This window comes from Dolichospermum sp. LEGE 00240 (genome assembly GCF_015207875.1).
GTDB classification, from domain to species: Bacteria; Cyanobacteriota; Cyanobacteriia; order Cyanobacteriales; family Nostocaceae; genus Dolichospermum; species Dolichospermum gracile.
Window position 1 is genome coordinate 1 of the sequence record NZ_JADEVZ010000036.1, and the last position, 47,850, is coordinate 47,850.

Sequence of the window (47,850 nt, forward strand, 5' to 3'; positions counted from 1 at the left end):
AATCTTTGGCATTTTCTGTAGGTTCACCCAGGATTTCAAATAAGAGGGTGTGAAAAGTTAGGAAGATTTGGTAGAATATCGTGTCTGTGTGCATTATTTCTGAGTTCGATATTTCTTAATTACTTGCTTATCTCAGATTTTAACCATGTTTCCCAGTTCTACATCTACTGCAATTGCATCTTCATCCTGAGATACAAGATAACGTCTTGGTATTTTGGTGATGAGGATAAATATCATTTTCTTATTTCCCTGCTTCTGGAATTTATTTGGGAAATAATTATCTTGATAAATAAAAACCCTATATATGGGCGCACACTTTTCCACTCGTACCATTAGCATACCCGAAACTTGGAACACTGTCAAGCCCCCAAGCTGAAATCAGCAAAACTCGTTAGATTATTGATAAAATTCTCAATAATCATGAGAATAGACCCCTGTTTATTGAGAAAGTTCTTTTTTATCAAAATCCCATACAAATCACTTATCATTCAATCACCATATTCCCAAATTATTTAATCAATTCCGCCCTGAAGGAGCAGAGAACCTGTACCGAAAATTCCCCATCCAAAATCTCAAATTTTTCGGTCTATTCCTACAACTTGAGTGCATACCTCTATAAATAAATTTCATGTATAATCAAGATGCCCCCCTGGGGGATTTTCAGTTATGTTATTCTGAAGATAAGTAAAGTTTAGTAACAAATATTAGAAACTTTGATTAATCATACATTTTCTGCCTATACAGCTACTAACCCGACTGTAGATATCAATCACAGCCTGAACAATCCTCATTTACCAAATTTCCTATCTTCCCGACAAAGTTGGTTAATATTTTTAGCATCAGTATTCTTAGTATCAGTACCAGTGTTCATAGAAGCTCCGTTAGTGCGAACATTTCCCATTCTTAGCGTATTAATGACAGGATTGTGGGTTTGGCTCAGTATGAGATTAATGTCACGTCCCCAAACCTACCTGTGGGGAGATTTACTCTTTGGCTTTAGCTGGACTTGGTTAACAGGTGCGATTTATTGGGGTTGGTTAAGATATGAACCGATCTGGCATATACCCATAGAAGCACTAGGACTACCCTTTGCTGTGTGGTGTTTAGCGAAAAATTGGGGTAAAGTCGGCAATTGGTTTTACCTGGGTTCTTTACTAGGAACGGTTTTAACCGATATTTATTTTTATTTGGTGGATTTGATGCCTTATTGGCGACAAATTATGAGAACAGATCCATCTGGTGCTTCACAAATCTTACAGAATGCCCTAACACAAGTCCAAACACCTTGGGGAGAAGGCTGGGCAGTCATTTTGGCTCTAATGCTGATGACAGTAGGAACAGCTTCTTTACTGAATAAACAACCCTATTGGTATGCCTTTGGGGGGGCGGTTTTGAGTACAATCTTAGTAGATAGTCTCTTCTTATTAGCAGCAGTTCTGGCGTGAAATTCCCATCAATTCAGGCAAACACCGAAAAATGGGCGCAGAGGTGCTATGAGGTCAAATTTCTGGAAAAAGTCCAATCAAACCAACTAGTCGTAAATATTATGGATATTGATACGCTGTATATTAGTTTTTGATGACCGTTGTGCAAGCTCCCAAGCTTAAACCATGAAGCTAAACCATGAAGAACCCGGGATCAAGTTAGCAAAGAAACCGCGCTCATATCCTGAAACTTCTGGCTTATGCCCTATAGTTCATAGCTTTTGGCTGCAAAATTTTATTATTCCTGGAAAAAAAGAGGTAAAAATCGTGAAAGGATTGGTGCGTTTATTTACTGTATTTACATTGTTGCTAGGTTGCTGGGGAATGCTGGGAACTACCCAAACAGCCCAAGCTGTTAGTTTCAATAGCTTTGTGGGAAATCAAGTTCCAGTTTTAGCGATCGCCAGTCAAAATAGAGCAGATCAGAAGCTGGGAACCGAATTTGGTAAGAAAATTGATTTGAACAATACCAATGTGCGGGCTTTCCAACAATATCCAGGACTTTATCCCACCTTGGCTAAGAAAATTATCAAAAATGCTCCTTACGACAAAGTAGAGGATGTATTAAATATCGAAGGGTTGAGCGATAGACAAAAAGCAACTTTGCAAACTAACTTTGATAACTTCACCGTGACACAATCAGAGTCTATATTCAACGAAGGCGACGATCGCTTTAATAACGGTATCTACAGATAACCCTAGTTGCTAATTGGTGATTGGTGATTGGTGATTGGTGATTGGTAGAAGCAAAAGGCAAGATGTCTAATAAATATCCCTATTACCCATCACCCATTACCCATTACCCATTACCCATTACCCATTACCCATTACCCATTACCTATCACCCCATCTTGCCTGATATAAATATTCCTAACCAATTTGATGTTTTAGTAGTCGGTGCCGGTGCAGCAGGACTATATACAGCCCTATGTCTACCCACATCCTTACGAGTCGGCTTAATTACTAAAGAAACAGTTACTCTATCCGCTAGTGATTGGGCGCAAGGTGGCATAGCCGCAGCCGTCGCCCCAGAAGATTCTCCTCAACTGCATATTGAAGACACATTAAAAGCGGGCGCTGGTTTATGCGACATCGCCGCTGTCAAATTCCTAGCCGAACAAGCCCCCAGTTGTATTCAATCCCTGGTTAACTTAGGCGTAGCTTTTGATCGTCATGACAGTAACTTGGCTTTAACCCTAGAAGCAGCCCATTCTCGTCCTCGTGTTCTCCATGCAGCCGACACCACAGGCAGGGAAGTTACCACCACCCTCACAGATCAAGTTCTCCGTCGTGAAAATATCCAAGTCATTCAGCAAGCCTTGGCTTTGAGTTTATGGATAGAACCGAAAACCGGTCAATGTTTGGGAACTAGCCTATTTTATCAAGGGAAAATTACCTGGATTAGAGCCGGGGCTGTGATTTTAGCTACAGGTGGCGGTGGTCAAGTATTTGCCCAAACCACTAATCCAGCCGTGAGTACAGGTGATGGTGTAGCTATTGCATGGCGGGCGGGGGCAATTCTCCGGGATTTAGAATTTGTCCAGTTTCATCCCACAGCCCTCAGCAAACCGGGACGTTTTCTGATTAGTGAAGCTGTGCGTGGAGAAGGGGCGCATTTAGTGGATGACACCGGGCGACGTTTTGCCTTTGATTACCACCCAGCAGGGGAATTAGCACCCCGTGATGTGGTCAGTCGAGCGATTTTTAGTCATTTACAAAAAACGGCTGCTGACCCGGCTACAGCGAATGTCTGGTTAGATATGCGCCCCATTCCCCCTGACAAAATTCGCCACCGTTTCCCGAATATCATCGCCGTTTGTCAACATTGGGGGATTGATGTCTTTACTCAACCCATTCCTGTGTCACCTGCCGCCCATTATTGGATGGGTGGTATCCTCACAGATGTCATGAATGCCACGAATATTCCCGGTTTATATGCCATTGGAGAAACTGCCAGTACGGGGGTACATGGTGCTAATCGTCTAGCGAGTAATTCGTTGTTGGAATGTATTGTGTTTGGGGCGCAAATGGCTAATGTTGACTATGGAAAATTGCAACTGGGAAAACAGGAATCTGTTAATATTATTGAAACTGAAACTTTGGCAGTTAACCCATCTCTAATTGAGTGGGAAAATCAACAAAGACAATTAGCAGAAATTCGTAAAAACTTACCTCGTGTAGTTTGGCAAAGTGCAGGTATTTGTCGAGAACAATCAAGTTTAGAAACTGCCATTTCTCAAGTTGCATCTTGGCAAGAAGACTTTGCAGATTTACCTTTAAGTCAATTATTATTGAGTTTAAAATCAACACAATCAGTTAATTTTCAACAACCACAAATTGAAAAGGAATTGCGGCTTTGGGCAGAAACTCGTAATTTATTAGATATTGCCGAATTAATTCTTAAAAGTGCTGTGTTTAGAACTGAAAGCCGGGGTGGACATTACCGTTCAGATTATCCTGAAACTGATGCTAATTGGCAAGTGCATACTCTTGTCCAAAATCAGGAATGGGTAATGGGTAAATAACAACAGAACTAGATTCCACCTGAGTTCGGTGTTAGGAGTTTCTCCTTCGGAGACGCTACGCGAACGGAGTTATGATTGCTTCCCTTCCCTGGCAATGACTGTAAATATTTTTGTCCAATTACTTAATAAAGCCACTTTCAAGCTCGCAGGTTTTAATCTGGAGGTAAAAGTGGCTTTAAAATCAGCTTATTAACAGGTTGTTATGGTGATGAACTGACAACCCATCTATTCTCTACCTGTCGGTAAACCTAACTTGTGATTGCTAGGACTAGGAGAAGATTCATTGTGAGTGATTTTCAACTTGGGTTTGGGACTACCGCCACCGCTGCTGCGTCTGTCGTCGTTACCCTTGCCTTCTTTTGACCAAGAGGAACGACCACCGCGACCACCACCGGAACTGCGTTCACGTTCGCCACTATCACCACGTTTGTTGATTCTGGGTTTGGGAGTTGGGCTTTCCTCAACAGGTAGGTCTACTCCTGATAGTAACCAAGCGGGGCGGGTTTGATCGTAGGCGATTTGTAAAGCAGCAGCAGCGATCGCATGAGCATCATATTCCTCAATCATTTCGCTGATAATCGGCAAGAAGGAAGCTAACCGTTCCCCAGTTAAAGCTTCAGCAACTTGTCCTCTTAATTTCTGAATATGTTGGGCTTCAATCTGTGCCTTGGTCGGAATAGACAGAATCTGCCAAGTTTGACGGTTGTGGCGTTCAAATGCCTGTTGTTTGCGGCGTTCAAATGCCTGAACTAAGGAAATTGCCGTTCCTTCTTTTCCAGCCCGACCAGTCCGACCAATGCGGTGAACATAAGTTTCCACACTATCGGGTAAATCAAAGTTGATAACGTGGGAAAGTTGGTCAACGTCTAAACCACGCGCTGCAATATCAGTAGCTACTACCCAACGGACTTGACGGTTGCGGAAACGAATTAATAGGCGTTCCCGGGCTTGTTGGGACAAATCACCATGATATTCATCCACACTATGACCGGCAGATTGTAATTGACTGGTTAATTCTGCGGCTGTGCGACGGGTGCGAACAAAGATTAAAGCTGTTTCTGGGTCTTCCATTTCCAGAATTGGTTGTAAAGCTTTAGCTTTTGTCCAATGACGGGGAATCATGTAAGCCACTTGATTGATTTTATTTGGTGCGGCTTTGGGTTGTTCAACGGTGACAGTCACCGGTGAGTTCAAAAATTTATTTACCAACATCCGAATTGATGGTGGCATTGTCGCTGAGAATAAGGCCGTTTGTCTTTCTTCAGGCGCTTGAGAAAGAATTCTTTCCACATCATCAATGAAGCCCATGCTTAACATTTCATCCGCTTCATCTAAGACAAACCATCTGACTTGATCTAATTTCAAGTTACCACGATCTAGTAAGTCTATGACCCGTCCTGGTGTACCGACAACGATTTGCGCCCCCCGTCTGAGTTGCATAATTTGGCGGTCAATTGATTGACCACCATAAATAGCCGCTGCTTTCAAGTAACTGTTACCAATAAATTGGGAAACAGCCGCATGAACTTGAATTGCTAACTCACGAGTTGGAGTTAAAACAATTGCCTGTACAGCTTTTAAGCTGGGATCTAGTTTTTCTAAAATTGGTAAAGAAAAAGCTGCGGTTTTGCCTGTTCCTGTTTGGGATTGACCAACTACATCCCGACCATTTAATAGTTGAGGAATTGCTTGGGTTTGAATATTTGTAGGTGCAGAAAAACCCATGCTTTCTAACAGTTCAGCCCGTTCTTGGGAAATGCCTAATTCTTGAAATGATAAATTCATTAATGCTCCTAGATTTGATTGTCAATTTTGAACTTGTGAGCCGATACTTATTTGTAAATTAAGTCTTATACAACAGCAGATAGCAGATAGGAAGATAATCTATCACTATTGATAACTTGACCATAGAGGTCATACTCATCGGCACTTTGAATTGCTACTTTGACGATGGTTCCTAGCCTAGCCTCTCCTTTAACATAGACTTGACCATCAACTTCGGGAGAAAATCTGCCGGAACGACCGATTAATTCTCCCCCTTCGGAATTTTCTTGCTCAATCAGGACATCAACTATTTTGCCGACTTCCTGTTGATTTTTTTGGAAAGAAATTGGTTGCTGTAATTCCATTAGGCGATTACGGCGTTCCGTCATCACTGCTGCGGGAATTTGATTGGGTAGATTGTAGGCGGGAGTTCCTTCTTCTGGTGAGAAGGTGAAGACACCAACATGATCAAATTTATGTCGTTGGGTAAACTCTAATAAATGTTGAAAATGCTCTTGAGTTTCTCCAGGAAAACCAACTATAAATGTGGTTCTGAACACTGCTGATGGTAGGGCAATTTTCAGCTGTTCCATAATCCCATCATTAATTTGCCCTTGCCAAGGACGATTCATGGCGCGGAGAATTTCTGGATGGGAATGCTGGAGAGGCAAATCCAAATATGGTAAACAGTTGGGGGTTTCTTGGATGGCCGCAATTACATCTGGTGTGAGTCCAGTGGGATAGGCGTAGTGCATCCTAATCCAAGGGATATCTACTTTGCCTAATGCCCGCAGTAATTCGGCTAATTTGGGTTTCCCGTAAATATCTAAGCCGTAATTGGTGGTGATTTGGGAAATGAGAATTATTTCTTTGACACCTTGACTTGCCAGTTGTTGGGCTTCGGCGACTATTGATTCAATGGTACGCGATCGCTGGTTTCCTCGCAAATGGGGAATAATACAAAATGCACACCGATAATCACAACCCTCGGCTACACGCAGGTAAGCTACTCCTTCGGTGGTTGTCCGGTAACGGGGTGTGGTTTCATCGGCAATATAGGTAGGTTCGGTAGTAATTTCTTTAACTCGTTCTCCCTGTTCTACTCGCTCGATGATATCAACGATTTTGTGATAATCTCCTGTCCCCACTACCGCCACTGCTTCCGGCAATTCTTCCAATAATTGTTCTTGAAAGTGTTGCGCCATGCAGCCAGTAATGACGATTTTTTTATTGGCTTCCGCTAGTTCTACTAGGGTTTTTACTGATTCCTGTCGAGCCGCTTCGATGAAACTACAGGTATTAACAATTACGTAATCTGCTATTTCTTCGTTGCTATCTACACCATAGCCTGCATTTACTAGCAGTCCTAGCATATGTTCTGTATCAATTCGATTTTTCTCGCAGCCCAGGTGAGAAATGGCAATCGTTGGCTTTTCAACCATATTTTGAATAGATCTTCCGTTTTTCCTTGTTAATTAACATTCAAGCGTTGGCTTAGGAATATGCAAACACCAAAAGATACCAGGAAAATGAAGCGGGTTTTACTCCTGACTCCTGACTCCTGACTTCTGACTCCTGCTATAATTTCCACCCAACTACCCGCTACTAATTACCAGATTTAACCTATATAACTAGCAACTTTAACTAGTAAAAGCCAGATTACGACCTTCAGCTATCATGTTGATAGGGGTCATGTTATGATACTTCTACTAATTTGTTTCCCAGGGTATTCTTTAAGTGTCTTTGGGTAAGTTTGACACTCATTATATTTTTAACAATTCGCTTAATGGTATTTTGCATTACCGCAGCGTGGGCGTTGTTAATTTACCCGTTGGGAAGCCGACCAAGAGGTCTGTTGTGAGAAGCCGCTACCCAACTGGGGAAATCGCATTGGCGACTACGCCTATCAAGCAGTAATGCTACTCGGACATTTGCAATGAAATGCCGGGAAGCTGCCTTGCATCTTGTGAGTGGCAAACTCCTCTTGTCATCAGATTCTATCTTAACATATCTTATGGAAGGTTGGAATTTAATTTATATCTTCAGGAGGAGGCAATAATTTGACTATAAAAAGGTGGGGTCAGGGGCAGGAAGATGGGAAAAATTACTAATTACCCATGACTAATCATCTATTTCCTGTTTTCTGTTCCCTAAAGCAACTTATATTATTAGTATAAAAGGCGGAAGGCTGTAATGCCTAGAGAATCTACATTTTTTGTTTGATTCTTCCTGTCTAGTTATTGATGCCATTTTGTTACCCCCTCGTCTGGAGAGAGTGGGGCTAGGCAAGAACTCCAGACTGTGACCAGTAAATTAAAGACGTGGACTTATATCAGTTATTTAAAACCCGAACACCAATTATTGGTGTAGTACATCTGCTCCCTCTTCCGACTTCAGCCCGTTGGGGAGGTAGTCTCAAAGCAGTGATTAACCGCGCCGAACAAGAAGCCACAGCCCTTGCCAGTGGAGGTGTAGATGGAATTATCGTTGAGAATTTTTTTGATGCCCCATTTACGAAAAATCAAGTTGACCCCGCAGTTGTGAGTGCTATGACTGTGGTTGTGCAACGCATCCAGAATTTGGTGACTGTGCCTTTGGGGTTAAATGTGTTACGCAATGATGGTAGAAGTGCGATCGCTATTGCTAGTTGCGTTAATGCCCAGTTTGTCAGAATTAATGTTCTCACGGGTGTGATGGCAACGGATCAAGGTTTAATTGAAGGGGAAGCTCATCAATTATTACGATATCGTCGGGAATTAGGATCTGATGTGAAAATTTTTGCTGATGTTTTGGTAAAACACGCCCGTCCTTTGAGTTCTCCTAATCTGACGGTTGCTGTTAAAGATACCATTGAAAGAGGTTTGGCTGATGCAGTAATTTTATCTGGTTGGGCTACTGGTAGTCCTCCTGACCAAGAGGATTTGGAACTAGCTAGTGCTGCGGCGGCTGGTACTCCCGTTTTTATTGGTAGTGGTGCAAGTTGGGAAAATGTGGGTACTTTGTTAAAAGCCGCAGACGGGGTGATTGTTTCTAGTTCTCTCAAACGTCATGGTCAAATTCAGCAACCAATAGATCCGATTCGCGTCAGCCAATTTATAGAAGCTGCCCGTGTCTGAACTATGATTTTTTTGATTTTTTTGATTTAGATGATTAGGAGGATAGTTAGTTTTTTGTCACCAATTACCACTAACAACTGACAACTAACCACTGACAACTAACCACTGACCACTGACCACTGACAACTAACCAATTACCAATATTATGATTCGTCGTCGTTCTACTCCTTGGATTCATAAATGGTCGCGTCCGGCGATCGCAACTATTGCTGGTTTTGGTATCCTAAATACAGGTTATCTCACCTATCAAAAGCTGACCGGCAGCACTCCGGTTTGTACTACCCCAGAAAATGTTAAAGGTTGCGTGGATGTCCTTTCTAGTCCCTGGGCTACGGTTTTCGGTCAACCATTACCTGTATTTGGTTTATTGGCATACATGGGGATGTTGATATTGGCTTTAGCTCCCTTAGCATTGAACGCAGGGGAAAATCACAAAAGTCAGAAACAACTAGAAAATTTAACTTGGTGGTTGCTGTTTGTGGGAGCGATCGCTATGTCAGTTTTCAGTGGATACTTAATGTATATCCTGGCATTTCAACTCCAAGCTGTTTGTCTGTACTGTATTGCCTCTGCCTTGTTTGCATTAACTATGTTAGTGTTAACCGTCATGGGTAGAGATTGGGAAGACATCGGACAACTTTTATTTACGGCTGTGATTGTGGCAATGGTAACGCTAATTGGGACTTTAGGAGTTTATTCTCAAGTAAATCCATCAGGTAATATTACCGAAGCAACTGATGGAAAACCCACAGCAATTACCTTCACACCTAAAGAACAACCAAATCCTGACTTTGGCTGGGAAATTACCACTAAATCTGGTGCAGCCGAAATAGCTTTAGCCCAACATCTTGTTAAAGTAGGTGCGAAGGAATATGTAGCCTATTGGTGTCCCCATTGTCACGAACAAAAGCTACTTTTTGGTAAAGAGGCTTATCAAATCATTAATGATAATTCTAAGGTAGAGTGCGCTGGCGATAGTCCCAATGGTAAACCAGAATTATGTAAAGCTGCAAAAATTGAAGGTTTCCCCACTTGGATTATTAATGGTAAAAGCTATGGCGGAGTCCAGACTCTAGAGGAATTAGGAAAGATCACAGGTTACACAGGTCCGAAAAACTTTAAATATTTTCGTTAAAGTTGTTTATAAGATCCCCGACTTCTCAGAAGTCGGGGATCTAAATCCTGAAAATTATTTTTCCAAGTTATTGACAATAATTCCTAATTTTTATACTATACCTAAAGCTAATTGCCAATTATTTGCAATTCCTCATATACCCATATCCCTATTAGTCTCATGTCTGACAACTTTACTTTCAGTAAAGATAAAATTTGGAGTCGTCGCCAACTGCTGCAAATAGGATTATCCGGCGCTGGAGTCCTAAGTGCAGCGGCAATTTGGCAGATGTTGAATACCAAAAATCATCCCAGTGTCAGAGTACCACCGATGGAAATGGCAGCATCTAATGGTGCTACTAACCCTATGCAGGTATTACGAGATTTTGATTATGGGACAATTAAGCAGGAAAATGGGCGCACAGTCCGCGAATTTCAGCTAACTGCTGGTACTTCCACCATTCAGCTTAATAGTGCTGTCTCCTACAACATTTGGGACTTAAACGGACGGATTCCCGGACCAACACTCCGGGCTAAAGAAGGAGAAAGAATAAGAATACTTTTTCTCAATAATGCTGGACATTCCCATTCTTTACATTTTCATGGAGTTCATCCTGCTGAAATGGATGGAATACGACCTGTAAGTAACCGTAGGGCGACCATATATGAATTTGATGCCGAACCCTATGGCGTTCATTTATATCACTGTCACGTTGCCCCAGTTACTCGCCACATTGCTAAAGGTTTATATGGAATGTTTGTCATTGACCCGCCTAAACCTCGTCCCCCTGCTGATGAAATTGTTTTAATTATGTCTGGGTATGATGTAAATGATGATAACAAAAATGAATATTATGCTTTTAATGGTGTGCCACATCATTATATGCACCACCCCATTCAGATTTACAAAAATCAGTTAATCCGGGTCTATGTTTTGAATATTATTGAATTTGATCCTGCTGTGACATTTCACCTGCACGCTAACTTTTTTGATGTTTATCGTTCCGGTATGACAATGACACCCAGTGAGAAAACCGATGTTTTAACAATGGGTGTCGCTGAAAGGCACATTTTAGAATTTGCTTTCCGCTATCCAGGTAAATATATGTTTCATCCTCATCAAGATGCGATCGCTGAAAGCGGATGTATGGGACAGTTTGAAGTAATCGCGGAAAAAGATTCCCAAAAATCGGTCAATAAATCCTGACAAAATTCAGAAAGATTAGCAACTTAAGAAAACCCAAATTTAGTTAATTTATACTTGTCTCTTAGAAAAATAGTTGATAAATATTTGCATTTATGATAAATCATAATTATATCTAAAACGAAATATTTGCCAATTTATCTCAGTAGGTGAACACAATAAAACCAAACTGTGTAAAGAAACGTAAAATCGCTGAAAACTTCTTTACTCTTACCTTGCTATAACGACAATTTTCAACGCCAACCTACTTACTACTAAATCCTTAAATTACAAACATTAACAGTTTACCAGGAGCAACAATGATCAAATTCCGTTATTTATTCTTGTCTATCGCTGCTTGTGCCATGATTTCCTTGACTTCTTGTACCAGCGACATACCAAAAGCAGAAATGCAAACACAAAGCACAGTTCCGGTTGTAGAAATGAGCGCTCATGGTGGTCATGGTAATAAAGCTAAAATTAATATCAATAATGCAATTTTATCGCAGTTAGATAAATTAGAAGCTACATTGGGAGTCCCAGCTTTATCAAACAAAATTCAAGCCAACCGTCCTTACGCCAGTCCAGGGGATTTAGTCAGCAAAAAAGTTATTACTCAACCCCAGTTTGATCAAATAAAAGACATGGTGACAGTTGAGGAAGTTGTGCTGACTGGTGAAGCAAAAGATATTGATTACATGACCAAATTGGGATTAATGAAAGGGCATCTTTTAGTAGCCAAAGAATTATTAGATCAAAATCAACCTAAACAGGCTCAACCCCATATTGGACACCCAGTTGAGGAGATTTATATTGATGTTGAAGAACAACTAGAAGAACGCAAAGTTAAAGAATTTAAAAGTAATTTGGTAAGTTTAACCGACTTAGTTAAATCTAATCCCAAGGATGCCAAAATTAAAACTAACTTTACCACTTCCGTGCAAGCTGTGGATAGTGCGATCGCCGCTTTACCAACCGCAGAACGTAGCAAACCCAAATTTGTTCTCCAAGTTATCAACGGTTTACTAGATGCCGCTAACTCAGAATATGGTGCAGCAATTGCCAACGGCAAAATTACCGCCCCCATTGAGTATCAAGATTCTCGTGGCTTTATAGTCTATTCTCAAGAACTATATAAAGGTATTTCTAGCCAAATGACTCAACAACATCCTGAGTCGCACAAAGCCATAGATACAGCTTTTATGGAATTGGTGAAAGTTTGGCCTACTGCTATCCCTCCAGTCCAAGCAGTCAGCACTTCAGAAGATGTTACCAAGCTAGTAAAAATCATCGAGGAAAATACCCAAAAAGTGTGAACAAAAACCAGCACTAAAGCACAAAATTAGTATTTTCACACCATTGGAAGTCCAGAATCAGAGGTTTAAAATGGTGAATAAGAGAGAAAATAGTTAAAAACTAAAAGTGAAACCAGTTTGGGGTTTTAAAACCTGAAAAAAGTATAACTGCTCACTAATAATTAGTAGCTAAAAACTCTCCTCATGTAACTTTGCTCAACTTAACAACTAATGCAAGAACTCGACCACCAAAAAACCATTGATATTCTCAACGCCATCATGGAATTTGAACTAGCAGGGGTAGTTCGTTACACCCATTATTCCTTAATGGTGACGGGACCTAATCGAATCCCCATTGTGGCATTCTTCAAAGCGCAAGCCGCAGAATCCTTACTTCATGCTCAACAAGTCGGGGAAATTCTCACAGGTTTAGAAGGACATCCTACCTTGAGAATTGCTCCAATGGAAGAAACTTTCAAACATAACGTTAAGGATATCTTGCAAGAAAGTTTATCCCATGAAAAGAAAGCTTTGGATATGTACAAAAGTCTTCTAGAAGTCGTCAGTAATGCCAGTATCTACTTAGAAGAATTTACTCGTGGTATGATCGGACAAGAAGAGATGCACAATCTCGAACTCAAGAAAATGTTACGCGATTTCAGCTAATACAGCAGAAGTCAGGAGTCAGAAGTCAGGAGTCAGAATTGAGAAGCAGCAAAATCTACAACTGACAACTGACAACTGACAACCGACAACTAACAACCGACTAATAAAATGAATTTTAGTACCGCTCTACCTACTTTTGTAATTACCCTCCGAGAAGGTGTAGAAGCCGCTCTAGTTGTGGGTATTGTCCTCGCATTATTAAAAAAAGCCAAACAATCTCGATTGAACCCTTGGGTTTATGCTGGTGTTATTGTTGGTATTATAGTTAGTGGCTTAATCGGTATTTTATTTACGGGGATCATTAAATTCTTAGGATCTATTAATCCTCAATATACCTCCGTTGTTGAGCCAACATTAGAAGGTATATTTAGTGTTTTAGCTATAGTTATGCTCAGTTGGATGCTAATCTGGATGACAAAACAAGCCAGATTTATGAAAGCACAAGTTGAGGGAGCAGTCACAGACGCATTAGGTAAAAACTCAAATGCTGCTTGGGGAGTTTTTAGTTTAATCTTAGTCGCCATTGTCCGCGAAGGATTTGAAACTGTTTTATTTGTTGCCGCCAATTTTCAACAAGGTTTATTACCAACTTTAGGCGCATTGGGTGGTTTAGCCACAGCCGCAGCCATTGGAGTCCTATTATTTAAATGGGGTGTGAAAATTAATATCCGCCAATTTTTCCAAATCATGGGCGTTTTATTAATCTTAATTGTTTCTGGGTTAGTAGTTTCCGGGTTACAACATTTTGATGAAGCTATAGCTAACCTGTCCCTGAGTAGTCGTTCTTCAGAAAATCTTTGTTTCTATTATGAACACTTTACCAAAATTCACTCTTGCATCTTAGGTCCAATAGTTTGGAATACCGAAAAAATCTTATCTGATGAACAGTTCCCCGGTATCATTCTTAAATCATTATTTGGTTATAGGGACAAAATCTATATTGTTCAAGCAGTGGGGTATTTGGTATTTCTGATTAGTATTGGTGGACTATATTTCCGCAGCATTACAGGTGGAAATAATCAATCTAATTAGGTGGACATTAAAAATTATGGTCAATTCCTCACTCACGCGCATTCATCCCACATTTCTAAGAGTGAGATGTCGGACTTCTGCTGTTTGTGTTAAAAATAAAAGACTGATAATCAGGGAAAGGGCAAATTCTTGCCTATTCCCTGTTTCCTATATCTTGCATTTTACTCCGCAACTTGAAAAGTCGAACTAATGATAGGCACTGACATTTCTGAAAGAGGTGAGACTGCTTTGGGACGTATGGGAGTAGTGTTACTCAATACGGCGATAAGTTGCAATAAAAATGTAATAAAGGCTGCTTGTATAAGTTTTTCTAGCATAATACCCCTCTCTTCATTTATATGGATGGGACTTCCATCGGAACTGGTTATTCTCAATACACTTTGCGTTATTGGTTTATCGGATTCGGTGAATATAATTTGAGAATATCGCAGAAATCTGTTAAAGAATGTGATCTAGCTCTCTCTTTATGTGTACCTAACAACTGGGACGGTTGTTTTTCTAAAAAGTGTCCTGAAAATACAAATTTATTTTTAAATTTACGGAAACAGATGATTCTAATACTCCAATTACTCAATTATTAGAAACCGTATAAATACTGATATTTACATAAGATATATTTCTTCACAAAAAATTCTATCTGTTCTCTTTGCCCAGTTTCTTTGAATCTTAATCGGCAATTTCAACACAATCAGCCTTTGTCACCGATAGAATAAATGAAAAATAGCTAAAAACACCCTAAATGATTCCTATCGTTATTGAACAATCGGGTCGAGGCGAACGTGCCTTTGATATCTATTCACGGCTGTTGCGTGAGCGGATTATTTTTTTGGGAGAACAGGTTGATAGCAATCTGGCTAACTTGATTGTTGCCCAACTGCTGTTTTTAGATTCTGAGGATGCGGAGAAGGACATATATATGTACATTAATTCTCCCGGTGGTTCAGTGACAGCGGGTATGGGCATTTTTGATACAATGAAGCATATACGCCCCGATGTCTGTACAATTTGTACTGGATTAGCCGCAAGTATGGGAGCTTTTCTCCTCAGCGCGGGTACAAAGGGTAAGCGGATGAGTTTACCCCATTCACGGATTATGATTCACCAACCTCTCGGTGGCGCACAAGGACAGGCGACTGATATTGCGATTCAAGCCCGCGAAATTTTGTATCACAAGCAGCGGCTGAATGAATATCTGGCTGAACATACTGGGCAACCTTTTGAGCGAATTTCTGAAGATACAGAACGTGATTTCTTCATGTCCCCTGCTGAAGCTAGGGAATATGGCTTGATTGATCAAGTAATTGACCGTCATGCTGCCGGTAGTCGTCCTGTGGCTTTAGTTTAGTTATTGGTCAGTGGTCAGTGGTCAGTGGTCAGTGGTAATAAAACTCTCCCCCTGCTCCCTGCCCCTGTTCCCTTCCTACTAACGATAGAATTAAAATATATTATTCACTATCAAGCCATCGAAAACCATGCCATCTGATATTGCTGTCGAGAAGAAAAAGTTAAAAAATCCACCTTTGCAAATGCACTACTTAGGCGATCGCGTTTTGCGTCAACCGGCAAAGCGGGTTACTAAAATAGATGACGAACTCCGCCTACTAGTACGCGAAATGCTGCAAACTATGTATAGCTCAGATGGCATTGGTTTGGCTGCACCTCAAGTTGGCATCAATAAACAACTGATCGTGATTGACATTGAACCAGATCAACCTCATCATCCGCCATTAGTGTTAATTAACCCTACCATTAAACAGGTTAGCAGTAAGCTCTGTGTGGCTCAGGAAGGGTGCTTGAGTATTCCTAACGTCTTTCTAGATGTAAAACGTCCAGAAGTGGTAACAATCGCCTATAAAGACGAGTATGGCCGTCCCCAAACCTTAACAGCAGGAGATTTACTCGGTCGCTGTATTCTTCACGAATTGGATCACCTTAATGGTGTGGTATTTGTAGATCGTGTAGAAAATTCCTTGACTTTAAACGAAGAGTTATCTAAAAATGGCTTCTCGTATCAGGCAGTGAAACCAGTAGTATAGGGTGGTCTAGTAGTGTATTTAACTCCAAAAAGCGGTTTATTTTTAGGTGGTGCTTGTGTTGCAGCGATCGCCGCTGTTGGTTCAGTTTTTGAATTGAGTTATGGAGAACCAGATTTTGGTGTCCCAACCACTGCTATTATCTTAGCTTTGAGCATTCCGCTCACCGTATTCTTTTTTATTGCCGCAGTGAGGGATGCACGAGATAATATAGGATAAGCATCAGGTATATGAAAAAGGTAAGAGGATGAATGAGGAATGCACACTTCACCCTTTTACCTTTTATTTTTTACTAAGTAATTGGTAATTGACAGGATGACAACAAAAATAATTTTACCCACTTTAGCTAGTCTCGAATACTGTAATTATACTGATAACGATGGTGAAGTCATCCTGAGATTATTAGATTTAAAATGAATTAATGCAATGGAGGGCAGGTAAACCCTGCACCTGCCGTTATACCCAAGATGGCTTAATTATTTGATTCTCCGGGTAGGGTTAAAGCATGAGCTAAACCCCTACAAATCTATGTTTTCGTGATTTCACAAAAGTCCATGTCCCAAGCGTTTTGAGTATATTTAAAATGTGAACGCAGTTCTAATGACACCCACTACCACATCTGGGTTAATATCATTATGATTAGGGGCTGTTAGCCAGAAAATACCGGGAGTAATAGTGATATTATCATTGATGCGGTGGCTATAAAATGCTTCAAGGTGCAATCCGGTACTGCGATCGCTCCTTTGTCCTGCTGGTAAACCAAGTCCTAAAGCGATCGTATCATTGCTCGTACCAGTTAACCTGGGTTGCATCCCAAAAATAATCCCAGCCAAATTACCTTTTTTACCCAAATCATGGATACCTAAATTCACTCGATAGGTCAAGACATCAGCATCTCCCTGAGTGCCAGTCCCTAAAGCCCGAGCAAAACTACGACCAACGCTACCGCCAATCTCAAAAGTTGGAGAAAATAGGTAACTAAATGCACCTAAATAGCTATTCGCTACCACTGGACCAACACCAAGCACAGCAGCAGGCTTACTACCATTAGCTGTATTAATCCCATTTTCGGGAGAGTAAGTGTGGATCAAAGACAAAGATGCTCGGAATTTAGAGAATTGTAAAACTGGACGGATAGATGCAAGATAACCACCACCACCAAAAATTCCTGTGCGGGGGTCATTAGCATCATTTTCTTGACCAGCAGCAAGATCCAAACTCAGCCATTTACTAAGCTGCCATTGTACACCTATGCCTGATGTAGAATTGACGGGATAAGATAGGGGATTCTGAGAGGCAAAATCAGACACAGCACCAGTCGTAGTTCCCGCTAAAGCATTGATAGTCGCTGTTAATATTCTATCACTGGAAACAGCATTTAAAGAAACCTTTAATTTGTTAGTTAGCGGGAACTGGTATTGTAATCCAATTAAAAGCAACTTTCCATCACCGGTACTGCTACCAGAAAGACTAGCTTCACCGTTACCACTTGCTTGAAAGTCACTGAAATTTGAAGACATTAACGACATCCCCAAACTATCCTTACCAGTGAAACTAGTAGTCTGTCAAATAAATTTTGACGGATAAAGGAATGAACCACGAAGACGCGAAGAACACGAAGGAAGGAAGAAGGAAAGAAGGAAAATTTATTTACCCGTCAATTAGTTCTTGACAGACTACTAGTATCAACTCCAACAATAGCTCGATAACCTAATATTGTATTATTTGTACTGCCGTCACCTTTTCCTAATATATCTCCTACATAACTTACCACCTGACCACTGAGTTTAGCAGTGGTAGAAAACTGATTAGCTTCCACGTCTCCTATCCGAGATTCTAGGTTATCTAACCGTCCGCGTACTTGTGCTAGTTCATTACCAAACTCTTCTTTTAATCGCTCGATAGTAGCTAAATCTTCCTTTCTTACCAAATCACCAGTTCCCTGGGTTATTAGTTCGTTAATTTGGTTTAAACAGGTATTTAATCCCGACGCAAACTCAAAGCGTGTTGTTGCACGATTACCCCTGAAAGTTTGATTTGGATAGCCTTTTATACAGCCATACCGTTCTACAAGAGACTGTAATGCGTTAAATCCCCAATCATTCGGCTGCACATCACTGAGTTGAGAAACTGAAGTGACTTGGCTCATTTCAGTGCTGTCTGTTGTTGTCTGTGAGGACTGATTAGTTGCTAAAGTAGGAGATTGTTCTTCAGCTAAAGCTTGCATTTGCAATAGTATCCCTGTAGTACATATTGTTAAATACGCTACTAACATCTGTCTAAAAATTTTATTCATCACGCTAATTGATACTCCTCCACCGGATCAAATTTCACATCTTGAGTATTATACTCCACTTTCCGCACTTCATTTTGTAATACGCGAATATTTCCATAATTTTATTTTTTATCGTCTAATAAAACACATATTTTATCCATCATTTTAAGTATTAATATTGAACAATTTAACCCTTATTAGGAATAATTCTTGAAAAGATGGATACTACATTGTGAAGTGGGGAATATGGTTTATACCATTAGATAATAAAGTATACAAGGATTTAGCGCAAGAATTTTGATGTCAAGTTTAATTTGTGCGGTTTTATGTGGCTTTTTTTTACAAGAACCTCAAAGTTTTTTTGCTGAGAAAAATAAAAATATGTCATTATTTAGATTAAATGAATAAATTTACAAAAAATTGGTCTGTAGGGGTTTAGCACTCCTAAACTTTTACTTAATTCTACTGTATGGAATCATGCTACCAACTTCTCCCCCCATACTCCGACTCTCCCAAGGACATCTAAATCTACTCGCAGCTTGTCCTCGCAAATTCCAACATAGCTATTTAGAACAACTAAATACTCCTCTAGATCCTAAACACGAAGAATATCAAATTTTAGGTAGTCGGTTTCACTTGCTGATGCAGCAGCGGGAAATGGACTTACCTATTAATAAATTACTACAAGCAGATCCTCAATTGCAAAATTGGATGACTGAATTTAGTAAAATTGCTCCAGAAATATTTATAACTAATATTGATCATCAAACCTTTCGAGAAAGCGAACATTATCGAACATTACAAATTGGCAATTATCTCCTCACAGTCATTTATGATTTATTAATTGCCGACCAAAATCAAGCCCAGATTCTCGACTGGAAAACCTATCCCCAACCACCAAAAAGAGAAAAATTAGCTGAAAATTGGCAAACGAAACTGTATCTGTACGTCATAGGGGAAACTAGCAACTATCTATTAGAAAATATTTCCCTAACCTACTGGTTTGTGCAATCAAAAGAGCAAACTAAACATATTAAATTTTGTTATAATGAAAAAGAACATCAGAAAACAGCACAGGAATTAAATCAACTATTAAACAATCTCACACAATGGGTAAAAGATTATCAAAATCATATATCATTACCACAAATTGCCAAATCCCAGAAAATATGTGAATCTTGTCAATATGCCATGAGGTGTCAACGTCAAAAAATCAAAGAAGAAACTATGGATATTGACCAGAATTTTCCTAGTTTCGAAAATATTGCTGAAGTATCAGTTTGAATTAATGAATAAGATTGTCTCACGCAGAGGCGCAAAGAAAGAAATACAGAAGTTAGAATGTGGTTTAAAATGGAATGGATTTTAACAACACAAGAAAAACCCCCAGATTGGTTTATTGAATTAGTGAAAAAATACGCACCAACAACAGGTGGTAACTTTGCTGCTCAATTATTTTGGCAACGAGGAATTCAAGATCAAGAAAAGTTAGCGGCTTTTATTAATTATCAAAGTTATCAACCTGCCAATTCTTTTGAATTTGGTCAGGAAATGAATTTGGCCGTACAACGGTTAATAACTGCGGGAAAAACAGGAGAAAAAATTGTTATTTGGGGAGATTTTGATGCCGATGGAATTACCTCGACTGCGGTATTATGGGATGGTTTAGGTGAATTTTTTCAGCAACATCGTCAATTAAGTTATTATATTCCCAATCGGTTAACAGAATCTCATGGTTTAAATCAGTCAGGAATTGATAATTTAGCAGATCAAGGTTGTAAATTAATTATTACTTGTGATACAGGCAGTACAAATATTTCAGAAATCATCTATGCCCAAAATTTAGGAATAGATGTAATTGTCACAGACCATCATACATTACCACCAGAACGTCCCCCGGTCGTCGCCATTATTAACCCGCGTTATTTAGCCAAAGAACATCCTTTATATCATCTTTCCGGTGTGGCAGTTGCTTATAAATTGGTGGAAGCATTATATATAAGTTTACCAGATATTCCCGAACATCCATTAACAGATTTATTAGATTTAGTCGCAGTAGGATTAATTGCTGATTTAGTCCAATTAAGTGGTGATTGTCGCTATTTGGCACAGTTGGGAATTCAACAATTACACACAGATTATAAAAAACCACCCGCAGAAAGAAGAAGACCAGGTGTAGGTAAATTATTAGAATTATGCCAGAAAAGTGGCGATCGCCCCACAGATATTTCCTTTGGTTTGGGTCCCCGCATTAACGCCGTTAGTCGCATTCATGGTGATGCTAGTTTCTGTGTAGAATTATTAACCAGTAGAGATATGCAGCGTTGTCAACAACTTGCAGAAGCAACAGAATTAGCTAATTCCCGTCGCAAATCTTTACAAAAAGATGTCCAAGTCCAAGTTACTAAAAAACTCAGTCAATTAGACTTATCAACCACCAGCGTCATCGTTTTAGAAGATCCTCAATGGGCAGGTGGTGTTTTAGGTCTGGTTGCCGGACAAATTGCCCAAGAAACAGGACGACCGACAATTTTGTTAAGCACAGAAGCAAAGGAAAATCAGACAGATTCTAGCCCATCTCTAGCCCGAGGTTCTGCCCGTTCCATTAACTCCGTTGATTTATATCAACTAGTTCAAGAACAAGCCCATTTATTACATCGTTTTGGCGGACATCCCTTTGCAGCGGGTTTGAGTTTATTAGTAGAAAATATCCCCCTATTTACAGCCGCAGTTAACCAGAAATTACGTCAATCTTTAGGAGGAATAAATCTCACTCCGACAGTGCAAGCTGACTTGGTGGTGACAGTTGCCGATTTAGGCAAGGATTTATTTTTAGAATTAAAACTATTAGAACCCTGTGGAATGGGCAATCCTATCCCCAAATTATTAATTAAAAACTGTTGGTTTGAAAATTCTTGGCATAAAAATCAAGAAGATTTAAAAGGCAATAAAATCCAATATATTAAAACAGACTTTAATATTCGAGATAATTCTACCAACAATCCGTTTCCGGGAATTTGGTGGGGACACTATAAAGAAGAATTGCCTATTGGTAGATGTGATTGTATTGCCGAAATTGATTTTAACAGCTTTAAAAAACGTTATGAGATTAGATTAATTGCCGTCCGTCCTAATACCGAAAGCGAATTAAAAACCAAAAATTCAGCATTGATTTTAGATTGGCGAAATCAACAAGGTTTAACAGAACTAAACCCAGAACAATCATTATTAATTATGCAAGATTGTCCTACTAATTGGGATAATTTGCGTTTATGGTTCAAGCAATCACTAAATCAGAAAAAACAATTAGTTATTGCTTGGGGAAAACCCCATAATTTAACTCCCAAGGACATTTGGTTGACTTTAGTAGGAATTTCTAAATACCTCAGTCGCACAAATCAACCTGTTACCCATGTCCAACTTTTAGAGAAACTAGGTATTAGTGACCAAAGCCTATATTTGGGTTTTCAAGCATTAAAACATTTAGGGTTTATCATCCAAGGTCAGGATAATCATTTACAAATAATCTGGGATTCTACACATCATCTCCAACCAGCAGATCATGTTATTAACCAATTTTTAGCCGCAGTCAGAGAAGAACAATTTCAACGAGATTATTTTTTTCATGTTCCTTTATCTATTATTGTTGCCATGATTGGTAAATAATCTCGGAGGAAACAGGGAACAGGAAATAGGGAATAGGAAGAAGAGGGGAATTTTCTTCTTTCTTTATCCTGACTCCTGACTCCTGACTCCTGACTCCTTAACCCTCTTTTTGTTCTTGGAAAAACTTCTGATCAATAGTTTTCGTATGTTCTCTATTAGCAGAAGTAGCCATTATCTGATAATCAACTAAATTATCCACAAAAGGAACAGTTAACTTAAATGTCCCATCAGAATTGACCTTAACTTTTTGACCATCAATGGTGACATTTGCACCCGCTTCTGTAGCACCATGAAGAACCAATTCTGTATCAACAACAACCCAGAAATCTGTGCTGGGACGACTAAAAATGCGAACTGTTCCAGAACGCGCTAAACACAACCATTGATTATCATTATTCACATAACCAATTTCTGTCATGTAGTCCCGTTCACCTCTGGGAATAGGTACATAACGATCATTGATTGCGGTTTCACATTCGTATTGTGCATCGAAATGAGGAAGCTGATAACTGAGGTCAAGATTGGTAACATCATAGAGCCGGATAGCCAAAATGGTAAATCCTTGATTGTGCAATATTTGTTGATGATCCTCAGAAATATACCAAGATAGGTAAGCCCATTTGGGAGTGCGGGGTGTGAAAATAATTCTAGTATTTCCAGTCGCATTGATGGGATTAATATTAGTCCAGGCTTCTATTTCAGCATCTAATTCCATTGCTATGGCTTCATTTGTAGCTGAGAGATGCCAGGGAGTAGGATATATTTCTTCTTCTATTTCCGGGGTATTGAGGGTAATTTGACTAGTAATAGCGTTTAAAGCCTCACCTAACTCGAATGGTAAATCAGATGGTAAGTCAGATGATAAATCTTGAGTCTGTGATGATTGGCTGACTGGTTGAGGTGTTGGGATTAGGTTCAGAACTTCTGTGAGGCTGTTATCTGGCTTAACTGGTGTGGAGGTAATACCAAGTAATTCTGATAAGGATGTAATCTTTTGATGAGATTTAGTTACAGGCGTTTCTGGTGCTTCTAATGGAATATTACTGACTTCATTGCTGGAAATATCTGCATTAATTGGCTGGTGGTGAATATTCGGGATTTGTGGAAAGTAACTACTGACGACAATTACCGGGTCTTCTGTCTCCCAAGCCACTTCATCATAGTTGAGATCAAGATTAATTTCGGACATTTCCTGAATTTGATTATTGGAGGAAGGTGTCTGTGGTGCATCCATAATGGCTATATTACTGACTGCCGTTATTTCCTGGTCATCATCTTCTTTGTAGTAATTTGCACTATTAAGCCCATTACCATTACTATTGCCATTATTATTTAATATTGATGCAAATGCTTCTGAATCTGACAGAGTAAACATTGTCTCTGGAAGAGAATCACTTTCTTGATTTGAGGATGTCTGTGCTTTGCTGCTGGTAGTTCGCTTTTTCCTTCTCAACCACAATGGCAAAAAACTACTTAATCCCGCAATTAGCAATAAAGGTATTAGTAAGAAAAACCGCATATTCTTGGTAATGATGGAGGGATTATCAAAGGGATTTATCAACTGTATTTCCCCTCCAGTTTCTTTAGGTTCGGGTATAGCTAATGTTTCAGGGGTTGGTGTTACTAAAAGGGGACTTTGAGAAACTGTAGGTGTTTCTGAAGGAGTTGTTAAAGGCGTAGCTGTAGAGACGTTAGCCATAGGCACAGACATAATTTGTATTGATCTAGCTGCAATAGCAATTGCTTCTGCTTCTTTAGCCTCTTTTATAGACTCTTCTCCTGGTTTAGCTAAAACAAAACCTAGAAAATCTTTAACTTTAGGACTGGGATTTGCTTTATAAACGTAAACAAAAGACTGGAAAAAAGGGTATTTAGGATTATCTGGCAAAAAATCTTCTACTTTTAATACCCGCACATCTGGCAATTTAGAAATTTGACTTGCCAACACATAGCTGATGCCGTCATTATTTAACTCTTTAATAATGTTAGGCGTGTTATCTGCCACCATTTGCACCGCATTTGCACCTGTTAATAATTGGCCAGACTTAAATACTGAATATTCACCAAAGGAATTACGAGTATCACTATCGAAGGGACGATCTATAAATCTAATTTTACCCTTAGCATTTCCCAATTGTGACCAATCTGTAATTTCTCCGCGAAAAACCTTGGCAAATTGCTCAGTAGTCAAGCCATCATAGAAGGGATTATTCATACCAACAATGATGGCAATTTTTTCTTGACGCACTAGCACCTGTTTTAAACCTTGTGCTTTTTCTTCTGGAGTGAGGTTGCGACCAAGGGATGCTATATCAGCTTTACCATCTACAACGGCTTTTACAGCATCTTCATTGCCATTGATGGCAATTTCTACCTGAGTTCCCGAAAACTGGGTTTCAAACCTTTCTTTTAAGCGTTGGTTGACAAGTAGGGCGTTACGAGAACCATCAATTTTAACTACAGTCCCATTTTCTACCTTTTCCGGCAGGGGAAAATCTGGAGTTTTACTCTTGGATTCCGCTTGGATGGGTAGGGAAATCAAGAAATTTGCTACCATTGGGGCGGTGGTTATGGCCATTAATAGGGCCAGTTTGATAATTACACCATCTTTTTGTTGTTGTTGCCACATATATCCTGGATTTAGCTAATATAAATGAACTACTCGCCAATAATCAAAATACTGTTTGATTGAGCAATACCTTGTCCAAATTAGAAAAAGCCCTGATTTGTAGGTTGGGTTGTGGAACGTAAACGTATCCCTGCGGGACACTGCGTGAACGCGGAGCAATTAGCATTAAACCCAACATGAGCGTTGGGTCGCGCTGTCGCTTAACCCAACACAGCAGAAAATGAACAAGGTATTGATTGAGAAGATGGGTTAATTATACAGCGTGAGTTATTTTTATCTGTAATAACACAAGTGATTAGATTAAAACAGGAGTCAGGAGTCAGGAGTTAGGGGTAAAACTGCCTTGCGGTCTGGTTTTGAATTTAGATCCTGCACCTCATTAATCTGCAATCTTCTGCTGTAATTTGAGGCCTACCTTTATACGACCATAGCAATCCTACCCAATTCTGGGAAAATATGTAGATAAAAACCCTTGTTTTATAAGCATTTGAGCCTTTTGAACTCTCGCGGCTCATTTAGAATTGCTACATATATTTTATATGGTGAATGCTTACTACTGAAAATGTTTACAAAACTAAAAATTTATATATAAATTTTTAAGTATACAATTTGATAAGACAATGAAATATTTTAATAAAAATCAATTTACCGATGCTTTCAAATATTTGCTAAGTAGGTTGGCGTTGAAAATTGTCGTTATAGCAAGGCAAAAGTGAAGAAGTTCTCAGCGATCTTACGTTTCTTTACACAGTTTGGTTTGATTGTGTTCACCTACTTATTCATATAGAACTCCTATCTGATTTTTGATAGCTTGGGTGGCGTAGCCATACAAGACTTAGTAGGTATTAGTTCCGTCTTTTGTCTTTCCTGTTCCCTGTTCCCAGTTAAGAGTTCCCTGACCACACAAGTAAATTTACAGAATCAAACCGGATTCCTATATCTAGGCAACTTATTAAATATTACCTTAGGAAAAATTTTTTCAGTAACCCCTCATTAGCATAGTTTTATCGGTATGAAATTAGTTACAGAAGTATCTATTGATCAGACGCAGCCATCAAACCCATTAGTTGATGGAATGAATAAGGAGTTAATTTGTTTACCTAGTTTATATGAAATTATTAATTATTCTCCTTTAACTATTAGTCCTGATAGTTATGTAATGGCTGCTATTAAATTGATGAATCAGGTTACAGTTAATTATCCAACTCAAGCAGCAAACGACTATGTTTTGGTGGTAGAGGGCAAGAAATTACAAGGAATTTTGACCATTGAGGATGTACTGAGGGTAGTTGCCTCAAATACCAACTTATCAGCAGTGAAAATGGCGAATGTGATGAGTCAGCCACCAATTATGCTCAAAGAATCAGATTCTGAGCATATTTTGACCGTGTTAGCACTTTTGCAGCAGCATGGTATTGAACATTTACCTATAGTAGATGACGAAGACAATTTAATCGGTATTGTCCATAAAAAAGACTTATTACAAAGCTTAAATATAGAAAAAATAGTGGGTGTGCTTGAAGTATTACAAGAAAATTTTGCAGATTCTCATCCAAAACACACACCAATTAATCAAGAATTAGAAGTAATTCGCTGGCAAACTTACAATTATTTACAACAATGGGTAAAAGCAGAGTTTGCTGATACTACAGAAATTAATCTGCAACTTCAAGAAACCTTAGAAGAACTGCAAATTGCGGAAGAAGAACTGCGACAACAAAATGAACAATTGATCTATTCCCGTGAAATTACTGAAGCTGAACGACAGCGTTATCAAGATTTATTTGAATTTGCACCTAATGGTTATTTAGTAACTGATAGTTTAGGGATAATTCAGCAAGCTAATTATGGAGCAGCATCCTTGTTATCTGTGCGTCAAAATCATCTGATTGGCAAACCATTAGTGGTATATATTGCTGAACAGTACCGCTCTCAGTTCGTATCTCAGTTAAAAAAATTGCAGCATTTACAGGAATGGGAAATAGATTTCCAGCCTCGAAAAGGTTCGCTATTTTCTGCTAGTGTGAGAGTAAATCCTATCTCTGATAGTAAAGGTAAACGAACTGGGTTATTGTGGTCAGTAACTGATATTAGCGAACAGCAAGCTGCACTGCGTGAACGGGAAAAATTAGAAGCAGCCCTGCGTCAAAATAGCGATGTTTTGGAAACCAGGGTAAAAGAACGCACGGCAGAATTAGTGATTGCTAATGAGCGATCGCAACAGGAAATCGTGGAACGAAAACAGATTCAAAAGTCCTTACAAGAGAGTGAAGCCCGACTTACATTGGCATTGGAAGCGGGTAAAATTGGGATTTGGGATTGGCATATCCAAATCAATAAGACTCTCTGGTCTCCTAATTTGGGTTTAATGTATGGTTTACCTATTGATAGTTTATCTCCTAATTATGAAGATTTTCTCAAGTTAATCTATCCTGAAGACCGTGAGCGGTTTCAAGTATGTGTGAGTCAATCCATTGAAAAAAAAGTTGATTTTGTCTGTGAGTATCGGGTAGTTGGTGGTGATAGTAACCTAAATTGGTTGAGTTCTAGGGGAAAAGTTTACTGTAATGAAAATGGTGAACCAATTCGGATGATTGGGACTACTAGGGATATTTCTGAACGGAAGGCAACTGAACAGCAACTTTCTGAACAAGCTGCCCTTTTAGATATTGCAACTGATGCAATTTTTGTCCGTGATTTTCAAGCCAAAATTATTTTTTGGAATCAGGGTGCAGAGAAAATATATGGGTGGAAACGTCAGGAGGTTTTAGACAAGAATCCCAAGGATATTTTTTATGATTCAACTTCCCATGAGCAAGAGATCATTCCTTTGAAAACTGTAGTGAGAGTGGGAAGTTGGCAAGGTGAATTACGCAAACGGACACAATCGAATCAACTAATTATTGTTCAAAGTCGTTGGACATTGATGTTAGATACTGATGGACAACCTAAATCTATTCTCACGGTAGATACTGATATTACTGAAAAGAAACAACTAGAAGATCAGTTTGCCCGCGCTCAACAAATGGAAATTCATGCTAAAAGAATGGAAAGTATTGGGACTTTAGCTGGTGGGATTGCTCACAATATCAATAATCATTTAACACCGATTTTAGGATATGCTCAATTGCTAAAAAGTAAATCTTCCTTAGACAAAGATAATTGTTTGCAAATGCTCACAACTATTGAAGCGAATGCTAAAAAAGGGGCAGCTTTGGTGAGACAACTTTTATCTTTTGCGAAGGGAGTAGAGATTCAATATACAATTATTCAGATTGGTGATTTGATTAGGGATACTATTCAGATGGCTAAGGAAACATTTTCCTTTCCTCAATCTATCAAATTTTTCACCTATCTCCCGCCAAAATTATGGACGATATCTGGGGATAAGAATGAACTGGAACAGGTATTAATTAACTTAATGGTTAATGCTGGTCATGCTATGCCTAATGGTGGCAATCTGTCTATTTCTGCGGAAAATTTGTATATTAGTGAAGAGATGAGACGGATAAATCATTATGCTGGTGTGGGAAATTATATTGTGATTACAGTGGAAGATACGGGGACGGGGATACCAGCGGAAATATTAGAGAGAATATTTGAGCCATTTTTCACTACTAAGGATATTGGTAAGGGAACAGGATTAGGACTATCAACAGTGCTAGGAACGATTAAAAGTCATAAGGGTTTTATTAATGTTGATAGTGAAGTGGGGAAAGGCAGTAAATTTAAAGTATTTTTACCATCGGTAAATCAGGAAGTTATGCCTTTAGAATCGGATTATGGGGAAATGTATCCAGGACGGGGAGAGTTAATTTTAGTGGTGGATGATGAACCCCAAGTGCTGGAAGTGACGAAAAATATTTTAGAAAACTACAATTATCAAACTATTACTGCTAAAAATGGGATGGAGGCGATCGCTATTTATGCCCGGTACAAACAGCAAATTAGAGTAGTATTGATGGATATGATGATGCCAGAAATGGATGGAAGTTCTGCTATCTCCAATTTGAAAAAAATCAATCCTCAAGTCAAAATAATTGCTTGTAGTGGACGCAATATCCAAAATATGCTGGAACCAAGTCATGAAAATCAAGTTCCTGCGATTTTATTAAAACCCTACACTAATCAAGAATTACTGGAAACATTGAGTTATATACTAAAGGAGTCAGGAGTCAGGAGTCAGGAGAAAGAAAGAAGGAAGAAGGAAGAAGAAGAAAGGAAGACAGAAGAATAAAATTACCCAATTATCAATTACCAATATTTGAGTATTTTGAACAGATTTTTAGGGATGACAGCACTTATGCTCATAGAATTGACCGATTCATGAGACTTTATATTCTTTCCTGGCAAATCTATGACACCTCAAGAATTTTTAGCAAAGTTGGCAACAGCCCCAACAGACCCCGAAAAACTGGTAATTTTTGCAGAATACTTGGATACAAATGCCTTAGACTATGCTACAACACCACGATGGAGAAGTCTTTCTTATAGTAACGAAATTGAAATGGCGCTGAAAAATGTGGCTTTTCATTTAGAAGCGCTCGCTGAAGTTGAGTAATACGTAAGGGAGTGGGGGAGTTGGGGGAGTTGGGGGAGTTGGGAAGATTATTTATCTTTCTCTTACCCATTACCTATTACCCATTACCCATTACCCATTACCTGTCACCTGTAACCTGTCACCTGTAACCTGTCACCTGTAACCTGTCACCTGTAACCTGTCACCTGTCACCTGTAACCTGTCACCTGTAACCTGTAACCTGTAACCTGTAACCTGTCACCTGTAACCTGTAACCTGTAACCTGTCACCTGTCACCTGTAACCTGTAACCTGTCACCTGTCACCTGTCACCTATTACCTGTCACCTTATTCACCAATATATATACCTAAAGACCGAGCGGTTTGGACTAAATCACCTTGAGGATTAACAAGAGAGGGATTTTTGTTTATAACATCTTGAATGGGGAAAGTAACAACTTTGCCATTTTGCCAAGCTAACATTTGATCATATTGATTTTGAGCAATTAAATCAATGGCAATTTTACCAAACATGGTGGCTGTGAGACGGTCTAAAGCTGAGGGGATACCACCGCGCTGAATATGTCCTAAGACAGAAACTCTAGTATCAATGAGGTGATGACTACAATTGGCAATTTTTTCGGCAATATATTGACCTTGACCACATTTAGCTGTTGTGCAAGTAGAAGGATTATTGGCATCTTCTGTGGAAACAGATATACCTTCAGCAACAACTATAATGGCGAATTTTTTTTGCCACTGTTCGCGTAATTCGGTCAGATGATTACATATTCCCTGAATAGTATAGGGGACTTCGGGAATTAAAATCACATCAGCACCGCCGGCAATTCCTGAGTGTAAAGCCAAGTGTCCCGCGTTGCGTCCCATAACTTCGATAATCATTACCCGGTCATGACTAGCAGCGGTAAATATGAGCCGATTAATGGCATCAACAATGGTATTAACTGCCGTATCAAAGCCGATTGCACGTTCTGTAAAGGCGACATCATGATCAATGGTTTTGGGGATAGCAATTAAATTCCAATTACCTAAAACTGATAGTTGATGAATAATATCTAAACTACCATCTCCACCCACAATAATTAAAGCATCTAAAGCGATCGCTTTATAGCCGGCTAATATTTCATCAGCATGAGCTAAAGTATCCCCTTTATTAATACTACCTAAAATCGTTCCCCCCATATTTAGCAAAGGGTCAATCCCGCGCAAATCCCAACCATGTATACTTAACGGCACTGTTTTTTGTTCTAGCAACCCTTGGGTGGCGTAAGGGATACCCACGACCTGCCAATCATAAGTCCTTGTGGCATGACTCACAGCCGCGCGAATCACACAATTTAGACCAGGACAATCACCACCACTAGTAAGAATACCGATACGTTTTTTCATAGGTCAGGAGGTAGGGGCGCAGGGCCTGCGCCCAGTCAGGAGTCAGGACTAAGATGGTGTATAAACTCTACCCGAATCTGGGTTATAGGTTTGTAAAGCTTTCATATATTGAGCGCGTTCAAAAGCACTAGGATTAGGACAATTTAACTGGCTCATAGTACCTTGCATTTGCTTGACAGATTCATATTCATGTATTTTCATCCATTGCCGGAGGTCTTTTTCTAAACACTGAATATGGTTAATACCTTCCCGTAATAATATTGAACATAACATAGTTACATTTGCGCCTACCATTAACATTTTGATTACATCATGGGTATTATGAATACCGCTAGTGGCAGCTAAACTACCCTGAATATGACCATAGAGAATGGCTATCCAGCGCAGGGGTAAACGCATGGCTTGGGGGGTACTTAAAAGTACATGAGGTTCGACTTCTAAATTTTCTAAGTTAATATCTGGTTGATAAAACCGATTAAATAATACTAATCCATCAGCCCCGGCATGATCTAAACGTTTGGCAATATTTGCAGTATTAGTAAAGTAAGGACTCAGTTTTACGGCTACAGGAATAGTGACGGCGGCTTTAACAGATGTGAGAATATCAAGATAATTTTGCTCGATATCATGACTACTTAAATCTGGGTTAGTGGGAACATAGTAAATATTTAATTCTAGTGCTGATGCTCCTGCTTCTTCCATGAGTTTACCATATTCTGTCCAACCGCCAACGGAAGAACCATTCAAACTAGCAATAATGGGAATATCCACTTTTTCTTTAGCTTTGCGAATATGGTCTAAATATTCTTCTGGTCCGACTCGGAAATTAGCGATGTTTGGGAAATAGGTTAAAGCTTCGGCAAAACTTTCTGTATGATATGTTAAATGATGATGAAGTGCGGATTTTTCTAAGTTTAATTGTTCTTCAAATAGTGAGTGCATAACAACAGCACCTGCACCTGCATCTTCCATTAGTTTAATATTATCAATGTCTTCGGAAAGTGGAGACGCGGAGGGAACTAAGGGAGATTTTAATTCTAAACCTAAATATGTGGTAGTTAAGTTCATACATTTGGTAATGGGTAATTTTTTCTTTCTGTTTCCTGACTCCTGATATTAATTCAATTCAGATAAATGAACCACAGAGGCACAGAGGACACAGAGACAGAAAATCTCAAGAAATTTGGCGCATTTTTACAAAGAAATGGTATGACTCGTAATTTAGCTTTATTGTAATTTTCTGGCGGCTAAATATTGGTACATTTGCCAACGGGTGTTAACATCGAGTTGGGCTTCTTTGAGGAGTTCTTTTGCTGTTTCTGGGTTAATTTTGGTTAACATTTTAAAACGGTTTTCCATGTACATGGAATTTTCTATGGGTATGCGAGGGGTGCGAGAATCGAGTTGTAGGGGGTTTTCTCCCTGTTTAATGCGGTGGGGGTGATAGCGATATAATAACCAGCGTCCAGAGTCTACAGCGGCTTTTTGGTTTTGCATGGCTGTACTCATGTTGATACCGTGAGCAATACAATGACTGTAGGCAATGATTAAGGATGGACCTTCGTAAGCTTCGGCTTCTAAGAAAGTTTTCAGGGTTTGTTCATCTTTTGCGCCCATTGCTACACTAGCAACATAAACGTTACCGTAGGTCATAGCGATTAAACCTAAGTCTTTTTTAGTTGCGGGTTTACCACCGGCGGCGAATTTTGCTACTGCACCTTTAGGGGTAGATTTGGACATTTGACCGCCAGTATTAGAGTAAACTTCTGTGTCTAAGACGAGAATATTGACGTTGCGTCCACTAGCAATGACATGATCTAATCCACCGTAACCAATATCATAGGCCCAACCGTCACCACCAATGATCCAAACACTTTTTTTGACTAAATAATCAGCGAGGGATTGAAGATTTTTAAACGCTGATAAACGCTGATAAACGCTGATAGAATCTTCTTTCATCTGCGTTAATCTGTGTTCATCTGCGGTGATAATTTCTTCTAATTTTCTTTTAAGAATGGAAACTCGTTCTCGTTGAGAGTAAATATCCGATTCGTCTTTTTGTTCAGCGTTGAGGATTTCTGAGACTAAGGTTTCACCTATATGGGGTGCAAGTTGTTGGAGTAAATAAGCGGCAAATTCGGCTTGTTTGTCTATGGAAACCCGGAAACCTAAGCCAAATTCGGCGTTATCTTCAAAGAGACTGTTAGACCAAGCAGGACCCCTACCTGCGGCGTTTTTTGTCCAAGGTGTGGTGGGTAAGTTACCACCATAGATAGATGAACAACCGGTGGCGTTGGCAACGATCATGCGATCGCCAAATAATTGTGTTACAAGTTTAATATAAGGTGTTTCTCCACATCCAGCACAAGCACCGGAAAACTCAAACAACGGTTCTTGCATCTGTTGTTGATTAATATGATTTAACTTTAAATTCCGTCTATCTGGGTTGGGAAGATTTAAGAAGAAATCCCAGTTTTCTCGTTCCTGTTCTCGCAATGGTTTTTGCGCTGCCATATTAATGGCTTTTTTGCGCGGTTCGGCTTTATTTTTGGCGGGACAAACATCAACACAAATACCACAGCCTGTACAATCTTCTGCTGCTACTTGAATGGTAAACTTTAAATCATGCCAATCATGTTCTTTTGCATTGGCACTTTTAAAAGTTGTTGGGGCATTTTCTAACTCTTCTGGTGCATATACTTTCGCGCGAATGACACTATGGGGACACACCATCACACATTTACCACATTGAATACAAACGTCAGCATCCCAAACTGGAATTTCTTCAGCAATGTTGCGTTTTTCCCATTTAGATGTTCCCGTCGGATATGTACCATCTACAGGTAATGCACTTACAGGTAAATCATCACCTTCACGGACTATCATTTTCCCTAATACATCGCGGACAAATGCAGGGGCATTATTGAGAATAGGTGACAGGTGATAGGTGACAGGTGACAGTTCTTTAGCTGTAATTTCATAGAGATTTTCCAAGGTTTTATCAACTGCTTGGATATTCATTTGTACAAGTTCTTCACCTTTTTTACCGTAGGTTTTACGAATAGATTTTTTAATTTGATCTATAGCTTCTTCCCTTGGTAAAATACCAGAAACAGCAAAGAAACAAACCTGCATAACGATGTTAATATGTCCACCCATTCCCGCTTCACGGGCGACTTTATAGGCATTAATGACATAAAATTTGAGATTTTTGTCAATTATCTCTGTTTGCATGGTGGTGGGTAATTTATCCCAAACTTCATCTTTGTGATAATGTGAATTTAGTAAAAATGTCCCACCAGGAATAATATCTTTTAATATCGGGAACTTTTCTATAAAGTCCCATTGATGACAAGCGACAAAGTTAGCTTTAGTAATTAAATAGGTAGAATGAATTGGTTGATTACCAAAGCGCAAATGAGAGACTGTGACAGAACCAGACTTTTTAGAATCGTAAACAAAATAACCTTGGGCATAATTATCTGTTTCTTCGCCAATAATTTTAATTGAGTTTTTATTTGCCCCCACTGTCCCATCTGCACCTAAACCATAAAAAATTGCCCTAACTATATTGTCAGCTTCAATGTTAAATTCGGGATTATATGCTAAACTGGTATGAGTAACATCATCATTAATGCCGATAGTAAAATGATTTTTTGGTATTGCTAACTCCAAATTATCAAACACCGCTTTTACCATTGCTGGTGTAAATTCTTTAGAAGATAAACCATATCTTCCCCCCACAACTTGAATTTTGTGAAGTTGGTTTGCTGCCAAAGCTGTAACTACATCTACATACAAAGGTTCACCAATTGCCCCTGGTTCTTTTGTTCTATCTAAAACAGCAATTTTGCAGGTAGTTTGGGGAAGAGAATCAATAAATCTTTGGGTATCGAAGGGACGATATAATCTAACTTTGATAACTCCGACTTTTTCACCTTGTTGATTGAGATAATCTACGGTTTCATGAACTGTTTCGCAACCAGAACCCATGAGAATAATTATTTTTTCTGCTGCTGGATGTCCATGATATTCAAATAGTTGATATTTTCTGCCTATATTTTGGGCAAATTCATCCATTACCTGTTGAGTAATATCTGGACAAGCTGAATAAAAAGAGTTTACAGTTTCTCTTGCTTGAAAATAAACATCAGGATTTTGGGCTGTTCCTCGTAATACCGGATGTTCAGGTGTTAAAGCCCGTGAACGATGGGCAATTACTAACTCTATGGGAATAAATTTTTGTAAGTCTTGAGTTGTTAATATTTCTATTTTATTGACTTCGTGGGAAGTGCGAAAACCATCAAAAAAGTGTAAGTAAGGTATGCGAGATAATAAAGTTACTTTTGTGGAAATTAGGGCAAAATCATGGGCTTCTTGCACAGAAGCAGCGCATAACATGGCAAAACCAGTAGTTCTTGCAGCCATGACATCACTATGATCTCCGAAAATGGATAAAGCTTGGGCTGCAAGCGATCGCGCCGCAATATGAAATACTGTAGGTGTAAGTTCACCGGCAATTTTGTACATATTTGGTAGCATCAACATTAACCCCTGAGATGCTGTAAAGGTTGTTGTCAGTGAACCAGTTTGTAACGCCCCATGTACGGCGCCCGCAACCCCCCCTTCACTCTGCAACTGCACCACCGCAGGAACAGTTCCCCAAATGTTCGGTTTTCCCTCACTCATCCAAGTATCAGACCATTCCGCCATCGGTGAAGATGGTGTAATCGGGTAAATGGCAATAACTTCGTTTAATTGGTAAACGACTTTCGCCACAGCTTCATTACCATCTATAGTTGCAAAGGTTTTCATCTTTATATTCCTTGACCTTTAATAACTATTAAAACATACAGTCAGCCGGTAGGGGCGCGGGGCCTGCGCCCAGTCAGCTTAAATCCTCTACCTCATGAATCTGCAATCTACTCTAGATCATTCAATAATTATAACCTGAGTTCGACATAAGATAATTTTTGGAAAACTGCCCCAAATATGAGTCTCAACCCCTTATGATCTCGTTGAAAAAATCATAACTCTGTTCGCGTAGCGTCTCCGAAGGAGAAACTCGGAATTCCTAACACCGAACTCAGGTAATTGATAGTTCGTGAAAAATCCCCCCATGCTAAATGTAGCATGGGGCTAGATAGGAACAAAATCCCAAATTATTAGTTTTAGGGAATAACTTTCTGCTGAGTTACTCTACCTTTTGGCTTAGTAATTGAGATGAATCTTTGTAAATATGACTATTCACAAAAGACTCAAATATCTGCTTTTGGTTTACTAGCTGTTCCATGACCTTGACGGTTTTCTTTAATCAATCGGCTGTAAGTCCGTTGAGGGATATAGTGAATTGGATTGTAATCAATACAACGTAAAATCAACACACAAGCCCAAGAATACCGTCCATCAGCAATAGCTTCAATGATATGATTGAACTGTTCGGGAGTGATGGCACTATGAAAATCGTTCTGAGCAGAAGAAGCCTGATAGTTCATAACTAACCCTGATCTAATCTTGTAGGATGGAAAGTTAATAATTCGTGAATATTCAGAACAGAAAATCTTTTTAGTCCAAAATAATCAGACTTTTATAGTCAAGTTGAGGAATTTTACTCCTGATTTGACAAGCCTTTTAAATCTTGACTTTTGATCTCCTAAATTCCAAATAATAGGGACAAATCAAGGGGATATTTATGCAATCACAGCAATATATACAGATGATATGCACAGGATTTAATTCTCTTGGTGAATAACTTCGATATCTAAGTTCGAGTATAGCGATAACTTACCGATTAAATATCAATATTATTTGTGATTATGAGAGAATTTTATTAATTTTTTGTGAGGTTTATTGAGCAGTGGTATACATTCAATTAGTGATATCTCATTGGCAATTTGTAATCTCAATAGATTAAATCTTGCAATTTTTAAGTGCATAAACTGAAAAAATTACTGAACACATTACCCTTATGTCAGTAAAAATACAGGCAAATTTCTAGCATTGTATGCCCAAGTTGATTGTTTGGTAAAAAATAGGAAATACAGATATTCGTATTATGACACTATTTAAATAGTCATACAATATTGAGATATTTCCTGTCTATGGTTTTGTAAATACTCCTTGTGACACTATTATATGCAGAATACTATGTTTCCTGTAACTAGTGAGCCAAATTGGCACTTTGTTTATATAAATACTACAGAAAATATCAGTTACAAATTACAAATTAAATGACTATTTAAATACTGTCACAAGAGATATTTACAAAACTGTAGATAAAATGTACTCCCATGTTGCATGACTGTCTGAATACTGTCACAAGCAGTATTTACAAAGCAACAAAATTAAATCTGCCATGGGGTCACAAATTCATTTTCAATTTTTTGGCTAAATTAATTACACCTCATCACGACATACTCAACCTCCAAAATTCGTTGGGGATATGAGTATTCAGGTTTTGCTGAATTGAGTAATATTTGTATATGTAATATTTGATTCTTATTTTCATGGACTATTAAAAAAGTGTCACAAGTAAGATTTACAAAATGGTAATTAATACAAGTCAAAACTCTGCTGTAACGAATAGATATTTCTCTATCTAGGGCTTGCTGATAGCGTAGCGTGGCGTATGACTCCTACGTCGTCACGCAAGCTATGGACATATAAACCTAAAACCATTTATTAACAAAGGGTTTCGCGGATTTTCACCACAAAAAAGTGCCAGGTTTTGGCTAATGGTGTCTCAAAATAGGTGCATTTTTCTTTGTCGGATTGGGAAAATTGAGGATATCCAGACAGTTGAAACTGTCACCTGTCACCTCCCCTCACAGACAACTTTTTCAGCAAACCCTATCTATAAGATGAGGTTAGAGTTCATCCTTTAGTTAGAAGTAAATGATTGAGTAACTTATTTACGATTAACTCAAAACAGCAGATCAATAATTCTGACCTTCGCTAGAGTTTGGTAATCTACAATGTATAAATTGGTGCAAACTATTATTAACAGTGATGAAAAAAATGCTTTGAGTGAGTTTATCTTAGGATTGGGTAATCATCATAAACGTTACTTTTTAAGAAACGAGATTTTACAAGCCTTTGCAGATTATTGTCACCAATTCCAAAAACCTGCTTATTTTTATCACTCTTCCTCCCTAGGAACATTTATTCAGTACACCCATGAAATAATTCTAGATAGTGAAAATATTTGGTTCGTCCTTAGACCCAAAATTGCCAGTCAAGAGGTATGGTTATTAAGCGCTGATTTGACCAAGTTTGACTTAATGACACCACAAGCATTATTAGCTGTGAGCGATCGCTTAGTCAACCGTTACCAACCCCACATTTTAGAAATTGATCTTCATCCCTTCTACCCAGCAGCGCCGAGAATTAGTGATTCTCGAAATATTGGCCAAGGTTTAACCGTTCTCAATCATTATTTTTGTAATCAATCATTAACAGATCCTGAATATTGGATTCACGCATTATTTCAATCACTACAAAGATTAGAATATAATGGCATTAGCCTATTAATTAGTAATCACATTCATTCAGGATTACAACTAACCAAACAAATCAAACTAGCTTTAGAATTTGTTAGTAATTTATCCCCCGATACACCTTATGAAAAATTTGGTTTTCATCTCCAATCACTCGGTTTAGAACCAGGGTGGGGTAACAATGCAGCCAGAGTTAGAGAAACCTTAGAACTTCTCGAAAAACTCATAGATAATCCCGAACCTGCTATTTTAGAAACCTTTGTTTCTCGCATTTGTGCAGTTTTCCGCGTCGTCCTCATTTCCATACATGGTTGGGTTGCACAAGAGGATGTTTTAGGTAGAGATGAAACACTAGGACAAGTTATTTATGTTTTAGAACAAGCCCGGAGTTTAGAAAACAAAATGCAAGCAGAAATTAAACTTGCAGGTTTAGATATATTAGGAATTAAACCCCATATCATTATATTAACTCGACTGATTCCCAATTGCGAAGGCACATTTTGTAACTTACCATTAGAAAAAGTTGATGGTACAGAAAATGCTTGGATTTTGCGCGTTCCTTTTACAGAATCTCAACCAGAAATTACCAACAACTGGATTTCTAAATTTGAAGTTTGGCCTTATTTAGAAAAATTTGCTCTAGCTGCCGAAACAGAAATTTTAAACCAATTTAAAGGCAAACCAAATCTAATTATTGGTAATTACAGTGACGGTAACTTAGTCGCTTTTATTCTCTCCCGAAAAATGAAAGTTACCCAATGTAATATTGCCCATTCTCTAGAAAAACCTAAATTTCTATTTAGTAACTTATATTGGCAAGATTTAGAATCACAATATCATTTTTCCGCCCAATTTACCGCTGATTTAATCAGCATGAATGCCGCCGACTTTATCATCACATCATCCTATCAGGAGATTGTCGGTACACCAGATACAATGGGACAATATGAATCCTATAAATGTTTCACCATGCCCAACTTATATCATGTAATTGATGGCATTGATTTATTTAGTCCTAAATTCAACATGGTTTCTCCGGGAGTCAGTGAAAATATATTTTTCCCCTACAACGAAACAACCAATAGAGAATCCCATTGTCGTCAACACATCCAAAACCTAATTTTCCATGCAGAACATCCCCAAATTATTGGTAAATTAGAACATCCTCATAAAAAACCGATATTTTCTGTTAGTCCTATTACCTCAATCAAAAACCTCACAGGTTTAATTGAATGTTTCGGTAAAAGTCAAGAATTACAAGAACAATGTAATCTCATATTATTAACCAGTAAACTGCATCCAGATTCAGGAACAAACCCAGAAGAAGTTCAAGAAATAGAAAAAATTCACGCAATTATTGATCAATATCATCTTCACCATAAAATCCGCTGGTTAGGAATGCGTCTTCCTTTAAGCGATATCGCCGAAACCTATCGTGTAATTGCCGATTTTCAAGGAATTTATATTCACTTTGCCCTTTATGAATCCTTTAGCAGAAGTGTTTTAGAAGCCATGATTTCTGGATTACCAACTTTTACAACTCAATTTGGTGGTTCATTAGAAATTATTGAAAATCACAATAAAGGATTTAATCTCAACCCTACAGACCTGGAAGGAACAGCCAAAACAATTACTAACTTCTTAGAAAAATGTCATAATTGTCCAGAATATTGGCTAGAGAATTCCCAATGGATGATTGAGCGCATTCGCCATAAATATAACTGGAATTCCCACACAAATCAACTGTTGTTATTAGCCAAAATGTTTAGTTTTTGGAACTTCGTTTATCCTGAAGATAACGAAGCTAGAGACCGTTACATGGAAAGTTTATTTCATCTCCTTTATAAACCTATCGCCGACAATATTTTATCAGAACACATTCATCAGCAAAAATAAAAATTGTAAAAAATTGTAGGTTGGGTAGAACGAAGTAAAACCCAACATTTACAGGAATTTGTTGAGTTTCATCTACAGGAGTTTGTTGGGTTATGGCTATCGCCACACCATGGCTAACGCCTCCCGTCAGGGATACGTGAACGTGCCTCAACCCAACCTACGTAAGTTTTAAATATAAAAAAACAAAAATAACTAATCCAAAATCATGGATAAAAAAGACCATTTCCGCAACCTTAGCTATACAGACTGGATATTAACTGAAACCCAGTTTAATCCCGAATATTTGCACAGCCGAGAAACCATTTTCACCATTGGTAATGGCTATTTAGGAACAAGAGGAACCTTTGAAGAAGGGTATCCCCGTGCATTATCAGCGACATTTATTAACGGCGTTTACGATGATGTTCCCGTAGTTTACACCGAACTCGTTAACTGTCCAGATTGGCTACCATTAACATTTATAATTGAGGGAGAACGCTTTCGCCTTGATCAAGGTACAACCTTAAAATATCACCGTCAACTAGACTTACATCATGGCATTCTTAGTCGTTGCTTACGGTGGTGTAGTCCTAATGGCAAAGTAATAGATATCCATTTTGAACGTTTTGCTAGTTTAGCTGACGAGCATATAGTAGGGCAACGTTGTCAAATAACACCAGTAAATTTTGATGGTTTAATTGAAATTCAAGCCAGTGTAAACAGCTATTCAGAAAATCAAGGATTCAATCACTGGGAAAGATTAGATCAAAATAAAATTACACAAGGATTCTGGTTGCATAGTCGCACTCGCAGTAGCCGCATAGATGTCGGTATAGCGGCAAAAATTAATATTTCCGGGACTAACTCGGATTTACAAATCAACACTACACCTGGTTATCCTAGCCTGAATGCAACTGTGATAGGTCAAATTCAACAGACGATTACTATAGTAAAAATCGTGAGTATTTTTACATCTAATGAAATAACAGAACCAGTTGCAGCCGCTAAAGAAAAACTCGTAAGTTTACCAGATTATATAACCTTAATTGATGCCAATGCCCAAGCCTGGGACACAGTTTGGCAACAAAGTGATATTATGATTGAAGGGGATATGACAGCAGCTTTTGCAGTGCGTTACAATCTGTTTCAGTTACTAATTGCTGCACCTAGAAATAATCATCAGGTTAGTATACCAGCAAAAACCCTATCCGGCTTTGGTTATCACGGTCATATCTTTTGGGATACAGAGATTTTTATTCTGCCATTTTTTACCTTCACCCAACCAAACTTAGCCCGTAATTTACTCAGTTACCGTTATCATACTTTACCAGGGGCGCGACGCAAAGCCGCCCATTATGGCTATCAGGGGGCGATGTTTGCTTGGGAAAGTGCGGTGACAGGGGATGAAGCCACACCGCGCTGGTCACTACGAAGTGATTTTTATGCCGAAGATATCCGTATATGGTGTCGTGATCGAGAAATTCATATTAGTGCGGATATTGCTTACGCTATTTGGTACTATTGGCAAGTGACAGAAGATCATGAGTGGATGCGAGATTATGGTGCAGAAATTATTTTAGATACCGCCATTTTCTGGAGTAGTCGAGTGGAATTTAATCCCCACTTAGAATGTTATGAAATTCGGGGAGTTATTGGTGCAGATGAATATCACGAATCAGTCCATAACAATTGTTTTACAAATCGGATGGTGCAATGGCATTTAGAAAAAGCTTTATTTATCTATAATTGGTTGCATTCCACTTTCCCAGAAGTAGCAATAAAACTGGAGCAAAAATTACAAATTACCTCTGAAGTTCTCACACATTGGCGCGAAATTATCACTAAAATTCTCATGCTTCACAATCCCGAAACCTTACTCATTGAGCAATGTGAGGGATTTTTTCAATTAGATAATATTAACTTAGCTGCTTATGAACCACGAGAAAAATCAATCCAAATTATTTTGGGGATGGAAAAAACCAATCAAGGACAAGTAATTAAACAACCAGATGTATTAATGCTTCTGTATTTGATGCGGGAATCTGCCGATTTTCCCTACAATCAGTCAACATTACAGGCAAATTGGGACTATTACGCCCCCCGCACAGATATTAGTTATGGTTCTTCCTTGGGACCTGCCATTCACGCCATTTTAGCCGCTGATTTGGGCAAATTACAGGAGGCTTATGAATGCTTTATGCAAGCGGCAATGGTAGATTTAGAAGATAAACGCGGAAATACCCAAGATGGGATACATGGTGCTAGTGCTGGAGGCATTTGGCAAACTGTAATATTTGGTTTCGGCGGTATCCAATTGAGAGAAAATGACCTCATAGCTAATCCCCGCTTACCCCCAACTTGGACAAGGCTGAAATTTAAGTTACAGTGGCATGGTAAATGGCAAGAGTTCGATTTGCGTCAAGAATTGCCCAAGGCAGGGAAAACCAATATCCGGGGTGTGATTTTTGATTTAGATGGGGTGTTGACTGATACCGCAGAATATCATTACCAAGCTTGGCAAAAGTTAGCCAATGAGGAAGGGCTATTTTTTAATCGAGAAATTAATGAATCCTTGCGGGGTGTGTCTCGTCGCGCTTCTTTGATGTTAATTATTGGTAATAGAGAATATTCAGAAGTACAAATTCAGGAAATGATGGCTCGGAAAAATGATTATTATGTAGAACTAATTCATCATATTACACCCGCAGATTTATTACCGGGGTCTGTGGCTTTGTTGGCTCAATTGCATCAAGCTGGGATCAAAATCGCCATTGGTTCTGCTAGTAAAAATGCCCGTTTAGTGATTGAAAAATTGGGAATTGGCAGTACAATAGATGTTATTACTGATGGTGATACTGTCCAATCTGCCAAACCAGCACCAGATTTATTTTTGAATGCTGCCAACCAGTTAGAAATTCCCCCAGATGAATGTGTGGTTTTTGAAGATGCAGCCGTAGGTATTACAGCCGCTAAAGCAGCAAATATGTGGGTGGTAGGCTTGGGACCAGAGGAGAGGGTAGGGGCTGCTGATGTGGTTTTGCCTAGTTTGGCTGGAGTAAAATGGGCAGAATTAGCTGCAAAAATTTTGGGTATTTCTGAATTAAAAGATTAATTTTGAAACCTCTTACCTTTGCGCCTTTGCGTGAGATATAATTAATTTCCGAGAAGTGTACTAACTTCGTGATCTGTGGTTTGGCTAAAATCATCGTACCATAAACCAATTGCAGACATTACTTCTGGAGATTGTAGACAAACTACGTCATCCACTTGGAAACGCAATTCTTCACAGGTATCTAGGGGTGCAACTGGAACTTTGTAATAGTTTCTTTAAATCAATTTCAACTTGTGCATACTCATTAATCAATTGTGACACCAATTCTAAAGACCCTGCCAAATTGCCATTCTTCCCTTTCGATTCTAACTCTAAGCAAAGCTGATGGATATCCATTGCTCCCAAAGAAGCACTGCTAGACTTTAGGTTATGGGCTGTTTTTCCCAGGTTATCAGCATCTCCCTGGCTTGCAGATGTTTGAATAGCGGCGATAATTTTCGGAGATTCCATCAGATAACAGTTGATGATTTCTGCCAACACGTCCTGATCACCTTCGAGCATATCTAGTAGGGATTCTAAAACCTGAGTATCAATTGAAGACATTTGTCAAATTTTGAAGGTGGTCAACTTTACTTGAGTTTGGACTAATTGACATTTCGACTTTCATACCCCAATTCACCAAGGCTTTATTCATAAATGGCGTAGCGATCGCGTCCTGTCAGTTTTGCCCGATAAAGGGCTTCGTCCGCTTTAGCAATTAGCCATTTTGGAGAACTGCTACTTTGGGGAATAATAGTCGCAATCCCCAGGCTCAGGGTAAGATATGAACTAATTTGAGAACTTTCGTGAATTAAGTTCCGCGTGCGAATATAAGCAAGAATTATTTCCGCAATACAAATTGCACCAGTAGTATCTGTATTCGGTAAAACTAAGGCAAATTCTTCACCACCATAACGGGCTGCTATATCTCCTGGACGTTGGGCTACTTGATATATAATTTTAGCAACCTCCTTCAAACATTCATCTCCCAATTGATGTCCATAGGTATCATTATAATTCTTAAAAAAGTCTATATCACAAAGAATCAATGATAATGGCACTTGTTCTCTTTCTAATCGTTTCCATTCTCGCTCTAAAACTTGATCAAAGGAACGACGGTTAGGAATTTGAGTCAGACTATCTATGTTTGCCAGTTGTTGTAATTTCTGGTTAGCAACTTCTAACTGTTGATATAATTCTGCTTGTTGAATAGCCATAATTAATGGATATGTCAATTGTGTAAGTAAATCAATATCCGATTTAGCCCATTTGCGTGGTTTAGAACATTCATAAACTACCAATAATCCCCAAATATTGTTTTCCTGTTCAATGGGGACAACCAAATTTGCTTTAGCCTGTAATCCATTAAGTAAATCAATGTGACATGGGGAAAGACCAGCATCATTAACATCTTCAATCACATAAACATTACTGTGCCGATATTTATGACTGGATTTATCCAAGAAGTAAGTATCTTTAAATACTCTTCCCAACATGGAACTCCATTCAGGGTCTACAGACTCAACTATTACACATCCACTTCCATCCGGTTGAAACCGATAGACAATGACACGATCAGTTTTTAATAATTTACGGACTTCTATAACCGTTGTACTCAGAATTAGTTCTAAGTTTAAAGATGTGCGAATTTTTTGGGTAATTTTAGCGACCAACTGCTCTTGTTTAACTTTATACTGGAATTCTTTGATGAGCCAGTGCATTTGCAGTAAGCGGCGCACTCTTTGTTTTAAAACTGCCCAATCAATCGGTTTAGTAATATAGTCAACAGCACCAACTTCAAATGCTTTATCTACAGAACCTTGATCATCCAGTCCTGTAATCATCAAGATAGAGATATTGGGATCAAGTGCGTGTAACTGGGCGCAACAAATAAAACCATCCATTACTGGCATCATCGCATCCAGTAGCACAATATCCGGCGGTGAATTCAGGCAAATATCCAGGGCAGCTTTACCATCAGCAGCTACCATTACCTCATACCCCTCTTTTTCCATAGCAAGACGTAGTTGCATTTGTATAACTAAGTCATCATCTACAACTAACACTAATGTATGATTGGTGTGAATAGAGGGAGCCACAATTTCCTCGCTGAACTTGAACTAATATTACACTTGTTACATAAATTATACGGTGTTGTTGCCCATATTCCGCACTTCACAATGTAGTATCCATCTTTTCAAGAATTATTCCTAATAAGGGTTAAATTTTTCAATATTAATACTTAAAATGATGGATAAAATATGTGTTTTATTAAACGATAAAAAATAAAATTATGGAAATATTCGCGTATTACAAAATGAAGTGCGGAAAGTGGGTTGTTGAGTAAAGGTATGATTTTATTTCCCGCAGAGACGCTCCAAGCGCAGAGAGTAGGAGTTTGAGAGATGGAATTTTCGACTTTCATACGCCAACTCACCAGCGCCCAATTTTACAGGAATATCCGGTAAGGGTAAAGCTCATTAGCTAAAGCCGCTGAGAGTGTCAAATTTAATTGGTTTTCACGTTTAAGGCATATTCTTTAAACCTTTCCAAGTCTGCTTGAATTGTGGATTCTACCACTTTTCCTAAAAATAAGTTATCCATCAGTCTACCAATTAGTCCTGGAATAGCATAGGAAACTGTCATTTTCACAATACTTATATCATAGCGATCATAAAAGCGAATAGCCCCTTGATTTGGTAAACCATCAACTGATTCCCATTGAATAATTTGATTAGGAATCATCTTCGTAATTCGGGATTTCCAAGTAAATTCTAACCCGCCTGTACTGAGTTTCCACAGGGAAATTTCTAGGTTATCTGGAGAAATTGTCACTGAATCAATCCATTTCATCCATTTAGGCATTTGCTCTAAATCAGACCACAATCCCCATGCTAGTTCTATGGGAACTTCTACTTCTACTTGAACGCTGTGTTCTAACCATTCACTCATAGGATTTTAGATTTTAGATTTTAGATTTTAGATTGGTGATTGGTAATTGGTAATGGGTGATTGGTGATTGGTAAACTTTTACTTATTTCCTATTCCCTATTCCCTATTCCCTATTCCCTGTCCCCGTGGCGTAGCACCTGTCACCTATTTCTTCCCACTTTCGAGGATTGCTTTAGCGGCACGTTTTCCAGAAACTGTTGCTCCTTCCATGCTGTCAATATAATCTTGTTGTGTGTAACTTCCAGCTAGGAAAAAGTTAGGGACAGGTGTTTTTTGATCAGGACGGTAGACATCCATTCCTGGTGCTTCTCTGTACAAAGATTGCGCCAGTTTGACGACACTATACCAAGTCATGTTTAAATCTCTTGACGAGGGGAACAGTTCATGCACTTGCTTGAGGACATGATTAGCGATCGCTTCATTACTTTGTTTAATGAAAGGATCCCCCGGTGTCAATACCAGTTGTAACAATGAACCCTCGCCAGGACGATAATAATCGGCGGGACTAGTTAAAGCCAAATCAGCAAAACAGGAAAAATCAGCATCAGCGGTATACAACAAATTATCTATCCCTGCTGCCTGTAGGGGTGGTGTTACTCCGCCCTTACCGCGTTTTTCCTCATCTTGTAGTTCTGTCACCCAACCATCAAAACGTAGCTGTACTGTAGCGACGGGGACAGCATCTAGCTTATAAATGTTATCAAATTCTGGCCATTTCCGCCAAGGTTGGGGTAAAACTCGTTGAATTCCCGGGACATCACAAGCACATAGATAAGCGTCAGCAGTGATCACTTCTTCTGTATCACCTTGGGCAACTAATATCCCTGTAACTTGGGTTTGTTCTCCAGACTCAGCAAATTGAATTTCTCTGACTTGACGACGGGTGTATATTTTTGTGCCTCTTTCTTCTAAATACTTAACAATAGGTTTGTGTAAATATTCATGAGGTGAACCTTCGAGCATTCGCAGAATTGAAGCTTCTGTTCGGACAGCAAAAAACTGGAAAATTGTCAACATACACCGGGCGGATATGTTATCACAATCTATAAATCCCAAGGCGTAAGCAATAGGATTCCAGAGACGTTTGATGCTGCCTTTACTGCCTCCGTGACTGTAGAACCAGTCGGAAAAACTGATTTTATCTAATTTGCGAATAGTTTTCATGGCCCCATCAAAGTCTACCAAACCTTGAACTATTGGGCTAGTCCCCAGGGCGATCGCATTTTGGAATTTATCCCGTACCGAAAGTTGAGAAGTGGTAAAAAACGCCTTTAATCCATTAAAAGGCGCACCTGTGAAAAAGCGAAAATCTAATGCCCCAGTTTGTCCACCTTTATTGATAAAAGTATGGCTATGTTCCTTGAGGCGTAAGTTATCACCAGCCCCCACCTTTTCCATCAACTCAAACAAATTGTAGTAGCAGCCAAAAAAGACGTGCAGCCCCATTTCAATATGGTTGCCGTCACCATCTACCCAACTGCTAACTTTACCCCCCACAAACGGACGGGACTCGAAAATTTCTACTTCACAGCCAGCATCTACTAAATCTATAGCAGTTGCCAACCCTGCTAATCCCGCACCCACAATTGCAACGCGCATTCCCTCTTCCTTGTTCAGTTTCTTTACAAATTGTAACTGAATTGGTCAGTTGTCAGTTGTCAGTTGTCAGTTGTTAATATCTTCTCCCTGCTCCCTGCCCCCTGCCCCCTGCTCCCTGCCCCCTGCTC

Annotated in this window: 32 protein-coding genes and 1 pseudogene; 18 read left to right on the forward strand and 15 right to left on the reverse strand. The window is 39.0% G+C overall.

Going from position 1 to position 47,850, the window contains the following annotated elements; genetic code table 11:
• Window positions 1-94, reverse strand: a 94-nt coding sequence (locus IQ226_RS13480; protein WP_193896102.1) for a DUF2887 domain-containing protein, incomplete at its 3' end; no start/stop codon positions are given.
• 619 nt (window positions 95-713) lie between these two features.
• Here IQ226_RS13480 and IQ226_RS13485 point away from each other — a divergent pair.
• The 3 genes from IQ226_RS13485 (at window position 714) to nadB (ending at window position 4,009) form a co-directional block, all read left to right on the forward strand.
• Window positions 714-1,445 carry a DUF3120 domain-containing protein gene (locus IQ226_RS13485; RefSeq protein WP_193896104.1) on the forward strand — a complete coding sequence of 244 codons (732 nt, stop codon included), beginning with the start codon at window positions 714-716 and terminating at the stop codon, window positions 1,443-1,445.
• A gap of 306 nt (window positions 1,446-1,751) precedes the next feature.
• Window positions 1,752-2,180, forward strand: coding sequence for a photosystem II complex extrinsic protein PsbU (gene psbU / locus IQ226_RS13490; RefSeq protein WP_193896151.1), 429 nt, complete (start codon window positions 1,752-1,754; stop codon window positions 2,178-2,180).
• 155 nt (window positions 2,181-2,335) lie between these two features.
• Window positions 2,336-4,009 carry an L-aspartate oxidase gene (gene nadB, locus IQ226_RS13495; RefSeq protein WP_193896153.1) on the forward strand — a complete coding sequence of 558 codons (1,674 nt, stop codon included), beginning with the start codon at window positions 2,336-2,338 and terminating at the stop codon, window positions 4,007-4,009.
• A 225-nt stretch (window positions 4,010-4,234) separates the two neighbouring features.
• On the opposite strand, the gene IQ226_RS13500 is transcribed toward nadB, so the two are convergent.
• Both IQ226_RS13500 and rimO read right to left on the reverse strand, forming a co-directional pair.
• A complete protein-coding gene (locus tag IQ226_RS13500) occupies window positions 4,235-5,794 on the reverse strand; it encodes a DEAD/DEAH box helicase (RefSeq protein ID WP_193896106.1) in 1,560 nt (519 codons plus the stop codon).
• Window positions 5,795-5,859: 65 nt separating this feature from the next.
• The gene (gene rimO / locus IQ226_RS13505) at window positions 5,860-7,215 is read right to left on the reverse strand and encodes a 30S ribosomal protein S12 methylthiotransferase RimO (RefSeq protein WP_193896108.1); all 1,356 of its coding nucleotides are present in this window, start codon (window positions 7,213-7,215) and stop codon (window positions 5,860-5,862) included.
• Window positions 7,216-8,094: 879 nt separating this feature from the next.
• Between rimO and btpA the strand changes: the two genes are divergently transcribed.
• The 6 genes from btpA (at window position 8,095) to IQ226_RS13535 (ending at window position 14,178) form a co-directional block, all read left to right on the forward strand.
• The gene (gene btpA, locus IQ226_RS13510) at window positions 8,095-8,889 is read left to right on the forward strand and encodes a photosystem I biogenesis protein BtpA (RefSeq protein ID WP_193896110.1); all 795 of its coding nucleotides are present in this window, start codon (window positions 8,095-8,097) and stop codon (window positions 8,887-8,889) included.
• A 145-nt stretch (window positions 8,890-9,034) separates the two neighbouring features.
• Complete coding sequence (locus IQ226_RS13515; RefSeq protein WP_193896112.1) at window positions 9,035-10,024, forward strand: vitamin K epoxide reductase family protein; 990 nt, start codon at window positions 9,035-9,037, stop codon at window positions 10,022-10,024.
• A gap of 159 nt (window positions 10,025-10,183) precedes the next feature.
• A complete protein-coding gene (locus IQ226_RS13520; RefSeq protein ID WP_193896114.1) occupies window positions 10,184-11,209 on the forward strand; it encodes a multicopper oxidase domain-containing protein in 1,026 nt (341 codons plus the stop codon).
• 296 nt (window positions 11,210-11,505) lie between these two features.
• Entirely contained in the window at window positions 11,506-12,501 is a 996-nt protein-coding gene (locus tag IQ226_RS13525) for a helix-hairpin-helix domain-containing protein (protein WP_193896116.1), read from the forward strand.
• Between the two features lie 210 nt (window positions 12,502-12,711).
• Complete coding sequence (locus IQ226_RS13530; protein ID WP_193896118.1) at window positions 12,712-13,146, forward strand: bacterioferritin; 435 nt, start codon at window positions 12,712-12,714, stop codon at window positions 13,144-13,146.
• A 108-nt stretch (window positions 13,147-13,254) separates the two neighbouring features.
• The gene (locus IQ226_RS13535; protein ID WP_193896120.1) at window positions 13,255-14,178 is read left to right on the forward strand and encodes an FTR1 family protein; all 924 of its coding nucleotides are present in this window, start codon (window positions 13,255-13,257) and stop codon (window positions 14,176-14,178) included.
• Window positions 14,179-14,339: 161 nt separating this feature from the next.
• Here IQ226_RS13535 and IQ226_RS13540 read toward each other — a convergent pair whose 3' ends face one another.
• Window positions 14,340-14,495, reverse strand: coding sequence for a hypothetical protein (locus IQ226_RS13540; RefSeq protein WP_193896122.1), 156 nt, complete (start codon window positions 14,493-14,495; stop codon window positions 14,340-14,342).
• A gap of 422 nt (window positions 14,496-14,917) precedes the next feature.
• On the opposite strand from IQ226_RS13540, the gene clpP reads away from it, so the two are divergent.
• From clpP to IQ226_RS13555, 3 genes are all read left to right on the forward strand, one after another.
• Window positions 14,918-15,523 carry an ATP-dependent Clp endopeptidase proteolytic subunit ClpP gene (gene clpP / locus IQ226_RS13545; RefSeq protein WP_193896123.1) on the forward strand — a complete coding sequence of 202 codons (606 nt, stop codon included), beginning with the start codon at window positions 14,918-14,920 and terminating at the stop codon, window positions 15,521-15,523.
• 127 nt (window positions 15,524-15,650) lie between these two features.
• Window positions 15,651-16,214: a peptide deformylase gene (gene def, locus IQ226_RS13550; RefSeq protein ID WP_193896125.1), complete on the forward strand. Its 564-nt coding sequence runs from the start codon at window positions 15,651-15,653 to the stop codon at window positions 16,212-16,214.
• 12 nt (window positions 16,215-16,226) lie between these two features.
• Window positions 16,227-16,430 (forward strand): hypothetical protein, encoded by a 204-nt coding sequence (locus IQ226_RS13555; RefSeq protein WP_027403670.1) that lies wholly within the window; start codon window positions 16,227-16,229, stop codon window positions 16,428-16,430.
• 359 nt (window positions 16,431-16,789) lie between these two features.
• On the opposite strand, the pseudogene IQ226_RS13560 reads toward IQ226_RS13555, so the two are convergent.
• Window positions 16,790-17,749: pseudogene (locus IQ226_RS13560) on the reverse strand (iron uptake porin); the annotation flags it as partial.
• A 119-nt stretch (window positions 17,750-17,868) separates the two neighbouring features.
• A complete protein-coding gene (locus IQ226_RS13565; RefSeq protein WP_193896130.1) occupies window positions 17,869-18,507 on the reverse strand; it encodes an iron uptake porin in 639 nt (212 codons plus the stop codon).
• Between the two features lie 456 nt (window positions 18,508-18,963).
• Here IQ226_RS13565 and IQ226_RS13570 point away from each other — a divergent pair, with 456 nt between their 5' ends.
• Together IQ226_RS13570 and recJ are read left to right on the forward strand one after the other, a co-directional pair.
• The gene (locus IQ226_RS13570) at window positions 18,964-19,770 is read left to right on the forward strand and encodes a PD-(D/E)XK nuclease family protein (RefSeq protein WP_193896132.1); all 807 of its coding nucleotides are present in this window, start codon (window positions 18,964-18,966) and stop codon (window positions 19,768-19,770) included.
• A gap of 69 nt (window positions 19,771-19,839) precedes the next feature.
• Window positions 19,840-22,152: a single-stranded-DNA-specific exonuclease RecJ gene (gene recJ, locus IQ226_RS13575; RefSeq protein WP_193896155.1), complete on the forward strand. Its 2,313-nt coding sequence runs from the start codon at window positions 19,840-19,842 to the stop codon at window positions 22,150-22,152.
• 97 nt (window positions 22,153-22,249) lie between these two features.
• Here recJ and IQ226_RS13580 read toward each other — a convergent pair whose 3' ends face one another.
• Window positions 22,250-24,781, reverse strand: a complete 2,532-nt coding sequence (locus tag IQ226_RS13580) for a substrate-binding domain-containing protein (protein ID WP_193896134.1) — start codon at window positions 24,779-24,781, stop codon at window positions 22,250-22,252.
• 1,012 nt (window positions 24,782-25,793) lie between these two features.
• On the opposite strand from IQ226_RS13580, the gene IQ226_RS13585 reads away from it, so the two are divergent.
• Both IQ226_RS13585 and IQ226_RS13590 read left to right on the forward strand, forming a co-directional pair.
• A complete protein-coding gene (locus IQ226_RS13585) occupies window positions 25,794-29,018 on the forward strand; it encodes a PAS domain S-box protein (protein ID WP_228039426.1) in 3,225 nt (1,074 codons plus the stop codon).
• A gap of 120 nt (window positions 29,019-29,138) precedes the next feature.
• Window positions 29,139-29,342 carry a hypothetical protein gene (locus IQ226_RS13590; protein ID WP_027403642.1) on the forward strand — a complete coding sequence of 68 codons (204 nt, stop codon included), beginning with the start codon at window positions 29,139-29,141 and terminating at the stop codon, window positions 29,340-29,342.
• Between the two features lie 305 nt (window positions 29,343-29,647).
• On the opposite strand, the gene IQ226_RS13595 is transcribed toward IQ226_RS13590, so the two are convergent.
• The 4 genes from IQ226_RS13595 to IQ226_RS13610 form a co-directional block, all read right to left on the reverse strand.
• On the reverse strand, window positions 29,648-30,709 hold the full coding sequence (locus IQ226_RS13595; RefSeq protein ID WP_193896135.1) for an ATP-dependent 6-phosphofructokinase: 1,062 nt from the start codon (window positions 30,707-30,709) through the stop codon (window positions 29,648-29,650).
• A 48-nt stretch (window positions 30,710-30,757) separates the two neighbouring features.
• Window positions 30,758-31,777, reverse strand: a complete 1,020-nt coding sequence (locus tag IQ226_RS13600; RefSeq protein WP_193896137.1) for a dihydroorotate dehydrogenase-like protein — start codon at window positions 31,775-31,777, stop codon at window positions 30,758-30,760.
• A 159-nt stretch (window positions 31,778-31,936) separates the two neighbouring features.
• Window positions 31,937-35,524 (reverse strand): pyruvate:ferredoxin (flavodoxin) oxidoreductase, encoded by a 3,588-nt coding sequence (nifJ, locus tag IQ226_RS13605; RefSeq protein WP_228039427.1) that lies wholly within the window; start codon window positions 35,522-35,524, stop codon window positions 31,937-31,939.
• A gap of 443 nt (window positions 35,525-35,967) precedes the next feature.
• The gene (locus IQ226_RS13610) at window positions 35,968-36,204 is read right to left on the reverse strand and encodes a HetP family heterocyst commitment protein (RefSeq protein WP_193896139.1); all 237 of its coding nucleotides are present in this window, start codon (window positions 36,202-36,204) and stop codon (window positions 35,968-35,970) included.
• 1,479 nt (window positions 36,205-37,683) lie between these two features.
• Here IQ226_RS13610 and IQ226_RS13615 point away from each other — a divergent pair.
• Both IQ226_RS13615 and pgmB read left to right on the forward strand, forming a co-directional pair.
• Complete coding sequence (locus tag IQ226_RS13615) at window positions 37,684-40,101, forward strand: sucrose synthase (RefSeq protein ID WP_193896142.1); 2,418 nt, start codon at window positions 37,684-37,686, stop codon at window positions 40,099-40,101.
• 205 nt (window positions 40,102-40,306) lie between these two features.
• Entirely contained in the window at window positions 40,307-43,192 is a 2,886-nt protein-coding gene (pgmB, locus tag IQ226_RS13620) for a beta-phosphoglucomutase (protein WP_193896143.1), read from the forward strand.
• A 171-nt stretch (window positions 43,193-43,363) separates the two neighbouring features.
• Here the strand turns inward: pgmB and IQ226_RS13625 are convergent, their stop codons facing one another.
• From IQ226_RS13625 to zds, 4 genes are all read right to left on the reverse strand, one after another.
• Window positions 43,364-43,735 carry an Hpt domain-containing protein gene (locus IQ226_RS13625; protein WP_193896145.1) on the reverse strand — a complete coding sequence of 124 codons (372 nt, stop codon included), beginning with the start codon at window positions 43,733-43,735 and terminating at the stop codon, window positions 43,364-43,366.
• An 83-nt stretch (window positions 43,736-43,818) separates the two neighbouring features.
• Entirely contained in the window at window positions 43,819-45,270 is a 1,452-nt protein-coding gene (locus tag IQ226_RS13630) for a diguanylate cyclase domain-containing protein (RefSeq protein ID WP_370567138.1), read from the reverse strand.
• A gap of 409 nt (window positions 45,271-45,679) precedes the next feature.
• A complete protein-coding gene (locus IQ226_RS13635) occupies window positions 45,680-46,123 on the reverse strand; it encodes an SRPBCC family protein (protein WP_193896147.1) in 444 nt (147 codons plus the stop codon).
• A 144-nt stretch (window positions 46,124-46,267) separates the two neighbouring features.
• Window positions 46,268-47,722, reverse strand: a complete 1,455-nt coding sequence (gene zds / locus IQ226_RS13640; RefSeq protein WP_193896149.1) for a 9,9'-di-cis-zeta-carotene desaturase — start codon at window positions 47,720-47,722, stop codon at window positions 46,268-46,270.
• Window positions 47,723-47,850: the final 128 nt, after the last annotated feature.

What these genes read in the sequence shown, in the direction of transcription:
- IQ226_RS13625 (WP_193896145.1), bottom strand. Translation starts at nt 43,735, where the DNA reads ATGTCTTCAATTGATACTCAGGTTTTAGAATCCCTACTAGATATGCTC.
- IQ226_RS13500 (WP_193896106.1), bottom strand. Translation starts at nt 5,794, where the DNA reads ATGAATTTATCATTTCAAGAATTAGGCATTTCCCAAGAACGGGCTGAA.
- IQ226_RS13590 (WP_027403642.1), top strand. Translation starts at nt 29,139, where the DNA reads ATGACACCTCAAGAATTTTTAGCAAAGTTGGCAACAGCCCCAACAGAC.
- pgmB (WP_193896143.1), top strand. Translation starts at nt 40,307, where the DNA reads ATGGATAAAAAAGACCATTTCCGCAACCTTAGCTATACAGACTGGATA.
- IQ226_RS13615 (WP_193896142.1), top strand. Translation starts at nt 37,684, where the DNA reads ATGTATAAATTGGTGCAAACTATTATTAACAGTGATGAAAAAAATGCT.
- IQ226_RS13520 (WP_193896114.1), top strand. Translation starts at nt 10,184, where the DNA reads ATGTCTGACAACTTTACTTTCAGTAAAGATAAAATTTGGAGTCGTCGC.
- zds (WP_193896149.1), bottom strand. Translation starts at nt 47,722, where the DNA reads ATGCGCGTTGCAATTGTGGGTGCGGGATTAGCAGGGTTGGCAACTGCT.
- IQ226_RS13595 (WP_193896135.1), bottom strand. Translation starts at nt 30,709, where the DNA reads ATGAAAAAACGTATCGGTATTCTTACTAGTGGTGGTGATTGTCCTGGT.
- recJ (WP_193896155.1), top strand. Translation starts at nt 19,840, where the DNA reads ATGGAATGGATTTTAACAACACAAGAAAAACCCCCAGATTGGTTTATT.
- IQ226_RS13515 (WP_193896112.1), top strand. Translation starts at nt 9,035, where the DNA reads ATGATTCGTCGTCGTTCTACTCCTTGGATTCATAAATGGTCGCGTCCG.
- IQ226_RS13580 (WP_193896134.1), bottom strand. Translation starts at nt 24,781, where the DNA reads ATGTGGCAACAACAACAAAAAGATGGTGTAATTATCAAACTGGCCCTA.
- IQ226_RS13530 (WP_193896118.1), top strand. Translation starts at nt 12,712, where the DNA reads ATGCAAGAACTCGACCACCAAAAAACCATTGATATTCTCAACGCCATC.
- def (WP_193896125.1), top strand. Translation starts at nt 15,651, where the DNA reads ATGCCATCTGATATTGCTGTCGAGAAGAAAAAGTTAAAAAATCCACCT.
- IQ226_RS13565 (WP_193896130.1), bottom strand. Translation starts at nt 18,507, where the DNA reads ATGAATAAAATTTTTAGACAGATGTTAGTAGCGTATTTAACAATATGT.
- nifJ (WP_228039427.1), bottom strand. Translation starts at nt 35,524, where the DNA reads ATGAAAACCTTTGCAACTATAGATGGTAATGAAGCTGTGGCGAAAGTC.
- IQ226_RS13540 (WP_193896122.1), bottom strand. Translation starts at nt 14,495, where the DNA reads ATGCTAGAAAAACTTATACAAGCAGCCTTTATTACATTTTTATTGCAA.
- IQ226_RS13610 (WP_193896139.1), bottom strand. Translation starts at nt 36,204, where the DNA reads ATGAACTATCAGGCTTCTTCTGCTCAGAACGATTTTCATAGTGCCATC.
- IQ226_RS13570 (WP_193896132.1), top strand. Translation starts at nt 18,964, where the DNA reads ATGCTACCAACTTCTCCCCCCATACTCCGACTCTCCCAAGGACATCTA.
- rimO (WP_193896108.1), bottom strand. Translation starts at nt 7,215, where the DNA reads ATGGTTGAAAAGCCAACGATTGCCATTTCTCACCTGGGCTGCGAGAAA.
- IQ226_RS13585 (WP_228039426.1), top strand. Translation starts at nt 25,794, where the DNA reads ATGAAATTAGTTACAGAAGTATCTATTGATCAGACGCAGCCATCAAAC.
- IQ226_RS13600 (WP_193896137.1), bottom strand. Translation starts at nt 31,777, where the DNA reads ATGAACTTAACTACCACATATTTAGGTTTAGAATTAAAATCTCCCTTA.
- clpP (WP_193896123.1), top strand. Translation starts at nt 14,918, where the DNA reads ATGATTCCTATCGTTATTGAACAATCGGGTCGAGGCGAACGTGCCTTT.
- IQ226_RS13635 (WP_193896147.1), bottom strand. Translation starts at nt 46,123, where the DNA reads ATGAGTGAATGGTTAGAACACAGCGTTCAAGTAGAAGTAGAAGTTCCC.
- IQ226_RS13535 (WP_193896120.1), top strand. Translation starts at nt 13,255, where the DNA reads ATGAATTTTAGTACCGCTCTACCTACTTTTGTAATTACCCTCCGAGAA.
- IQ226_RS13525 (WP_193896116.1), top strand. Translation starts at nt 11,506, where the DNA reads ATGATCAAATTCCGTTATTTATTCTTGTCTATCGCTGCTTGTGCCATG.